Source organism: Pseudoxanthomonas fibrivorans, assembly GCF_041464125.1.
In the GTDB taxonomy this organism is placed as follows: Bacteria; Pseudomonadota; Gammaproteobacteria; order Xanthomonadales; family Xanthomonadaceae; genus Pseudoxanthomonas.
On the sequence record NZ_JBGNUG010000001.1, the window covers coordinates 671,093 to 727,477 of the forward strand.

The following is a 56,385-nucleotide window of genomic DNA, read 5'->3' on the forward strand; positions in this document are numbered from 1 at the left end:
GGCCGCCACCGCCACTTCCTGGGCCCGGGCACGCTCGGCCTCGGCTGCGACCTGGAGTTCGGCCTGGCGCGCGGCCTTCTGCTCGCGTTGCCGCAGGCGCTGGGCGGCGGCGGCCTGGCCGGTGTCGGCCGTGCCTGCGCCCAGGGACGGGCTTGCCGGTTCCGGCCTGGCCGGTGCCGGCGGAGGAGACGGGACGAACGCGCCGTCCGCCGCAGGATCGGCCGGCGCCGCGCCGTCCGATTCGGTCACCGGGGCCGATGCGGGGACGGGGGGTTCCCGCAGTTGCCAGGCCACGCCGATGGCCAGCGTGACCGACGCGGCGAGCCCGAGCGCCACGGGCAGTCCGCGCCGGACCCGCCGGCGGGCAGGCGTGGGCGCCCGCGCCACCGGGGGCGCGCGGCCGGCCTCGCGCGCGGCGGCCAGGATGCGTGCGTCGAGCGCGGCGGAGGGCTCGGCCGGAGACCCGCCCTCGAGCAGGCGGGCCAGCGCCCGTTCCTGCGGGTCCAGGGGTTCGTGCTGCGGCTTCATGGGTTCAGCCTCGCACGCAGCTTGTCCAGCGCATAGCGCAGGCGCGACTTGACCGTCTCGCGGCCAACCCCGGTGATGCGTCCGATCTCCTCCAGGCTCAGTTCCTGCTGCAGCCGCAGCAGCACCGCTTCGCGCTGCTCCTCGGGCAGTTCGTCCAGCGCCTGCTGCAGGCGCCCGCGGGCCTCGTCCGCGTCGGCCAGGCGCTCCGGATCGTCCGGGTCGGCCAGCGCGGCCGTGCGCAGGTCGGCGTCGACCGGCGCGGGCGGGCGATGGCGCTGGGCACGCCAGTGGTCGTTGAGCCGGTTGTGGGCGATCCGGTACAGCCAGGTGGAAAACGCCGCCTCGGGTTTCCAGCCGGCACGCGCGGCGATCACGCGCTGCCAGACGTCCTGGTACAGCTCCTCGGCCAGCGGCCGGTCGCGCAACTGGCCGAGGATGAAGCGGTACAGCGGGCCGCGGTGCCGGGCGTACAGGGCCTCGAACGCGGCCGCATCCCCGCCTGCCCAGGCGAGCATCAGTGCTTCATCGGTCGATCCGGCCACCGGCTGGTCCATGGCGACCAGACTACGGTACGGCGCCGATGGCGGAAAAGATCCGGCGGCGCGGCGGACGGCGAGCGGCAGGGTGCAGGCGAAGGTCATGCCGGTGGAAACGCGCGGCGGGCGGGGATGGGGTCCGGCCGCATAGGGACACGGTCGGCGTTATGCTGGCGGCAAGGGGACGTGGCCGGGGATACATGACGCCAGCAGGGACAGTGGAAAGCGCAGCGCCGCCAGCGGCGGCCGCCGCTCCGCGCACGCCGCTCGAACGCGCGGTGGCGGCCCTGCATGCGCTCCTGCCCGCCGGCGCGCAGCTGGCGGTGGGCTGGCGTGACACCCTCCTGGGCAGCCACTTCCTGATGGCACCGGCGATGCAGGCCGGTCCGGCGCGCCGGCTGGAGCTGGCGCTGGCGGAAGCCGGCTCGCTGACGTCCGGACCGGGGACGATCTCGCTGTCGTGGAGCGACGAGGAGGCCGCGCACCTGTCGGTGGTCGTGCAGCTGCAGGGGCCACTGGACGATGGCGCCCGCGAGCGCTGGGCCACGACCGCCCGCGCGCTGCTGGGCTCGGCGCTGGAGGCCGGCCGCGCCCAGGCGCGGATGGACAAGCTGGAGAAGTCACGGCGGCTGCAGCAGGCGCTGTACGAGATCGCCGAACTGGCCAGCGCGGAGGGCGAGACCGGCGAAATGCTGCACCGCCTGCACGCGATCATCGGGTCGCTGATGTACGCCCCGAACTGCTACATCGTCACCTACGACGACACGCGCAAGACGCTGCGGTTCATCTATTTCGCCGACGAGGCCGACTCCTACCAGCCCGATCCCGAGCAGGAGTGGACCGAGGAGGACATGCCCAACAGCCTGACCTTCGCGCTGCTGCGGCACGGGCGGGCGCTGCGCGGGCCCTCGACCCTGATCCGGCGCAAGCTGCAGGTGACCTACAGCGAGATCCAGGGCCCCGACAGCCAGGACTGGCTGGGCGTGCCGATGAAGCGTGGCGAGCGGGTCTGCGGCGCGATCGTGGTCCAGAGCTACGACCGCCCCGCCAGCTACACCGACGAGGACCGCGCGCTGCTGGGCTACGTGGCCCAGCACGTGCTCACTACCATCGACCGCCGCCAGGCGCAGGTCGAACTCGAGCGCCGGGTCCGCGAGCGCACCCTCGAGCTGCAGCACGCCAACCGCGAGCTGCAGGAGGAGGTGGTCGAGCGCCAGCGCGCCGAGCGCCTGCAGCATGCGCTGTTCCGCATCACCGAGATGGCGATGAGTTCCGAGTCGCTGGAGCAGTACTACGCCAAGGTGCACGCGGCGGTCGACGAGCTGATCTACGCGCGCAACTTCTACATCGCCCTGATCAGCGACGACCAGGATTCGATCGAGTTCGTGTACTCGGTGGACGAGAAGGGCGACCACCGGCCCGCGCGCCGGCTCAGCAACGGCCTGACCGAGTACGTGCTGCGCATCCGCGAGGCGGTGCTGGCCGACCGCGCCGACATCGACCGGCTGGCCGGGGCCGGCGAGATCCACGAGTTCGGCAACCAGGCCTACAGCTGGCTGGGCGTGCCGCTGCACCGCGACGGCGAGGTGGTCGGCGTGCTGGCGGTGCAGAGCTACACCCCTGACATCCGCTTCAGCACCGACGACCAGCGCCTGCTGACCTTCGTCGCCCACAACATCAGCAACGGCCTGGCCCGGCAGCGCTCGCAGGAGCGCCTGCGCGCGGCCCACGCCGAGCTCGAGCAGCGCGTGGTCGAACGCACCACCGAGCTGGAGCAGGCCAACGAGCAGCTGGTCGCCCAGATCGGCGAGCGCATGCGGGCCGAGGAGCGCCTGACCCACCAGGCGCTGCACGACGCGCTGACGGGCCTGCCCAACCGTGCCTACCTGCTCGACTGCATGGCCAGCGCGATCGAGCGCGCCCAGCTGGGCGACGGCATGCCGTTCGCGGTGCTGTTCCTGGACCTGGACCGGTTCAAGCTGGTCAACGACAGCATCGGCCACGCCGCCGGCGACGAGCTGCTCATGGAGGTGGCCAAGCGGATCGTCTCGGCGATGCGGGCCGAAGACGTGGTCGCGCGGCTGGGTGGCGACGAGTTCGCGATCCTGGTCAGCTGTCCCGACGGCGGCGACAGCGTGCGCGACCTGGCCCCGAGGCTGCTGGCGCTGATCGGCCGCCCGCTGTGGGTCGCCGGGCGCGAGCTGTTCCCGTCGGCGAGCATGGGCATCGCCCTGTGGAATCCGCGCTACAGCATCGGCGAGGAGCTGCTGCGCGACGCCGACGCCGCCATGTACCGGGCCAAGAACGAGGGCCGCGACCGCTACGCGATCTTCGACGAGGCCATGCGCGAGCAGGCCGTGCGCAGCCTGGATCTGGAGGCCGACCTGCGCCGGGCGATCATCAGCCGCGACTTCCTGCCGTACTACCAGCCCATCATCCGCCTGGAGGACGGCGAGGTGATCGGCCACGAGGCGCTGCTGCGCTGGCAGCACGAGCGCCGGGGCCTGCTGGCGCCGGCCGCGTTCATCGCCCTGGGCGAGGAGAGCGGACTGATCGAACAGGTCGACTGGCTGCTCTACGAGCAGGTCATCGGCGAACTGGCGCGCGGCGGCAGCGGCTACATCTCGGTGAACGTGTCGCCGCGCCACTTCCGCTCGCCCGACTTCGCCGACCGCCTGCTCGGCCTGCTCGAATCGGCCGACGCCGACCCGGCGCGGCTGCGGGTGGAGATCACCGAGGTCGCCCTGCTCGACGACGCCCCGCGTACCCTGCGGATCCTCAACACCCTGCGAGAGCACGGCGTGCTGGCGCAGCTGGACGACTTCGGCACCGGTTTCTCGGCGCTCTCCTACCTGCACCGCTTCCCGATTTCCGGGTTGAAGATCGACCGCAGCTTCGTCGCCGGCCTGAACGAAGAGGGCGGTCGCCAGGAAAGCCTGGCCCTGGTCCGCGCGATCATGGCCCTGGCCGGCACCCTGGGCATCGAGACGGTCGGGGAGGGCGTGGAAACCGAGGTCCAGCGCGACACCCTGCGCGAGCTCGGCTGCAGCTGCGGGCAGGGCTTCCTGCTCGGGCGCCCGGCGGCGCGGCGCGTCCTGGCCTGAGCCGGCGGGCCTGCGGTGCGCGGGCGGTTGGGGCGCCGTTGGCGCCGGCCGTCTAGAATGCGCCCATGCAGCACGATGCCGTCACCCGACCCACGCCCCCCGTTTCCGCCGGCCCCTGGCCGCGCCGTCCCACCCGCCAGGTCCTGATCGGCGGCGTCGCCGTCGGCGGTGGCGCGCCGGTGGTGGTCCAGTCGATGACCAACACCGACACCGCGGACGTGGCCGGCTCGGTCAGGCAGGTCGCCGAGCTCTGGCGCGCCGGCTCGGAGATGGTGCGGCTGACGGTGAACACGCCCGAGGCTGCGGCGGCGATCCCGCGGATCCGCGAGAAGCTGCTGATGATGGGCGTGGACGTGCCCCTGATCGGCGACTTCCACTACAACGGCCACCAGCTGCTGGCCGGCGAGCCGGCGTGTGCCGAGGCGCTGGCCAAGTACCGGATCAATCCCGGCAACGTCGGCTTCGGCAAGAAGAAGGACACCCAGTTCGCCTCGATCATCGAGAAGGCGATCGAATACGGCAAGCCGGTCCGGATCGGCGCCAACTGGGGTTCGCTGGACCAGGCGCTCGCCGCGCGCCTGATGGACGAGAACCACGGTCGCGCCGAGCCGTGGGATGCCGGCCGCGTGCTGCGCGAGGCGCTGATCCTGTCGGCGCTCGAATCCGCCGACCGCGCCGTGGAGCTGGGCCTGCCGGCCGACCGCATCGTGCTCAGCTGCAAGGTCAGCGGCGTGCAGGAGCTGATCGCGGTCTACCGCGACCTCGCCGCGCGCAGCGACTACGCCCTGCACCTGGGCCTGACCGAGGCCGGCATCGGCAGCAAGGGCATCGTCGCCTCGGCGGCGGCGCTGTCGGTGCTGCTGCAGGAAGGCATCGGCGACACCATCCGGATATCGCTCACGCCCGAGCCGGGCCAGTCGCGCACCGCCGAGGTGGTGGTCGCGCAGGAGCTGCTGCAGACCACCGGCCAGCGCGCCTTCACCCCGATGGTCACGGCGTGCCCGGGCTGCGGCCGCACCACCAGCACCTTCTTCCAGGAACTGGCCAAGACGGTCCAGGAGCACGTGCGGGCGAAGATGCCCGAGTGGCGCATCTCGCATCCCGGCGCGGAAAACCTGTCGCTGGCGGTGATGGGCTGCGTGGTCAACGGGCCGGGCGAGTCGCGCCACGCCGACATCGGCATCTCGCTGCCCGGCATCGGCGAGGCGCCGTCGGCGCCGGTGTTCGTGGACGGCGAGAAGAAGGTGACGCTGAAGGGCGAGAACATCGCCGCCGAGTTCGTGGCCCTGATCGACGACTACGTCGAACACCGCTATGCCCGGAAGGCAGGCTGACGCCCGCTCGCGGCTCGGCGCGCTGGCCGCGGTACTGCGCGGCAACCTCGGCCTGCTCGCGCTGGTCTTTGCCGGCGTGCTGCTGCCGCTGTGGCTGTTCGCCGAGCTGGCCGACGAGGTCCATGAGTTCGAGGACATGGTCTTCGACGACGCGTTGCTGCTGTGGCTGCAGGCGCGCGCGGGCCCGGGCCTGGACGCGTTCTTCGCATTCGTCAGCCGCATCGGCTACGCCTGGGGCGTGATCCCGGTCGACATCGCGCTGTGCGTGGCCTTGCTGCTGGCGCGGCGCTGGCGCGAGGCGGTGTTCGCGACCAGCGCGCTGGCGGGGTCGGCGCTGCTCAACCTCGGCACCAAGGCCTTCTTCCGCCGCGAGCGCCCGTCGCTGTGGGAGTCGATCGCGCCGGAGACCACCTTCAGCTTCCCCAGCGGCCACGCGATGGGGTCGATGACGCTGGCCGCGGTCGTCGTGCTGCTGGCCTGGCCCGGCCGCTGGCGCTGGCCGGTGCTGGTGGCGGCGCTGGCCTTCACCGGCCTGGTCGGGCTGTCGCGGCTCTACCTGGGCGTGCACTACCCCTCCGACGTGCTGGCCGGCTGGGCGGCGGGACTGGCCTGGACGGCCGGCGTCTACCTGGTGCTGTTCCGCCGCCGGCGCCCGTGGGCCGATGCGCCGCGGGGCGCCGCCGCGCGGCCCTGAGCCGCGCCCCGGGGCGGCGTTCAGCCGTCCCAGTCAACCGGCAGGGCGTCGATGTGCGCGACCAGCGCGGTGGCGATGCGCTCGTGGTCCGCGAGCGAAGGATGCGCATGGCAGCCGTCCATCCGCAGGCCGGTCATGGCCAGGTAGGTGGTGCGGGTTTCGCCGGCTGCGCGCAGGCGCGCGAGCACGTCCTCCACGCCGGCGCGGATCTCGCCGTCGAACAGGTCGGTGGACCAGAGCACGATGCGCGCGCGCGGGTGGCGCGCCCGCAGCGACTGCACGAAGGCGACGTATGTGCGCGCATAGTCCGCGCGGAGCGCGGCGCGGTCCGGCCAGGGTTCGCCCGGATGCAGCGGCGTGGAGAAATCGTTGGTGCCCAGCGCGACCACGATCACCCTGGGATCCCAGCCTTCGCCGGCATCCGGGGTCGCACGGTCGAACAGCAGGTAGGGATAGGCCTGCGGCAGGGTATCGGCGGCCATGCCGCCGTAGTTGCGCACGATGCCGCGGCCGGAGATCGCATTGACCCGGTAGCCGGCGCCGAAGTGGCGTGCCACCCGCGGGCCGTAGGCGAGGGTGGTGTCGGTGGTCGCCCAGACCTCGTCCTCGGTGCACTCGCGCCGCGGCGAGCGGTTGCCGTAGCCGACGGTATGCGAATCGCCGATGAACTCGATCGCCCGGGCGGGCGCGGCCACCGGGATCGCGCGGCTGTCCGGCGGCGCGAAGAAGCCGTCGAACCGGTTGGGCCCGGCCTGGCTTTCGGTGGCGACGTCGATGCGTACCCGGTGCGGCCCCGGGCCGAGCCCGGCGATGCGGTAGAAGCCCGTCGCCGGGCGGTCCAGGGTGGCGAGCGGTACGCCGTCGGCCTGCACGTGCAGGATCACCTTGCCCGGGCCGATGCCGAAATCGACCTGGTCGCCCTCGAACGCGGACTCGAAGTACACCCCTGGCCACTGGTAGGCCACCGTTCCGGTGGCGGCATCGATCGCGGCGCGGCCGCCGATCGAAAGCGGGGACGCCTGGGTTCCGGCGGGGGCGGCGCCGATCCGCTCGACGGTGGCGGCGCGGCCTGGCGCGGCGACCGCGGAGGCGGCCAGCAGGAGGAAGGCGGCAAGCCGTGGGCTCATGGCGATCCGCGGAGGGGAGGACGGCGCATCGTAGCCGCCGGCCGCGCGCCGTGCCCGGAAAAGACGAAGGCCCGGGAAAACCCGGGCCTTCGTGGAAAAGTGGTGGAGCCAGGGAGGATCGAACTCCCGACCTCGTCATTGCGAATGAGAAGGCATTAAGTAACTAGTGGATAAGAAGTGGCTAAAAATATGAGGAACTAGAACAAGGTCTCTGATCGCAACCCCGTTTTATGCCACAATTCTGCCACAACAGGCGAGTAGAGGTTTAAAAGGCGTGGCGACACTGCGAAAGCGCGGTCCGTACCAGTGGGAGGCACAAATCCGCCGTCGCGGCTGGCCGGCCCAAAGCAAGACCTTCGAGAGCAAGGCGGAGGCCGAGGCATGGGCACAAATGATCGAATCAGAAATGGCCCGTGGCGTCTGGCTCGACCGAAGCGAAGCAGAGAACACAACCCTGCGGGAACTGCTGGATCGTTACGAGAAGGAGATCTCGCCTCGCAAACGTAGCTATGAGCGAGAAGTGTCTTTCCTGAACACCTGGAGGCAGACCGAGCTTGCTGCACGCATGGTGTCTCGTATTCGTGGCTCCGACATAGCCGCGCTGCGTGACGATTGGTTGATGGAGTTGGCCCCAGCTTCAGTTTTACGCCGGCTCCAGGTTCTGAGTCATGTGTTCAATACGGCGCGGAAAGAGTGGGGGATGGAGAGCCTCGCGAATCCCGTGGAACTGATCACAAAGCCGACTCCAGATAATGAGCGCGAGCGACGTGTCAGCTTGTCTGAGATGGAAAGCATTATCGCGGCCACGGGCTCCCGGTTCCTGCCAGCAATGCTTCGTATCGCCGTGCAGAGTGCCGTGCGCCGAGGTGAACTGGTCGGGCTGTGTTGGGAGAACGTGCACCTTGATGGAGATGCACCTTACCTGCACTTGCCTATGACTAAGAATGGGGATTCACGCAATGTGCCTTTGCTTCCAGACGTTGTAAAAGCGATCAAATCTTGGCGCTCAGCAGTGGTCGAGGACCTGGAGGCACGTGCTGAGAATTCCGATCCACTGCGAGGACGCGTGTTTCCGATTCGGGCCGATGCGGTCACACGGGCTTTCGGTCGCGCACGCGATCGGGCACGGTCAAGCTACGAAGCCCAATGCAGGGAAGCTGGCGTGCCGGTGGATGCCAAGTTCTTACACAATTTGACCTTCCATGACTCCCGCCATGAGGCCACCACTCAGCTAGCCACGCTAGTAGACGGTACTGATCTGGCCAAGATCACCGGCCATAGAGACCCGCGCATGCTCATGCGCTATTACCACCCAACTCCCGAGGAGTTGTCTGCAAAGATCAGCCGTAGCCTGGCAAAACAGAAACGCGAGGCGCGGGCGCATGCGCGGGGCAAGGCCTTGCCCTGATAGCAGCCTGGCGTAGCCCAATAGCACCGATGCGGGTGGCAGAGGCATGGCCAGAGTTGACCGCCCAGACCGATCTGGCCAGGTCTGAAGGTTAACGCTGATGGTTCGGTGGCCGTGTCCCTTTCCGACCCAAAGCGGACATCCGCTCTGGCGTCGCGGCGTCGAACCTGGGTGTAGCCTTGTCTCTGCTATTCACTATTCTATTCGGACGACTACCAGTGCCAGCGCATGCCGATCTTGCCGTTCCAAGCGGTGTCGCGGCCGTCGGCGCTGAAGCTGTAGTCGATGTCCGCGTACAGGTAGCCGGTATCTGATACCTGTCGGGTGCCGCCCAGGCCGATCTCGTACCAGGTGCCGCCCAGGCTGGCCACGAAGGGCACCTCGCCGGAGGCAGTGGCGAATTCGGCGCGTGGTTTGCCCTTGAACTCATGCCAGATGTTGGCGCGCAACCAGGCATTGCTGGTGCGCAGCTGGTCTTCGTCGTTCTTGCGCACGCCGGTGCGGTCCAGCCGGGCGCCGATGCGCGCGACCAGCGAATCGGTATCGCTGAAGCGCACATCGCCCGCCGGGTCGTGCATGTCATCCAGTGACAGACGCTGGAAGATAACCTGCGCCTGCGGCTCAAGCCGCCAGCGTCTGTCTTCCGGATGCCAGGCCTCTTCGTCCTCGGCCACCACGAACGGATAGCCGCCCTCCAGCGACAGCGCCAGGCCGGTGCCGTCGGTGCTGACTTCCGGCAGCCGATAGGACGTGGAGCGCAGGCGATACCAGGTGTACTGGGCGACCGCGTCGAAATACGCGCCTTCTTCGCTGAAGCGGGTCCAGTAGCCGCCGATCGTGTGTGCTTCCAGGTGATCGGTGCCCGCGTCGAAGTCGGCGAGCGCAGGCAGGCGGTGGCGCACCTCGGCCTTGCCGCGTCCATAAGCCAGGTAGGCGCCAGCGTGGTCGCGGCTGTTGTCGTCTTCGTCGACAGCGCGATACAGGTCCAGGCCCACCTGCAAGGCGACGAAGCGGTAGTCGTAGCCGGGGCCGTCGCGCCCATAGATGCCTTGACTGCCGCCTTCGCGTTCGCCGTCATGCGCCAGCAGCCGCACCCACGCGCCGTTGAGGCCGGTGTCGTCGTCCGGTGGCAGGTCCGCGCGCTGCCGCAGCAGTTCCTCTTCACCGACACGCTCGTGCAACGTATCCACCAGCGCGCGGCCATACATCGCCGACATCGCCGGCAACGCGGTGATCAGCGACACCTCTTGTCGGTAGTGTGGCACCGGGGGAGGGCCCGGCGGTGGCGGCGGTGGTGGCGGCGGAGGAGGAGGAGGAGGAGGAGGTGGTGGTGGTGGCGGAGGTGGTGGTGGAGGTGGAGGTGGAGGTGGTGGCGGCGGCGGAGGAGGCGGCGGTGGTGGCGTCGGGCAGGGAGGCGACGGCGCACCGGCGACCGTGCAGTCCAGCGTCGAGCGCAGGAACCAGCTTTCCGGCGCACTGCCGTCGACGCTGGCGCGCCACAGCGTGTACTCGTAGGGCCCGGCGACAACGATGTTGCCCAACGCCAGCATGCCCGGCGTGGTGGTGGCGCCGTTGATCGCATCGACCACCAGGATGCCGTTGCCAGCGGTGACGTCGCCCGGTCCGCCGGCGTTGCGGACCACCAGTTGGCTGCTGCCGGTGCCGGTGCCGCCATCGATCACCAGGCGGTCGGAGGGTGACCCATCGCCGGCCAGGTAGGTGTTGATCGCCAGCGTTCCGTCGCCGTCGTAATCGCGGACGGTGAGGGTCTTGAACACGCCGCCCACCGGCGCGGCGAAGTCGATCAGGCTGGGATCGTTGAGCAGGCTGGTCAGGTTGGAGTCGCCGGTCATGAACCAGGTCGAATCCACCAGCACCAGGCGCGAGACGCTGCCCGGCGCCGTGAACGCCGCACCGGTGATCGTGCTGTCGGTGGCGACGATGTCGGCCGCACCGGGTGCGACCGGGATGGGCGCACCGGGCGGTAGTGCCGGCGGTGCGGTCGGCAGGTTGCCGTCGTCGTCGGGGAACTCGGCAGGCCCGCGGAGGGCCGGGCCCTCGGAAACCAGCACCGGGAAGTCGGCCAACGTGCCCACGCGCAGCCACTGGTCCGTCGATGTGACCGTGCTGCCGGTGAGCCCGATCCGGCCGTTGCCGGCGACGCCGATGGTGGGCCCGCTCGCGTTGGACAGCGTGCTGGCGGAAAAGTCAGCATCGGAAATGGCAGCAGGCACGCCGGCGACGAACAGCGCCATCGCATCGGCACCGGTCGGCGCCACTGTGGTCCCATTGCCGATCACATGGCCACCGATCAGGGACACCGCGCCATGCGCGGCCGCGCCGCTGGGCCGCAACTGCACCTGGTCCATGCGCACCGTGGTCGGGTTGTCGCGCGACAGCGCTGCGTGCGCGCCGGCACCGGTGGTGGTCACGGTCAGGTTGCTGGCGACCACCTGTGCCGAACCGCGTCCGCTGGGACTGGATCCGTAGTCGGCCAAGGTGGCACGCAGGCCGATCGCATCGTCGCCGCGCGTGGTGACCGGCGTGGCGGACAGGGTGATGCTGGCCAGTTCGCCGGCCAGGTCGTTGCGCGCCTGCGCCGAGGCGCCATGGGCCAGCGCACCGATGGTCTCCACGTTGCCGCGGTTGAACACCACCGTGGCGGGAAACTGCGCCCCGGCCTGTTCGACGATGGCAAGCACGCCGATCGCGCCGCGTCCTTCGGTCCTGACCACGACGTCGTTCGTGGTCGCCGATCCGCCATCGTCGGCCCACACGCCCATGGCCAGCGTGCCGAATGTGTGCGCCGTAGTGCCCTGCGCGTTGAGCACGCCGCCGGGATTGCGCGCGCCCAGAGCATGGGCGAAGGCACTCGCCCGGACCTGGTTGCCGTAGGTGGTGATCGAGCCGCCGGTGAGGGTGATGGTCGACGCCGCATCGGCAAGGACGCCCATCGCATTGTCGTTGCCGCGGGTGACGATGGTGAAGTTGCGCGCGTCGATGCTCGAGCTGCCTGCACTGATCGCCGCCGCGTCCACGCCGGCGGTGGTGATGGCCGTGCCGTCCAAGCTGATCGCCGAGCCACTCAGTGCACGCACGCCGTAGGACGTCGCGCTTTCGGTGGTGACCGAGCCGCGCTGCAGGCTGGCCTGCGTGCCCGCGCCTTCGGCCAGTAGCGCCGGCGCCCACGGACCGGTGGCAGTGGCGGGCGTCAGCAGCAGATCGGTGTCGACCAGCGAGACCACGGCGCCATCGCGCACCGACACGCCGATCGAGCGCGCGCCGCCGACGCTGATGTCGGTATCGCTGACTGACGCCGACGATCCCGCGCCTTCGACCAGCAGGCCCGGCGAATAGAGCGCCCCGATGGAGGTGATCGTGCTGCCGCCGCCGATGACGAAGCGCCCGCCGCCGCCGACGCGCACCACGGCCGCCGGGTAGGTCACGTTGCCCGGACCGGTATGCGAAAGCCGGCTGGCGCTTAACGAGACTGCGCCGCCGTTTTCGGCGCGCACCACGTTGGCCAGTGTGCCGGTGGTGCTGGCGTTGACATCCTGGCCGTTGATCTGGCTGCCGGCGCCGCGCGCCACGATCGCGTGGCTGCCGTCATTGGTTGCGGTGTTCTGCGCGCCACCGGTGGTGACCTGGGTGCCGGTCAGGGTCAGCAGGCCACCATCCAGGGCGAGCACGCCGAACGCACCGCGCGACAGGGTGTCAACGCTGCTGTTTAGCATCCGCACTTCGCTGCCGGACCCGACCGCTTGGACGCCGTAGTTGTTGGGCGCATTGCCGCCCCCGCGGACCTGCACCGTCGTCGTGTCCAAAGTGACGAGTGCGCCGCTTTCAGCGCTGACCCCGCGCAGGTTGGCCGGCGTGCTTGTTCCCCCCGGGGCCAGCAGCACCTGCGAACCGACCGATTCGATCAGGCTCCCGGCAGCGATCGCGCGCAAGCCGAACTGGCCGCTGGCATTGCCGGCCGTGGACGTGGTGCGCAACACGCTGTCGTGGAAATAGATGATCGCTCCTGTCTGCACCAGAAGGCCGACTGCATTGGCACCGTTCAAGTTCGCGGTGACGGCATCGGCATGCACGTTCGCGAGCGACGAAGCGGACACGCCTGTCCCATTGGCGGGCACGGTAACGATGGTGCCCGGCGGGATCGTGCACTCCGTGACCGCCACGACATAGGGAACGCTGCAATCTTGAGCTTGCGCCTGGAAGGCCAATCCCGTCGCGATGGACCACGAGAGAAGGTTGAGGCGGTTGAACGCGCTGCTGGCTAGGCCGGTCCCTGGACGCGCTTTCATTTTGGTTCCTTGGCAGGAAATCCTGTTCAGAGACCGCGGGATCACCCCGCTTCGCAGCGGGAATCTCACGGATTCGTTTGCATGACCCAATCTGCCAGTCCACTTGCACTTGACGTCGTTATCACTGAGTGAAGGCAGCGTATTCACAAAACAATCGTCTTGGCGGTCGGCGCAGCCTGTGCTCATGGCACGTCGCCGCGCCGAGAGGTAGGGCAAAGAGGAGTACGCTAGCCATTAAGCATGCTCGATCCTTGGGTCAGGCGATCATCGTAGCTGGCCGACAGCTACCGTGCGCTGAGGGGTCGCTTGAGATCTAAAAGGGACTTCGCTTTTTCGCTTTTTCCAAGGCTGGCCGGAAGCTGTTTGTCACTCAATCCGTTGGGCTCGACCGCTCTACCTTCTCAACACTTGTTCCCGTGTCCATCTTTCTTCTGTCAGGCCGGTAAGAGCGGTAAAGTCCGCTCGTGGCGCATGCTTTTGACCTGCAGGCACGCCGCACGATGGAGGCCGGTATCACTCACCGCGCGGTGGAGTTCATCAAGCGCAACGCCAGTAGGACCCGACTAGCGAGCCATTAACGTGACACGTCTCGACGCCGAAGCGTGGCGGACGGAAGCTCTCCAAACAATTGCTGATAGTCGCGTGAAAAACGACCCCACTCCCAGATTCCAAACCGTGCCGCGATATCACTGACTCGTATCGATCCTGGCTCAGCCAAACGCAATGCACCACGAGCGGCATTCAGCGTGTAGGCACGGACAAAGTGCCGGGGGCTGATACCCATCTGTTCCCGAAAGACATAGTTCAAGGTTCGCACAGGAACACCTAGCGTGCCCGCCAAGTCTTCAACGTGGATTCTTGCACCAGAATGAGCCTCCAAAATATCGCAGGCACGACCGATGATCTCTACTCGTGATCGGCGTGGCCGGCCGTTTGCTTGGCCGTATTCCATGTCGATCTCATGCCCCATGACGATCCGTTGGGCGACATCAGTCAACCTCTGCGCAGCTTCCTTCCGGCCGACCGGATTATCCTCGAAGGCGCCCGACCTGGCTGCTATAGACACGCGGCTAAGTACGTTCTTCAGCGCTGAATAGTCTCGCGCTGGCACGTCAAAGACGCGACACGCATGTGGGGAGCTTCTTGCGTGTATGCCACCCAAGCGCAGTCGCGAAGCAGGGATGAACACCGACATCCACGATACGACGTCGAGCGAGGTTGATTGGATCGCGGCTCCGCCCGGCGCAACCATGACGCTGTACGGACCGAAAGGTGTGCCGTTACCGCAGACCTTGCCGACCCCATCGAAGCAGATCATGAGCGCAAACCCATCTGCGGCGATTGATCCTTCGAACAGACAAGGTCCACCGTCGCGCGCCATCCGGACAGTGAGTCCGTCCACTTCGGTCGAAAACATCCCCCACGAGGCGCGGCCCCTTCTCAAAGGGAGCATCCTCAGGTCGGCGTGCCCAAGCGCCGCCGCGTACTGCTCAAAGGACTCGAAGTCCTGCATGTTGGCTCCGGGAGGGGGGCTTTTTGCCGATTCTGCATAGTAAGCATGATCGGCAGATCTCAGGCTCTGCGAGGATACGCAGCACGATCCGGTCACGACAGCGGATTGGCGGAATTTCACAGGTCCTTAACTACGAGAGGGCGCGCAATTGGGCTTCGTAAAGCGATCGTTGCTGTGCCGGATGCACGCCTGCCGGCGCCTCCATGTCTGGCATCAGGAGTCTCAAGGAAGCTAGCCACCCTCAGCTCACTGAGGGGCCTCACCGCCAACCATCAAGGATTCCAGACGTGAACTTTGCCCGCCTTTCTTGTCTTGCGGTAATGGCTGTTGCCTCGGCCGCCTGTAATCGCGCGGCCCCTAACGCCACTCCGGTTGCGGCAACGCCCCGAGTCGCTGAGTCCGCCAACGCGACCGCCGTCTCCTACACCGGTCAGGACGTCAGCGACGCCTGGATCTACCTGCTCGGTCGCCTGCTGGTCCTGCGCCAGCAGAAGGCGGACCTGGCGGAAGGGTTCAAGTGGAATCAGATCGTCCACCGCAAGCCGGGCGAGGTGGACTGGCCGAATCCCAATCTGGACGTGGCCTATTCCGAGGCATGGGTAGCGGTGGACGAGGACAGCTGCACGATCGTGACCGTGCCGGAAATCAAGGAGCGCTACTACACGGCGCAGTTCCTCAACGGCTGGGGCGAGACTGTAGCCAACATCAACGAGCGCACTCAGGCGCAGCGTCCTGCGGGCGATTTCGCTCTGTGCCTGGAGGGCGCGACGCTAACGTTGCCTGCCAACACCACGCGCATCGATGTGCCGGTGAAATACATGCGCATGCTCGCGCGCGTCGAGCTGGGCGACGCCTGGGGCCAGGCCATTGCCCTGCAGCACAAGTTCTCGTTGCGGGCTACGGGGTCGGTCGAGCCCCCCGTCCTTCCGGATATCCCGGCCTTCGACCAGCAGCACCTTCCGGGCGTGGAAGCGTTTGAGAATGCCGCAGCGGTCCTCGACAGCGAGCAGGACATCAACCCGGGCATGGAGGCGATCGCGGCCAAGGTGCGCGCGATCGCTGCCAGGACAAATGACCCGGCCGAGCGTGCCCGCGTGGACAAGGTAGTACGCGAGATGGCGCAGGTCGACCTGGCCAAGGCATCGCCCACCATCGGCCACGGCACGGTCAGGAACCACTGGGTACGCCCGGCGGTGGCCGGGGTCTACGGCAACGACTGGCTGGGCCGCACCCTGATTAACCTCGGCGGGATCTGGGCCAATCGGCTGGACGAGGTCGTCTACTACAAGGGCAGCCTGGATGGCGACGGCGTGCAGCTCAATGGCGACCATACCTACACGCTCACATTCCCCAAGGACGACCTGCCGCCGAAGTATGCGGATTACTTTTGGTCGGTCATAGCGGTGGATCCGGTCTTCTCCCGGGTCCTGCCCAATCCGGAGAATCGCTTCCTGCTCAACCGCGAGTCGGGTCTGAAGTACAGCACCGATGGTTCTTTGACCCTTTATTTCGGTCCCGAGAAGCCAGCCGACGCACCCGACTCGAACTGGCTGCCAACGCCCAAGGGCCAGGACTACCGTCTCACGTTCCGGTTTTACGGGCCCAAGGGCGGCGTCGCCGATGGCAGCTACTACCCGCCTCCGCTGGTGAAGCGGTCATGAGCTGCGGGAGGTTAGCCATCGCCTGCGCGCTGGCGGTCGCCCTTTCGTCATGCGCTGGCGATGCCACGCGTCCGCCTCCCCCTGCAAGCGCCGCCAAGGTTCCCGAACTGAAGCCGGGTATTCCCGCCGGCTACCTGGGACGTTCGCTTCCCGACAGCCTGGCCCTGGTGTCGCCGCCCCCGGCCGAAGGATCGGCCGGTTTCGCGCAGGATCAGGCGGTCCACACGGCCGCCCAGGCCTTGCGCAGTGGGCCACGCGGCACGCTGGCCACCAGCGACGCTGACCTGCGGTTCCCGCATGCCGCGCGGACCTTCGAATGCGCGCTGGGCAAGTCGATCACGCCGCAAGCCACGCCGCGCCTGTACCTATTGCTGCAGCGCTCGATGGTCGATGCCGGCATGGCGACCTACAACGCGAAGAATCATTACAACCGGCAACGGCCCTTCGTCCACTTCAGCGAGACCACTTGCACGCCCGACGAGGAAGCCGCGCTGCGCAAGGACGGCTCCTATCCTTCCGGGCACACAGCGATCGGCTGGGCCTGGGCGCTGATCCTGGTGCAGGTCGCCCCAGAGCGTGCAGATGCGCTGCTGGCGCGGGGTCGTTCGTTCGGCGAGAGCCGCCTGGTATGCAACGCGCATTGGCAGAGTGATGTGCTAGCGGGGCGGATGGTGGCGTCGGCGGCGGTGGCGCGCCTGAATGCCGACGATACTTTCCTGGCGGATGTCGACGTCGTGCGGCAGGAACTGCAGCAAGCTGCCCCAGCCGACGCGGCGCGATGCGCTACCGAGGCCGATCAAATGGCTGCTATTCCCGGCACCTTCTGATCGGGCGCCATCCAGTAGAACAACAAGGAAGTTGCCCAGCGACACCGCTGCGAACCCATCGGAGCCTCGTTTTGGCAGCTGTCGTCTCGCTATCGCAACGCTGCCGCCTCTGTAACCAAGTCATAAGGAGCATGTCGTGCGCTCGATAAATGTCGCTTTGGTCGCGCTGGTGGTGATTTGCGCGTCGCTCGCCGGTTGCCAGCGTACCGAGCCCTCGCAGCAAGCTGCCGACCTGCCCGCCAAGTCCAAGCCTGCCGCAGCGGCTTCGTCGGCGCAGGTGCCAGCACCGAAGTCCGCTGCCGACATCGCCGGCACGCCGCCCGGAACCATCATGCCGCCCGGCTACCTGGAAGCGGCGGGCCGGATGGTTTACGTATGGGGGTGGCCGCTGGTCAACCACTACAACCGTTCGCAGGCGATGGCCGGTGTCCCCGAACCCGGGCGCAACGGCGGGGTCTTGCCCGTGGCCCCGCCGGGCTCCATCAGCATGCTCACCGACTACATTCAGGCCGATCAGAAGTTCGTGACTTGCCCGAATCAGGACACGGTCTACGGCGCAGGCTACCAGCACCTCGACACGCAGCCGGTCGTCATCCAGGTGCCGGATTTCGGTGACCGCTTTTTTGTGTATCAGATGGCGGACGCACGAACTGAGTCATTCTGCTCGATCGGGCAACAGTACGGGACCGAGGCCGGCTTCTACCTGCTGGTTGGACCCAATTGGAAGGGCGATGTGCCCGACGGCATCAATGCCGTATGCCGAGCCTCGACCGACTTGGTCGCGGTGCTGCCGCGCATTTTCATGGACGACACCCCCGCGGATCGCGAGGCGGTTCGCCCCTTGGTAAACCAGGTCGTGCTCTACCCGCTCGACCAGTTCGACGGGACGATGAAGATCAAGGAGTGGGCCAAGACACCGGAGTTCCCGGCACCGAATACTGAGGGACAGGGCGAGATGAAGTTCGTCCTGCCCGAGAAGTTCTTTGATGAGCTCCCGACCATTCTGAACGGCGTTCCGCCGCTGCCAGGGGAAGAGGCAATCTATTCAACCGCCCAATCACTGCTTGATGCGGCGGCGAAGGACCCGAAGATCAAAGAACAGCTCGTTCGCGTTGCCGTGGCCACAGAGCAGGAGGTGATCGCACCGCTGTTTGAATTCCGGAACAATGGACGGCCTGTCGGAAATGGCTGGACCTCGCCTCCCAATGGCGCACGATGGGGCTTCGATTACCTCTCTCGTACTGCATCGGCAAAGTCAAACATCTACGACAACGCCCCCAATGAAACGCGCTACCTCTACACCGACGTGGACTCGGGCGGAACACGCTTGAATGGTGCTGGCGGCCGCGCTTACACCGTGACGTTCCCGAAGGGCCAGACCCCGCCAGTGAAAGGTTTCTGGTCATTGACGCTTTACAACAAGCATCATCTCTTCGAGCCCAACAAGCTGAATCGATTCGGCGTTGGCACCAAAAATAAGGACCTAAAGCTCGGCGATGATGGCTCTTTGACGCTGTACGTCCAGCATGCCTCTCCCGGTCCCGACAAAGAAAGCAACTGGTTGCCGGCACCATCAGATGAGTTCTCGCTGTACATTCGCGCGTATTGGCCAGACGCCGCCATTACTGAAGGCAGCTGGACTCCGCCGTCGGTGACCAGAACCCTATGAATCGAATACATGCGATGTCCGCTTTTGGCCGTTAGCGGACGTTTACTATTATGCACAGCCGACCTCGGAAAACCGCGAACACATTTATCGCACGGCCAGGCTCAGCACCACCCGTCGGCATGCGGGGGAACTGGTCAGGAGGGGCGCGCTTGAGACTCAGATCTAGTCTTTCGACGCTCTTCGCCATAACCAAATCCACGATAGACTCCGTCGCTGTCGTAGTCTGCGACAGTCCGAGTCAGAAAATAGTTGTAGGCTTCAATTGGAGGCATCTTCGGGTAGTGGGCGATTCGAAGCTCAATCTCTTTGATCATGGCCGCTTCGACCTTCGCGACATGCCCGAGGAGATGTGCGAACGCGCCACCAACTTCGTCGAGAGTTACCTTTAGCGCATCTCGAGACTGCTGTGGATCGAAGTCCCTCAGCCGTTGGGCGTTAGAGTGCGCGGCTTCCAAGTTGCGGCGCTTGTTGGCCAGAATAAGGTGATCTAGGGCGCAATCATCGATCTCTTGGCATAGAAAGAAGTGGTGGGCAAGCGAGCCAAGGAGCGAAAAGCTATGTCTGGGTAGATTTGCCTGTCGGCAGGGACGGCAGTCTTGGGCGAGTAGCTGACCCATCGCTTCGTTTCGATATAGCTTTGGAGGCACGCCGGTGCAGTGAAGCATCTGCTTGATCGCGGCTTCGGAGAATCGGGCTGTGTAAAGCACGAGCTCACATTCGAGTCGGATCCGTCGCACCTCAGCTTCGGTGGGGCTGATATCACTCTTTGATTCGATGAATCGGACTGCGTCTTCGATAACTGTTGCGATTGATGCCGTGAGCGTAGTCAGGCTTTCCGAATAGGGATTGCGCTGACTGTCCAGCCCCGGCGCTAGGTGGGTACCGGACTGCCAAACAAAGCTCGTCTCTCGTTTGAGCCACGCGTACATGTCCGTAGCGAAAGGAGCAATATTTGGGGCAATTGGATTGCCGTCGTGGCCCCAAACAGCAGCGCCGTCGCTGTACGCCCAAAGCTGGTGGCTAGCCTCGTGGGCGGAATGATGCGGGGAGTTCATAGTTGCGTCTCACGCGGTTAGCTAGGCGCTTGGACAATGCCGCCGCCCCTCGAGCGGGAATAGACCCTTTCATCGATACGTTTGGTCGAACGCCCGCTTGTGGCCGGAAGCGGACATTGGGCAGGTGATTAGGAGCTGATATCGGTATTATGGCCCACCCGGTTGACTGACCAAGGGGCGATCCCTTACTTCCGCTGGGTGCTTCGACCGCCCGGTTCAAGAATTACACCAATTGGTACCTCGCAGCCCTATGTGCGGTGGGGTTCCTGTCCTCCTGGCGGGGCGGCATCTTCAGCGGCAGCTGACGGCCAGCCGGGGCGCACCGCCACCCTGAAGGAAGTAGGAGAAATCCTACATAGCGTCGGGAAGTAGCCTGACTGCGCTCGCGGCCCTCCTGGCGCATTGTCTCCTTGCCCCGGCAGAACGGCTTGCACCTCCCGCAACGGAACCGCTCTGCAACGGACAAGGTCGCCGGCACGGATGCCGGGCCGGGGACCTTCACTTGAGGAAGCATTCGTATGGACGCGAGCACCCTCCAACTGGTGGCCTCCCACGGCGGCTGGCGCCTGATCGACAACGGCGAACCGACGTTCTGGTTCCTTGAGCGCGACCAGGCCGTGCACCACGCCTCGCTGATCGCAGACGCGCGCGCCCACCTGCGTGACATCCCCACGCGGATCGAAGCCACCAACGATTCCGGCAAGTTCGAACTCGTCGCCTCCTTCCCCTAACTACAGCGACGAGATGCCGAAGGCCGGGCCTCGCCCGGCCTTTCTTCTGCCCCTCGTGAAACCCTGCCGCCAATCACAGCCTGTGCGACGGCCGGGCGTAGGATGCCGGCCATGCTCCCTGACGGCTTCTATTGGGCACCGCGTTGCCATTTGTCCAAGGTTGATGACGGCCTGTTCCTGGACAGGGAGCCGGTGGCCTTCCTGATCGACAAGGTGGACGGCCGCTCGTGGTTTGCGAGTCTGGATGTGCACCGGGGCATGGACTACCCCCTGAGGATCCGACACTGCACCAGCTTCGAAGCCGGCCGTCGGGGTTGCGCGCTGTGGGCGGCCCGCCACGAAGAGCGGCTGCGCCGGGAGGTCGCAGCCAAGATCGCGGCCAGGCCAAGCAACCGATGGGCCGCCAGCAGCACACGCGCTTTCACGGGGGCCCGCGTCGACTAGCCGGGCGGGGAGACGGTCCGAACGTGAACGGGAGGCTCCCCGAGCAGCTGGACCTCAATGGAGGCGGAGACCTCCCGAATTTCGGCGTGTGTCTCGGCCACCATCTGCGCGGTGGCGACCGCCTCGTCGTAGTCGGAGAACCAGAACAGGGGGTCGTCCCCTTGGAAGATGCGCCAGCCTTTCGTGCACTCGCGCAGAGACAGGACGATCGGATCCATGGTCGTCTCTCGTGCGGATAGGGCCCCTGTGGTGCCAGCAGCCCCGCTTCCTTGCGGGGCACGATGCGGGTGCGCTACCTGAGCCTCTGGCCGGTGCCGCTCGTTGCTGGTGAGCTCACTATGCGTGCGCAATAAGTCCACCGCCCTAGGGGATAGCCTCGGCGTCGTGTAGGAAAACTCCGAATCTGCTGTCAGGGTCCATGCGCTGACTCCGCACGACGGCCGGCTCTATCTCTATGACCCTGCGCGTCGAGCGAGCGTTCCTGGCCGACTGCCGCCAGTCAGGATGGCACCGGCGTGGATGACCCCGCGCCGGTGGTGGTCAGTTCTGCTGCGGAACCTGGTCAAAGGACGTGGCCGAGATGGTCAGTTCCCTGACCTCATGCACGAAGTCAGCGAGACCTTTGCGGCGACCGAAAAGGTCGGGTACAGGTTGACCTTGATCGGTCGGGATCTGAGGCGCTGTTGTTGCTCCTGAAGGAGCCAAGACCGGGTGTGACCTTTGCGGCGGCCGCCAAGGTCGGGCACGGGGCTGGCCGCGATCGGTGGGGTTCGGCGGCGCGGTTGTTGCTCCTGAAGGAGCCAAAGACCGGGTGTGACCTTCGCGGCGGCCGCAAAGGTCGGGCGCGGGGCTGGCCTCGATCGGTCGGGATCTGAGGCGCTGTTGTTGCTCCTGAAGGAGCCAAGACCGGGTGTGACCTTTGCGGCGGCCGCAAAGGTCGGGCACGGGGCTGGCCTCGATCGGTCGGGATCTGAGGCGCTGTTGTTGCTCCTGAAGGAGCCAAAGACCGGGTGTGACCTTTGCGGCGGCCGCAAAGGTCGGGCGCGGGGCTGGCCTCGATCGGTCGGGATCTGAGGCGCTGTTGTTGCTCCTGAAGGAGCCAAGACCGGGTGTGACCTTTGCGGCGGCCGCAAAGGTCGGGCACGGGGCTGGCCTCGATCGGTCGGGATCTGAGGCGCTGTTGTTGCTCCTGAAGGAGCCAAAGACCGGGTGTGACCTTTGCGGCGGCCGCAAAGGTCGGGCGCGGGGCTGGCCTCGATCGGTCGGGATCTGAGGCGCTGTTGTTGCTCCTGAAGGAGCCAAGACCGGGTGTGACCTTTGCGGCGGCCGCAAAGGTCGGGCACGGGGCTGGCCTCGATCGGTGGGGTTCCGAGGCACCGTTGTCGCTCCTCAAGGAGCCAAAACCGCGGGTGACCCTTGCGGCGGCCGCAAAGGTCTGGATGCATGCCTGGCTTTTGATCGCTCATTCCGGAGGGCCGCGCGGGTGCCTGGGGATCCGAGGTTACCTTGGACCCTTGCGGCACCCGCAAACGGTCAGTGGCTCAACCCTCGCCCTCGACCTGTTCGGGCTGCTCGAAGACTGCCGCCAGTCGCTCGATGAGGCCTGTATCGCCTTGCAAGGTTGCGATGAAGTTCCGGACGAACTTCTCGTGCCGTTCGTCTGCCGCAGCCGCCGACGCCTTGACTACATCACGCGGCAAAGGCGGCGTGTGTAGCAGGTACAGCCTGACGAAGCTGTCGAGCATCGCTATGGCCATCTGCGTGTCATTTCGCGCTAGGCGACTGTCTCGGCCAGCGCGATTGAGCGTGGCGACGAGGCGAGCTTCCAGCTGATCCAGCTTCTCGGTCCGAGCCTCTTCATCTAGCCACGCTCGAATTGCTTCGCGAATAGCCGCGGAGACGGTGAGCCCTCTTTCAGTGGCCTTTGCCTCCAGCTGCGCATCGAGCTTTTCTGGAAGGCGAATAGGTCTTTGCTTGGACATAGGATGGGATGCAAATGGGATACGGAAGTGGGATTAGTGGGATGCGATAAAAAAGTAAGTATATCAATAATTAAAGTGCGAAAAATAGGACAAGTGCATCCCACCCTTTATGTTCCACTAAATCAACTGAGCCGTATGAGTCTCAGGTGGTCAGCCGGCTTCCCTGCTAGGAAGCCGCCACCATTTGCGGCCGCCGCAAATGGTGGCCTTGCTTGGGCCGTGGTCGGCGATTGCCTATGCGCTCAGGCAAGCGGCGAAGCGGAAGCGAACCTTTCGGCAGCCGCAAGTCATGAGCTATTAGGCGCCCGATGAAGGGGCGCATTTGCGGCCGCCGCAAATGGTTTCGGCGTCGTTGGCCTGGAACTTGACCGCTGACCTTTGCGGCGGCCGCAAAGGTCAGCGGTGCTAAGGCGCCTTCCCGGCGTCTGTTTCGGCGTCGTCGCCCTGGTCGGACACGGCCGCCAACTCTTTCAGCAAGCCGGCATCGCTCTGCGGGATGGCAATGAAATTGCGGACTAACTTGGCCGCGTGCTCGTCCGTCGAGGCAGCCGCGGAAGCGACTGGTGAGCCGTACGAGTCTCGGGTGGTCAGCCGGCTTCCCTACTAGGAAGCCGCCACCATTTGCGGCCGCCGCAAATGGTGGCCGTGCCTGGGCCGCGGTCGGCGGTTACCGATGCGCTCGGGCACGCGGCGAAGCGGAAGCGAACCTTTCTGCCGCGGCAAGTCATGAGAGCTGTTAGGCCCCCGATGAAGGGGCGCATTTGCGGCCGCCGCAAATGGTTTCGGCGTCGTTGGCCTGGAACTTGACCGCTGACCTTTGCGGCGGCCGCAAAGGTCAGCGCGGCTGCTAGGCCCTGGCTTGTCGGTTGAACACCTGCGAGGGCGACCGTTTCAGGCGGAAGGCCCAGGCTTCCATTTGCGGCGGCCGCAAATGGAATCAATCGTCGATGTTCCTTGAGGAGCATTGGCGCCGACGGCAAGGGACAAACAGGCGGGGTATCGCGAGCGCGCGCAATGCTCCTTGAGGATCATTACCGTGTCGCTCGCAGATGGAGTGTCCCTTTGCCGCAGCAAAGGACTGACGCAAGCTGAAATCACTTCTCGGCTGGGCGACCTGCGAGTGCATCTCGGGACTCCGATCGAGCTGCCCGCCGTGCTTAACCAGATCGGCCAGCCTGGGGCTCGGCCGGCAGACTCATGCATCAACCATTCGAAGTCGGGCTTACCCTGCTGGTGACCAGCGCCAAAGTACTGCTACACGAGACCATCGCGGGAAGGTGACTTTGTACGCTGTGGTACTGCGGGCCAAGGATGCCAGTCGGGCGAGCGTGGCGCACCCGGACGCTGCCGCCTGACAATCGACAGGTTGCACCAACCTGCACAACACGTGGGCGACTCATGAGCTGACGACGTATGCCGCTATCATCGGTTGGGAGAGCGTATCGATGGCGTCAAGTTAAGAAGAATCCGTTGAAAGGAATAAAGATGAGGCTACGAGATGTTGATCGATTGGACTCCAAGACGCCAAAGCAGGATGAGGGCGCTAGGCTGTACGCAGACGAGATTCCAGAAGCTCATCAAGATGCGTTCTGGACTTTCACCGGGCCGCAGGGGGTGACCGTGAGGGATGGCCGCTGGCTAATTCCGGTGACGGCGTGGCTGGAGTATCTGGATTGGCTGCGCGGGCCGGGCAACAGCCCTCGAACAGTCACAGAAGACAGCAAGTACGATTGGCGCCGCCGACGCCGGTTGCCACTGTAGAGAGAAATGGATGCCGGCAAGAAACATCCGCCGGGCGTCGCCCGAGAAACAAGTTCGAAGTTCATAGCAGGGGAACTCGTCATCGATGACGAGCCTCCTTGCGTCTCAAAATGTGCGACCACCTCGCAGTAGATTCTCGGAGATCGCCCGATAATGTGAGGTGCGTCTTAAGAGGTGTTGTTTCTATACTATGGGAATGCGAAAGTCCCGAGAGAGCTGTAAATCCTGAGTGAGGGTCTTCACCCATATCGCTCGGTCTCGATAAAAAGTCGCTGTAGTGAGTCATGTAGAAGGCTAATGGGCTAGATGCCCTGATCGTCTCGCTCAATGGTGCAGGGCTGCACCAACCGAGTTTTCTGTGAGCAAACCCAGGAAGGGTGCGCTCTCGGGTTTCAAGAGAGGTACTGTCGGCGCGTCGAGGGCGTCGTACTCACACAGCAGCCCGGAATCCCCGTCGCATCGTGCGACGTGCTCACCCTTCCGGAGAACTTCATGCGTAACATCGAAACAAATGTCATAGACGCGGAATTCCGTGTCATTTCCCGATCGCTTTGGGCTGGCTGGATGGCCCAGTTGCCTCACAAGAACGATCGCATTGCTTTCATCCTGTGCCTCGCGGCGCCGTTGACGGTCATAGGCGCAGTGCTGACGGGATTCCCATATCTCGCTTTCCTGTTCTCATCCTTACTGGTCACTGCGGCCGCGCTGGTTAGTACCGAGTACAAGCGTTTCAGCATTCTGGGTGGGGCGGTTGTGGCACTTCTGGTCACGAGCGGCTGCAGCAAGGAACTGGCGGCGCACGCTCCCGAGCGAGCTGTGCTGGCCAGCGAAGAAGCGGAGATGCCTGCAGAAGCGCAGGCGAACATCCGGGCAGCGACCAAGTACCGCGATCCGCGGGAAGGCTACACGCCCAAAGGCATCGACATTCAGGGCGGCCAGGTGAAGCTGCAGGACGACCGCGAGGTCGATCATGATGGTCATTGACTCTGTAGGCCATGAGCGACTTTGGCGCTCGCGCTGGATCATGGCGATGTCCGGTGGTGGCTTGACGATCGCTATCTTGCTGTTTTCGGCTGCAGCTGCGGCGCAGGAAGTGCAGCCAGGAATGGGGATGTTCGATGACATTGCCGCGTTCTACATGCAGCAAGCCAAGGCGATGCAGGCGATTCTGGAGCCTTATGCGATACGGCTCTTTGGGCTGCTTTCGGTCATTAGCATCGCCTTGTTCTGGATCAAGCAGATTTCTAACGGCGACGGGAATGTTACAGCCCTGGTGACGCGCTTCGGCTTGGAGATTATCAAGCTCGGCGTGTTCCTCTTCATCGTCACCCACGGGCCGCAGCTTCTCCTGCAGCTGATCGGATACTTCATCCAGGGTGGAGCGACCGTGACCGGGCAGGGGGAATTGTCCCCTTCCGCCATCGTAGTGCTTGGGTTTGATGCTTGCTTCCGAACTTTTGATGCGATCGGTGCGATGGGGTGGGCGGATACAGCCGCCTTCGGCTTGCCCCTCGCGTTGGCGGGTATGGGCATTCTTGCGTGCTTCGCGTTGGTCGGGATCCTCTACCTGGTTCGCGTGATCGAGCTGTACTTGGTCATGTATGGCGGCGTCCTGCTGTTGGGCTTTGGCGGGGTCTCCTTCACACGTGACATTCCCAAAAACTATCTGAGCTACATGCTTAGTGCTGGCGCGCAACTTTTCATGCTCAATGTAGTGATCGGGTTCGGACTGCAGCTGGTGTCTAGCTGGCCTGCCTCTCTTACATTGGACACGACTCCGGATGCTGTCCTTCGCCAGGTTTTGCAGTTGTTCGTCGGTTCTGCCGTCTTTGCGGCTCTCGCGTGGTCGATCCCGAAGGTGGCTGCCAGCCTAGTCAACGGCGCGGTTTCGCTGGGTGCGACTGACGCCATTGCTCCAGCGGCCGCGGCCGGCGGGGCGGCTGCGATAGGCGCGGCCGCAGCAACGGGAGGGGCGTCGACCTTGGCGGCAGCTACGCAGGGAGCGATGCAGGCCACGACCAGCGGTGTGGCGCTGGCCAAGGAACGCGGCTCTTCTGGCGTTGGTGCCGCTCTGAAAGGGCTAGGCCATGCCGCTAGCGCAACGGCGTCAGAAGCGAGCAGGGCAGCGCAGGCCTCAATGGGTCTTAAGCCTCCGTCTATCCACGCCACCGATAGTCGAGGACGGGGCGTGGAGAACTTGGGCACTCGCGCGGCTAACAACCTTCAAGAACAGGTGCAAAAAACGAGGGAGTTGAGGGCGAGCGTGCCCATCGGCGGCGGCACAGCTGCGCAGAAGGGGGATGGAACGCCGGTTCCCAATATGGCTCCGGTCGCCGCCATGGCCTCGGGTAAGGCCACGTCACAGAGTGCTGGCCGCGTTCGCGGCTCCGAAGGAGGCGTTGCGGACACCAGGCCCACGCAGGGGACGGAGTATGCGCCGGAAAGACAATTGGCACCACGATCGCAGCTAAGGCCGCCGCAGTTGCCGCCTGACACGCATCCCCCTAGCGCCGTTTCCATCCGTTTCGATGCCGACGATTAGCACAAGGATCCAAAACGAATGAACAAGAGTATCGCCCTAGCCATCGCAGTTGCCCTTACGGGAATCCTGATCACCAGCACTGGGCCGACCTATGCAATTACTGTGTTCGATCCCGTGAACTACGTGCAGAACCTGGAAACGAAGCTGCGCTCAGTACAGAGCAACGTCAATGAGGTCAGGCAGATTCAGGCTCAGCTGCAGCAGTACGAGAACATGCTCCGCAACACCAAGAGTCTCGATGTGCGCAATTTGGAGACCACCATTGACGCCCTGAGTCGACTGGATCGGGTGATTGGGGAGGGTAGGGCACTGGCGGTTACAGCGAGCGACTATGAAAAGGTGTTCAAGGCACGCTTCCCCGGCTACCAGGCTACGAAGAACTACAGCGACAGCTACCGGGAGTGGAGCGACACGTCGCGCGATTCGGTGATGGGCGCTATGCGTGTAGCCAATATGCAGGTCCGAGGTGCTATGACTGAGGAGCAAGCTTTGGCATCGCTCCGTTCTGCAGTGGCGACGGCCGATGGGCAGAAGGCCGCGGTTGATGCTGGAAATCAGATCGCCTTGGTGCAGATTGCCCAGCTGCAGCAGCTTCGGGAACTGATGGTGGCGCAGATGCAGGCCGCCGGAACCTACATGGCAGCGCAACAGCAGGCCGAGGCATCGAAAGAGGCCTCGATCCGCGAGGCAACCAGGTATCACGATCCGCGGGAAGGCTGGAAGCCGAAACCAATCAGGATTGGTCCGTGATGCCTTTCCTGCCGGTCATGACCACCATCAACTACCAGAAGACTTTGAAGTTCGAGATCGCGCGGGAGCTGATCAATGGCCGAATTGCAGAACTGTCAGAGCTGATCGGCATTGAGGAGAAGAAGCCCTTGCCGAATATGACCCTAATCGGGCAACTGGAAGACCAAATGCTGTTGATCGCCGAAGAGAGGGGTGAACTCGACGTGACAAATGAGGCTGCCTTGGATGCTTCTATCGCGAAGAACGGTCGGCCACCACCATAGCTAATGGCTGGAGATCTGTTGTAGGAAAGGCGCCCGTTCGGCGCCTTTCTTTTTGGGTATTCGGCGCCCTCAAGACCGCCGCGACTGGCAATCGTGCTTAGTGCGAATTTTCGCCCGCAGGGCGCCGCGGATGTGCCTGCAATGACCTGTCTAACGTCAGCCTGGGCCTTAAGGATTTGCGCAAATATACCTATAGGGTCGCCAGCGGCGGCGCATGTTTGCGGTTGGCACTACTTACAGTGCTTTTAGCCAAAGGCTGACTGAAAGGGTGGCCAATTAAGCAGGACAAATAACGCAACTTCTGCACAGCCTTGCCCACTGATCCGATAGCAAGGTGACGGGAGGATTGCGCCGGCAGTTCGGCTTGTCCGCGATGGCGGCATTAGGGCCGGCCTGAGCCCGCCGGTGAATCGGCAGAGCCGTGATGAGTGCGGGTTGGAATGGGCTGTGCGGACACAGCGGCACAGGGCTGGCCCTGCTGCTTTTAGCCCTTGCCGAGTAGATCGAGGATGTTGGCGATCGCCTGTGGGCCGCCGGGGACGCTAGGCGGGTCGCCTGTGGCTGCAGGCCGCCGGCGCTTGTCCTCGGCCCAGCCTAGGCCATGGGCGGCCTGCTGGCGCTCCTGGCGCCGTTGGCGGCTTCCCTCGATCGATGCAGTGCCAGGGCCTCGGATGCGGTCTGCGTGCTGGCGATCGCGGCTCAGGAGCCAGCTGGTGCCGGTCATCTGGCACAACCGAGCCAGATTCAGCCGGCGAACGGCCGGCTCACTTCGGAATGACCCGTCTTCCTGGTGCCTGCGGACCTGCTTCGTCGGGAAGATCCAGCCGAGGCTGACGAGCATGTCGAGGGACCGACGGGCACGCCGTAACTCTGCCTCGCCCTGGGCGCCGTAGGCCAGCTGGGCGAGGTCGGGCAGGGCGTAGCGCTGCCACGGCCCGCGCTCGGGGCGGGGCTTGCCGATGAAGCCGGTCCGCACGTCGGCCAGGTACAGCAGGGCGACGGTCATGGCCAGCAGGGATTCGGCGCCGTCGGCGCGCAGCGCCCGGACGCGGTTCAAGGCGCGCTCGATCGGGTAGCCGGCGACGATCACCGCCCGGCTAATCCGATGCCAGACGGAGCCCTGGCGCTGTTCCAGCCCGCGGACCAGCTCGGCGCGGGTGGCGTCCAGGACGCCCGGGCGGCGCTTTCCGCCGGACGGCAGGCGCCAGCGGACGCACTTGCGGTCACGCGCTGCGACGACGGAAGCTTGCGCCGACACGCGAGGCAATGAAGTGTCCATCCCGCTGACCTCAAGCGGGACTGGAGTGGGCGAATGAAGCCACGACTAGCGGCGGCCGTTCATTCGCCTCAATTGCTCTGCTTTCGTTGGTCGTCCCCTGCGGCTCTTAGTGGCGGGGATAGGTTTTTCGTCCGAAACGTCGTTCGAAGAAACCACATGCGCGGCGAGCCAGCGACTGACGTCCTCTTCGCGCCAGAGCAGTCGCTTGGTTCCGGGTAGCCTGCACAGCGGGGGAAGGGCATGTGGGTTGCGGCTCACATCGCTGCGGATGCTTGCGACGGATTTATGAATCCGCTCAGCGAGGTCTTCAACTCGGAGGAGAGAAACAGGAGAACTGGAGTGCATAGGCGAACTCATCCAAACACCGCCTGAGCGGTAGGGATGATGAGTCCGCGACAGCCTTCACCTAACCCATAGATAGGGGAGCTGCCTATCAGGGTATTACGCATCAAACGAAGTGATGCGGACTCAGGCGGGGTTGTGCCCCAAGTTTGGCTGCTCTCCCCCTGGAGTTCGCACCACCGACCTCATCGTGATCGGGTGCTAGCCTTCGGTTCCATTGTCGAACCTAGTGGGGCGATTGCCGCCGAAGCGGCATCCTTTCTTACCCGCGGGTTCCGTCGCTTATCCCCCGCGAGCTGCTGGACTAGATCAACTTGATCAGAAGCTGCCGGTGTCGCTCTACATCGGTAGCCCACAACGAACAAGCTGCAACCTTTACCAGTCGCATTGCGTGGAAGGGTGCTGAATTGATTGCGCGGAGTCAAGCATGCTCTGGCATGAACTGCGCGTTTCGTTGCATTTCGAGGTGTTTCCGTCAACTCGTGTCAAATTCTGTCAATGCATGTCAAACATCAAGGTGGCCTACAGGGACGGATGTTCGGCTTTAGTGTCTATTCGGTGGCTTCCATGAGTGCAGCGTGATGGAGCGGATCTTTACTCGCCAAGGCTGACATCACGCGCTCCACCATTTTCCGGGACATGGCGGGGAAGTCGGAGACCTCGAGCAACCGAAGCGTTGACTGGCTGTGCGATCCCTCATCTACATATCTGGCAACCGCCCCACGCACCGCGTCGTCATCGAACAACACGTCCAGCTTGGACTGATACCCGGCTGCTGCCGGCTTGCGAAACCCCAAATACATCTCAAGGAAGCGCCTCAACAGGTTCGGGCAGTGTAGGTATGCCTCGATATCCTGGCTTCCATTGGCTTGGATCTGGCGCAGGCAATAGAAGACGTGGTGGTAGTCGGAACGGAACTTAGTCAGGTGCTTTGGCAGAGGAACCAACTGGCTCGAGCCGTCGTTTCCCCGTTGAACCAGAAAGCCAGCATGACCACTTCTGAAGCTCCCACGGTCAGTCCATTCCTGCTTGATCGTATTGAAGAACTCTGAGTTATGGGTCGATATAAAGACTTGCCGGCATGCCTTCAGCGTTGTGATAAGCAAAGAGGCGACATCGTATATGTGGTTGGCGTCGAGACTGCAAATGGGGTCATCTACGAAGACGACGATGTCCTCGAGCCGCTGGCCATTCTGGCTCAAACTCACGAGGAAATAGGCCAGCGATATGGCCGTTCTCTCGCCATCGCTCATATTCGTTGCAGGCTCGCCCTCCCGCATGAATTGTAATCGCCCATCTTCTGCCTGCTCTACAGACAGACGAGATCCCAGAAGGCGTTGCAGATGCCCGTTGACCTGGCTGGCTGCTACGGAGCTGCGCTGTAGCTCCATATTCGCTGTCGCCATTTGTGCCTTGATCTTGTGGCCGACCCGGTCAACGCGATCTAGCGCGGCTCCAGCCTTGCCTAGTGTCTCGGTTGTCTCGACAGCATCTGGATCAAGGGAATATCGCGCTGAGAAATGTTCCTTCACTGCGTTCGATGCAGCCTGACGCCTGGCAGAAAGCTCCTCGCAAGTACGGTTATGCTCATCCTTGGCCCGGCTAAGATCAGCAACGATAGCGGTCAACGTGGAAAGTCGATCTTCAACTTCATCCACGGTCATGACCGTTTCCATGTTTTCGAGCTTCTGCCGGAGCTGGCCCAGCCATACCGCACGAATTTCACTCTCTCGCTGCTCCCAAGCCAGATACTGTCGTTGGGCCTCAAGCGCCTTCTCCCGAACGTCAGGAGTCCACTCCAGCTCATGCGGGAATGTCGGTAGTGTTCTGGCTTGCTCAAGGCTCCCGATCGCCGACGTGATCGCAGCGTGTTGCCGCCTGTATTCGTCCGAGAAGTGCTTTGCGTAATCTTCCAATGCTAGCGTTGCATCCCCGCCACAGAAAGCGCAGGCCGTGCTGTGCTCATGGAATCTCAGGCCCGATCTCACCCAATCGCTCAGTGCAGGGTGATCAGTCAGCCGCTTGAGCGCATTCTGTTTTGGCGTGTCCTTCAGCAATGACGCAATGTCTTCAACACCCAGCAATCGAGGCGGCAGCAGCACTAGTGGGGTACGAATTTGAGCAAACACGCTCTGATCTCGTGCCTGAGCTACAGCCGCCTGGAGCGCGGTCTCGTCAAGCAAGTGCTTCGCAGGGTTGTCCAGCCGCTGAGCCAAGGCCTTGAGGTCAGGAGCTCTGAACGTGCGGATGCCCAAGATGTTCCCGCAATCTCGGGCCAAATCGGTCGCCGCCTTTTCCCTGGAAGCGTTCGCTTGGGCTTGCACCCGCTGGACCGATCGATACATCGCAGCCACCCGCTCCCGGCGTCTTGTCAGCACGGCAATGCGGTTGCTTAACCTGATGTTGTCCTCACCAACGATGAAGAGTGCCGGGGCCTGGGTGTAGTCCTCCCGCAGGAGGTTCGCGTCGATGAAGTCCCGATTGAAGATGCACACGGGGAACCGGGCCCGGTCTTGCTCTCGCAGGGTGTCCAGCACTTCCTGCCCCACGCTGAAACGTGCTCGGGCGCCGTCGGGAAGTCGGCCCACTCCAAGACCATTGAATAGTCCGAAGACCCGGGAAAGCGTCGTCTTACCCGAAGCGTTCCAGCCGTAGATCAAGTTGTAGCGAACGAAGTCCGGCGCCGGGCTCGTGCGCCCGTCGTAGCCGTCCCACACGGCAGCCCGCGAAACTGACTCAATCCGCCGGAACATGTCCGCCCCCCTCAGGCCGTACCTAGCCTTCCCCTCCCGGAGTTTTGCACGCCCCCGGATCTCGGCCAACTCACGATTTCGAGGCGTTTCCGAGCCTGTCGTGGGATGTAAACGACTTATCTCTAAGCCGCGGCTGGCAACCGAGAGGGACAGGCTGGCTGAGGGTGCAGCAGTCAAAGCCACCCTGCCACGCCCCGTAGTAGGTACCAGCCGGGGGGGGGGAGGGACGCCACAAATCTGCCACACTCGATGTGGCAAATCTTGCTCAACAAAGAAAAACAGCGCATTACACTGCAAGGCGTAATGCGCTGATTCTATTGGAAAAAGTGGTGGAGCCAGGGAGGATCGAACTCCCGACCTCGTCATTGCGAACGACGCGCTCTCCCAGCTGAGCTATGGCCCCACAGTGCGACAGGTCACCTGTGCGAGGCGGGGATTCTAGCCTGCCGCGGCCGCGGGTGCCAACAGGGGCCCGAGCACCGGTTCGAGTTCGCGTCGGCGCCAGCCCTGCAACGCCGGCGGCCACTGGCCGCTTTCGAGCAGCGCTTCCAGGTGCCGGCGCGATGCCAGCACGCCGTCGGGCAACGCGAGCTCGGCGCTGCGGCGGGCGACCGCGTCCTGCAGCCGCTTGAGCGCGCCGCGGTCGGGGTCGGCCGGCGGTGCGGGCATCTGTGCTTCGTCGGGCAGCGGCGTGGCCAGGGCCTGCCAGATCGCCGCGCCGAGGCGGCGGGGCGACTTCGGGGTGGCATCGAGGCGTCGCTGCAGCGCGTCCGCATCGGCCGGCGGGTCGCGCGCGAGGGCGACGGCCAGTTCGTTGTCCAGGACCCAGCTGCGCGGATGGTCCTGCTCGCGGGCGTAGCGGTCGCGCCAGCGCAGCAGGCGCAGCAGGCGGCGCTGCCCCGCCACGTCGAGGAACTGCGCCGAGCGCATCGACAGGTGCGGCCAGGCCTCGCCCTCGTCGCGCGCGGCATTGGCGAGCGTGCGGGCGGCGTCCTCCAGCAGCCAGTCCTCGCGGCCGCAGTCCCGCAACCGGGCGGCGGTGGCGTCGTGGAGCGCGGCGAGGTGGCGCACGTCGTCGGCGGCGTAGTCCAGCTGCGCCGGGCTCAGCGGGCGGCGCAGCCAGTCCGACCGGGTCTCGCCCTTGGGAAGGGCCACGCCGGTGACCTGTTCGACCAGTTTCTGGTACCCCAGCCCCGCGCCGATGCCGGCCAGTCCGGCCGCGACCTGGGTGTCGTACATCGGCGCCGGCAGGGTGCCACAGGCGCACTTGAAGGCCACCAGGTCCTCGCTGGCACTGTGCATGACCTTGAGCACGCCGGGCGCGTCCAGCCACGCGGCGATCGCCGCCGGCATGCCGGGAACCAGTGGATCCACCAGCAGGACCTCGTCGCCGACCGCCATCTGCACCAGCGCCAGCCGCGGCCAGTAGGTGCGTTCGCGGATGAATTCGGTGTCCAGCCCGATCCGGGGCGGGGCGTGCTCCAGGCGGCGCAGGAGGTCGGAGGGCTGCTCGATCCAGAGGGGTTCTGACACGTCGGTTCCGGTGCTGTTCTCGGTTGCCCGTGCGGGCTGCGATAGCCTAACGTCAAACCGCCGGGGGCGGATGGATACCGAGGAGCGGTCTTGCGCGCGAGCGGCCAGGCATTGCTGTGGATCGCGGTCCTGCTGGCAGGTGGCTGCGGTCGCGCGCCCGACGCCGGAGCCCCGGCCCGGGCGCCGGACCCCGCCGACCCGGCGACGGCCGATCCGGCGCAACCGAGCGTGACCGTCAGCGGCGACGAGCGCCACGCCGTCTTCGGGGTGTGGGCGCCCCCGCGGGTGGACGTGAGCGAGCCTGGCGGGCGTGCGGCGTGGCGCGCGCGCGCGGACGAAGCGCTCGAGGCCGGGCACCTCTACGAGGACGCGGAGGCCGCGGTGCCGATCTACCTGGCGCTGCGGGATGCCGATCCCGGCGACCGCGCGGTACAGCGTGGCCTGCAGCGGGCCCTGGCGCGGGTGATGGCCGGCGCGCGCAGCGCGCTGGCGGCGCGCGGAGTCGACGATGCGGCCATGCAGCGTGCGGAGCGGCTGGCCGCGGTGGCGCGCACGCTCGCGCCGGACGATCCGCAGGTGCAGGGTCTCCAGCGCGAAGTCGAAGCGGCGCGCCGCCTGTGGTCGTTGAACCGCGCCGGCGAAGCCGACCTGCGTGCCGGCCGCCTGGGCGAACAGGGCAATGGCGCGCTCGGCTACTTCCGGGACGCGTTGCTGCTGCAGCCGGACGACCCGCGCGCGCTGCAGGGGCGGGCGGCGGTGGAAAGCGCGGCGATCGGCCGCGCCGAGCGCGCCGCCCGCGCGGTGGACTTCGCCTCGGCGGAGAAATGGCTGGGCCATGCCCAGGCGGTGCGCGAGGACGAGGCGGGGGCGGTGCGCGATGCCCGCGAGCGGGTGGACGCGGCGCGGAACGCGCGCATCGTGGCCCTGCGCGACGCGGCGCTGCGCGACCTCGCCCGCGGCGACGGCCTGCGCGATGCGCGGACGCGCCTGGCCGACATCCTGCAGATCGCGCCGCCGGGCGATCCGGTCGCCGCGCAGCTGCGCCAGCGCATCGACCTGGCCACCCACTACGGCGCCTTCCGGCCCGGGCAGGTGTTCACCGACCCGCTCGACGACGGCAGCCGCGGCCCGCAGATGGTGGTGGTGCCGCATGGCGCCTTCCGGATGGGGGCGCTGGACAACGAACCCGGCGCCGCGGATGCCGAGAAGCCCGCCCACTACGTCCGTTTCGACCGCGGCTTCGCGATGTCGCTGACCGAGGTGACGGTCGCGGAATTCGGGCGCTTCGTCGCCCAGGCCGGCGCCCGGCCGCGCGCGACCCGGCGCGGCAACTCGATCGTCTACGACGAGCGCAGCGGCAACTTCGCCCGCCGCAGCGGCGCCGACTGGCGCTCCGGCTATGACGGCCGCCCGGCGGCGCAGGGCGACCCGGTGCTGCACGTCAGCGTGCGCGACGCCGAGGCGTATGCCGCCTGGCTGTCGGCGCAGACCGGGCGCCACTACCGGCTGCCCAGCGAGGCCGAATTCGAGTACGCCCTGCGCGCCGGCAATGCCGGCCGCTTCCCGTGGGGCGACGATGCGATCCCGCCCGGGCGCGCGGGCAACTTCGCTGGCGGCAACGACGTGTCGCCGGGCGGCCGGACCTGGAACAACGCCTTCGTCGGTTTCGGCGACGGTTACTGGGGACCGGCACCGACCGGCCGTTTCGAGCCCAATGCATGGGGCCTTCACGACCTGGCCGGCAATGTCAGCGAGTGGGTCGCCGACTGCTGGCACGCCAGCTACCGGCGCGCGCCGGCCGACGGGGCGGCATGGTTCAATCCGGGATGCCGGTCGCGGGTGGTGCGCGGCGGCGTCTGGTCGGGTTCGCCGGCGCAGACCCGTTCGGCATGGCGTTCGCCGATGGATTCGGACATGACCAGCGCGCGCATCGGCTTCCGCCTGGTGCGCGGCATCTGACGGCAGGGAGAGAAGCACGATGCGACAGGATCCGTTTGGCCGTTCCGGGGGCCAGGGCGAGGGGTACGGGCAGGCGCCGCGCCGCCGCGGCTTCGGCCTCGGCAACCTGCGCTGGCTGATCCTCCTGGGGTTCGTCGCCTATGGCGGCTGCTACTACTTCTCCAACCGCACGGAGGATCCCTACACCGGGGAGACGGTGCTGATCGACGGGTCGATCGGTCCGGAGGAGGAGCGTGCGATGGGCCTGCAGGCCTACCAGGAGATCCTGGCCCAGGAGCGGCCTCTGGACCCCGCGGACCCGAGCTCGCAGCAGGTCCGCGCCATCGCCCAGCGCCTGATCGACAAGGTGCCCGAGGTGACCGCCGAACTGGCCGCCGAGCATGGCATGCAGGCGCCCGAGCACTGGCGCCAGTTCGAGTGGGACGTCAACGTGATCCCGTCGGAGCAGGCCAACGCGTTCTGCCTGCCGGGCGGCAAGATGGCCGTCTATACCGGCCTGATGCCGGTGGCGCAGACCCAGGATGCGCTGGCGGTGGTGATGGGCCACGAGATCGCCCACGCACTGCTGCGCCATGGCGCCCAGCGCATGAGCCAGCAGAAGCTGGCGCAGATCGGGCAGATGGCCGGCGCGGCCAGCGGCATGGATCCGCAGCAGCAGCAGATGGTCATGGCGGCGATGGGCTACGGCTACCTGCTGCCGTACGCGCGCACCCACGAGACCCAGGCCGACGAGGTCGGGCTGATGCTGGCGGCGGCGGCGTGCTACGACCCCAACGAGGCGATCGGGCTGTGGGAGCGGATGGGCGCGTCGTCGGGCGGCGAGGCGCCGCCGGAGTTCGCCTCGACCCATCCCAATCCGGGCACGCGCATCCAGACCCTGCAGGCGCTCATGCCCAAGGCGCTGGAATACCGCCAGAAGTTCTGCCGGCAATAGCCGGGTCGGGAAGCACGCAGGCCGGCGACCGCCGGCCTTGCGCGGTCAACGGCGGGTCTTGCCGCCGGTGCCGGTGCCACGCTCGGGTTCGCGCGGACCGGGGCTACGGCCCAGGCTGCCGGCCAGGCCGCGCTGGAATTCCTGCCACATTTCCAGGTTGCGCTCGGTCAGCTGGTTCATCGCCGTCCACGGCGTCTGCCCGAGCAGGTTGCCCATCTGCTGGCGGAAGGTCTGCTGCTGCTCGAGGAACAGGGTCATGCTGCGCTCGAGGTAGTTGCCCATGAAGCCCTGCAGCGAATCGCCGTAGAAACGGATGATCTGGCTCAGCAGCTGGGTCGACAGCATCGGCTCGCCGTCCTGTTCCTGCTCGGCGATGATCTGCAGCAGCACCGAGCGGGTCAGGTCCTCGCCGCTCTTGGCGTCGCGCACCTCGAACGATTCGCCGTCCAGGATCAGCTGGCGCACGTCCTCGATGGTGATGTAGCTGGAAATCTCGGTGTCGTACAGCCGGCGGTTCGGGTACTTCTTGATGATGCGGGTGGCAGCCATCGGGCGCTCGCGGGCGGACTTCATGTGCCGCCGAGCATGGCGCACCGCAGCAGCGCATGCAACTGCCGTCAGGCCGGTTGACCGCTACCAGCCCATGTGGTGGCCACCGTTGATGTCCAGGTTCGAACCGGTGATCCAGGCCGCCTCGTCGGCCACCAGGAAACCGACCGCGTAGGCGATCTCCTCCGGCTTGCCCAGGCGCCCGGTGGGGATGTCGGCGGCGATCTTGGCGCGCACGTCCTCCGGCACCGCCATCACCATGTCGGTGGCGACGTAGCCGGGCGAGACGGTGTTCACGGTGATGCCCAGCTTTGCGTTCTCGCGCGCCAGGGAGATCGTGAAGCCATGCATGCCGGCCTTGGCAGCCGCGTAGTTGGCCTGGCCGTACTGGCCCTTGAGGCCGTTGATCGAACTGATCTGGATGATCCGGCCCCACTTGCGCTCGCGCATGCCTTCGATCACGGGTCGGGTGACGTTGAACACCGAGTTGAGGTTGGTGTTGATCACCTCGTTCCACTGCAGCGCCGACATCTTGTGGAAGGTGCCGTCGCGGGTGATGCCGGCGTTGTTGACCAGCACCTCCACCGGGCCGAGCGTCTCCTCGACTTCCTTCACCATGGCGGCCGCCTCGTCCGGCGAGGTGACGTCGCCCTTGACCAGCGCGATGTCGTATCCGTCGGCCTTCATCTGCGCCTGCCAGGCCTTGGCCTTCGCTTCGTTGCGGTAGTTGGTGGCGACCTTGTGGCCCATGTCGGCCAGCTTCCTGCAGATGGCGGTGCCGATACCGCCCGTACCGCCGGTGACGAGTGCGACGCGAGTGTTCATGGGAGCGGCCCCTCCCGTGGGGCTGGCTATTCAGGAAGCGGACGCCCCAGTTGTAGTGGCAGCCTGATGAAAGTGCAAGCGCGCCGGAAGGCGTGTTTCATCGAAGTGCGAAACCGCGCACCGGAGCAGTGCGTCCACGCTGTTTTCGCCCCGCAACGGTGCCGGATCCTGGCCGAGCATCACCCAGCACCGGCGCAGCGCGGGCAGCGGATCGGCCGCGTCCACCGGCATCGCCGCGCTCGACTTGGACAGCTTCTGCCCGTCGCCGCCCGTGACCAGCGGCAGGTGGAGGTAGCGGGGGACCGGCAGTCCAAGGTTGCGCTGCAGCAGGATCTGGCGCGGCGTCGATTCGAGCAGGTCGGCGCCGCGGACGACGTCGGTGATGCCCTGTTCGGCATCGTCGACCACGACCGCGAGCTGGTAGGCCCAGTGGCCGTCGGCACGCCGCAGCACGACGTCGCCGACCTCGGCCGCCACGTCCTGGCGGACAGCGCCTTGCAGTCCGTCGTCGAAGGCGACGACGGTGCCCTCGGGGACGCGCAGCCGGTAGGCGGGATGGGCCCGCGCCGACGTCGCCACGCAGCGGCGGTGGACGCCGTGCTGCGACGCCAGGTCGCTGCGGCTGCACGCGCACGCGAACGCCATCCCGGTGGCGAGCAGGCGGTCGAGCGCGGCGCGGTACAGGTCGTGGCGCCCGCTCTGGCGGACGACGGCGCGATCCGGGTGCAGCCCGAAGCCGGCCAGCGTCGCCAGCTGGTCCTCGGCGGCCCCGGCGACCTCGCGCGGCGGATCGAGGTCCTCGATCCGCACCAGCCACTCGCCGCCGGCCCGGCGCGCGAGCAGCCAGCTGCCGAAGGCGGCCAGCAGCGAACCGAAATGCAGCGGGCCGGTGGGAGACGGGGCGAACCGGCCGCGGTAGGCGCCGGGGCCCGGGACGCCGGGCGGCAGGGACGACGGTGGCGGAAGCGCGGTGACCATTCAGGCCATGGTCGTGGTGCGCATGGCTTGATTTCAAGCCATCGCGTTCCCATAACCACCAGCGACAAGCCAATCCCCCGGAGACTTGCCCGTGTTCAGCCGCATCGCCCTGTTCCTCGCCACCAACCTCGCCGTGCTGGTCCTGGCGGGCATCATCATGTCCTTCCTCGGGGTGAATCCGAACCAGATGGGCGGCCTGCTGGTGATGGCGGCACTGTTCGGCTTCGGCGGTTCCTTCATCTCGCTGCTGATGTCCAAGTGGATGGCCAAGCGCGCCACCGGCGCCCAGGTGATCACCGAACCGCGCAACGAGACCGAGCGCTGGCTGCTGGCCACGGTCCGGCGCCAGGCGCAGGCGGCCGGCATCGGCATGCCCGAGGTGGCGGTCTACGACGCGCCGGAGATCAACGCCTTCGCCACCGGCGCCAACCGCAACAACGCGCTGGTGGCGGTGTCCACCGGCCTGCTGCGGCAGATGCAGGCCGACGAGGCGGAGGCCGTGCTCGGCCACGAGGTGGCGCACGTCGCCAATGGCGACATGGTCACCATGGCGCTGCTGCAGGGCGTGCTCAACACCTTCGTGATCGTGCTCGCGCGCGTGGTCGGCGGGATCGTCGACAACTTCCTGTCGGGCAACCGCGAGGGTGAAGGCCGCGGCCTGGGCTACTTCGCCATCGTGCTGGTGCTGGAGATGGTGTTCGGCCTGTTCGCGACCATGATCGCGATGTGGTTCTCGCGCCGGCGCGAGTTCCGGGCCGATGCGGGCGGCGCCCACCTCGCCGGCCGGCAGAAGATGATCGCCGCGCTGGAGCGGCTGTCGCAGAACCATGGCCAGAGCACGCTGCCGGCGCAGGTCGAGGCGTTCGGCATCGCCGGCGGCATGGGCCAGGGCCTGCGCAAGCTGTTCCTGAGCCATCCGCCGCTGGCCGAGCGCATCGCCGCGCTGCGCGCGGCCTCCACGGTCGCCTAGGCCCTGCGGAAGGAGGGGGCTTCGCTCCCTCCCGATCCCCGGAACGCCCGCCGGAAAGCGGGCGCGCTGGATGGCCGCCAGACCCGGACGGGATTCAGCCGCCGCCGGCGACCTTGCCGCACTCGCGCGCCGGCGTTCCTGACAGGGTGAGCATGGCGGTATCCGCCTTGTCCCAGAACTCGTTGCCATTGGCGTCCGCGTAACGCGCGCCCGATGCCGATTCGACGGCCGGCAGCGCCAGTTGGCCGCGCTCGTGGATCAGCGTGAGGCTGCGCGACGCCGGATCGAAGCGGGCGGCCACGCGCTGGTCGCCGCATTGCCAGTGGCTGTCCGTGGTGCTGGTGGCGGCAGCTGCAGCGGCGGTCGGTGCGGAGGTGGCCGGCGACGCGGCTGCCGTTCCCGCGGCTGCCGGCATTGCCGGAGCCGGCCCCGCTGCCACGGCAGGTGCATCGGGCTCGCCCTGGCGGCAGGCGCCGAGGGCCAGCACCAGCGCGAGCGCGCCGGCGCCGGCCAGGAATCGACGGGGATGCATGGCATCCCGCCTCATGCGGACGCCGCCTGGCCGGCGTGCTGGCCCTCGCCGATCTCCTCGACCAGCTTGGCGCAGAAGGCTGGCAGGTCCTTGGGCGTGCGGCTGGTGACCAGCCCCTGGTCGACCACGACCTCGCGGTCGACCCAGCGCGCCCCGGCGTTTTCCAGGTCCCGGTGGATGTTCGGAACCGAGGTCAGCTCGCGCGAATCGACCACCCCGGCATCCACCAGCACCCATGGCCCGTGGCAGATCGCGCCGACCGGCTTGCCGGCCTCGAAGAAGCCGCGGGTGAAGCGGATCGCGTTGTCGTCGTGGCGCAGCGCGTCGGGATTGAACAGCCCCCCCGGAATGACCAGCGCGTCGTAATCGGCGGCCCGGGCTGCCGCCACGTCGCGGTCCACCGGCACCGACTGGCCCTTTTCGAAGTGGCGCATGCCCTGGATGGTGCCGCTCTCCGGCGATACCACCTCGACCTCGGCACCGTGGTCGCGCAGCGCGCGCATGGGTTCGAGCAGTTCGGATTCCTCGAAGCCGTTGCTGGCGAGGATGGCGACGCGCTTGCCGGTCAGGTGGCTCATGTTCGTTCGATTCCAGTGCGGGGGGAACGTCGAGCGTGTCCGACCAGGCCGATGTCCGGCGCGAAAGCGATGTATGCGAATCATTAAAGCGTGCGCAGGCGCACGGGACCCGGCGCGGGTGTCGCCGGTGCCTCCTCCACGCTGAAGCGCACCAGCAGGCCGCGATGGTCCGACGCCCACACGCCGTCGGCATCGGGCGCGGTGAACAGGAGTTCGGCCGACAGCGGCTGCAGGCGCCCGCGCTCCAGGAACACGTGGTCGATGCGTGCGGGCACGGTGAAATAGGCCGGATTGAGCGTGCTCGCCGCGTCCGCCGGTGTGTCCGGGTGCAGGGCCGCCCAGGCATCCCGCCACCCGGGTAGCAGCGCGGCGAGCTCCGGGGCACCGGCGTCGGCGTTGAAGTCGCCCACGATCACCGACGGCGCGCCGTCCGCCGTGGCCTCGACGTAGGCCAGCAGGTCCGCCAGCTGCTGCGCGCGCGTGGCCGCGCCGTCCGGCGCCCAGTACAGGTGGGTGAAGTAGAGGTTGAGCGGCTGCTCCCCGGCCATCACCCGCACGAAGCCGGCGGTGCGGTGGTCCTCCAGCGGATGCAGCAGCGTCTCCCCCTCTTCCAGCGGCGATCCACGGGTCAGCACGGCATTGCCGTAGCGGCGCTTGTGGCTGGGCGGGTCGGTGGTGACGAAATGCGAGGCATAGCCCAGCTCGCGCGCGAGCCAGGCGGCCTGGTTGGGAAGGCCTTCGTGCTGCAGCACTTCCTGCAGCGCGATGGCGTCCGGTTGCAGGCGGCGCAGCGTCTCGACGATCTGCACCCGCCGCCGGGGCCAGTCGTCGCGGTCGTGGTAGAGGTTGAGCGTGACCAGGGTGAACGTGGTGCGGGCAGGTTCGGCCGGGCCCCCGTCCGCCGCGTCGCCCGCCGACGCGATCGCCGGCAGCAGGCCGCCAAGCAGCAGCAGGCGGGCGAGGAGGCGGGGCAGGGTGGCCATGGCGATGCAGGCGCTCAGGTGCCCGGCGGCGGCTGGTCCAGGCGCAGGACGGGATACAGCCCGTAGCGCTCGTCCCAGGCCGGATGCCGGCGGTAGAAGAAGTCCAGCCGCGCGGCGGGGTCCGCGGCGAAAGCCGGGTCGGCCGCGACGCGCCGCTGGAACTCGTCGCGCAGCGCAGGGTCGGCGGCGAGCATCTGCCGCGCGACGTCCTCGGCGACGTAGTCCTCCATGTATTCCTTGCGCTCGAAGGCGATGTTGAGTCCGCCCCACGCCGCCACCGAATCGGGCGCCCGGGGCTCGAGCAAGGCCAGCACCAGTCGCGCGAGCGGCTGGGCGACGGGCACGTACAGCGCGCCGGCACCCACGTCGCGCGGTTCGCGCTTCCATTCGCCTTCCACCGCCAGCCGCTGGCGGCCTTCGGTGGAGACGGCGTCGGTCTTCGCTTCCGTGGCACGGAACGCCTGCGCCGGCGCCTGCGGCCAGGCATCGTCGAGCCGTCGGAACAGGATGCCGTGGGCTTCGAGCGCGGGCTGCACCAGCGGCGCCCAGGCCGGCGGCACCAGGTAACCGGCCTGCGGCGCGGTGGCGGTGAGTGCCGGCACGACCTGGTCGCGCAGCGGCAGGCGCCAGACCTGCGGGCTCGTCTCGTCGTAACGGGTCATCAACGCGCCGGACACGTCCGACGGCGTGCGGGTGTAGGCGTAACCGCGGAAGTCGATCGTGCGCACGTGGTCGCCGGCCTTCCAGGCCAGCGGTTCCTGCGCGCCGGCCAGTCGGGTGGCGCGCGCGTCGGCCTCGTCGGCCGCGCGCCGCCATGCCGTGCCGTGCCGCGCCATCTGCTCGAGGACGGAGACGATCGCGTTGCGGGTGATGCGGACGCGTTCCGGATACGGCTTCCACGAGTGGGTCTCGACCAGCATGCCCAGCCGGTTGCGCAGCAGGAAATAGCCGTGCGAGAAGCGCGGCGGCGCCACCCCGTCCTCGAAGCCGGAAGCCGGGTCGTCCTCGACTACGAAGGACGGATAGAACCCCAGCGGCGACGAACCCTGCCGCGCCGCATCGGCGATCACCGCGTCGCGCCACTGGCGGCCGACCTTGCGCAGCGCGGCATCGCCGGCGTGCAACGGCTCGACCTGGAAGGAGATGTCGTGCTCGAACTGGGCGCCATCGGTGGCGTGCAGGTCGACCATCGCCAGCGGATCCCACTGCTGGACCAGGCGCAGCATCGCCTTCATCTCGGCCGAATCGGCCTTGACGTAGTCGCGGTTGAGGTTGAAGTTCTGCGCGGTGGTGCGCCAGCCCATCTCCACCGGCCCGCGCTGGTTCGGGCGGTTCCAGGCGCCGAAGCGCTCGTGCCCGTCGACGTTGAACACGGGCACGAACAGCCAGACCACCTTGTCCAGCGCGCCCGGTGCCGCGGTGCCTTCCAGCACCTCGCGCAGGGCGAGGAAACCGGCGTCCTTGCCGTCGATCTCGCCGGCGTGGATGCCACCCTGGATCAGCACGACCGGGATCCCGCGCTGCCGGGCTTCGGCCGGGTCGAAGGCGCCGGTACCGGTGACCACGAGCAGCTGCATCGGACGCCCTTCGGGCGTGGTGCCGAAACTGCGGGCGGACACGCGGCCGGGATAGCGCGCCTGGAAGGCGGCGGCCAGCGCGGTGACCTCGTCGTAGCGGCCGGTCCGCTCGAAGCCGGAACGCTCGGCCACGGTGGAAATCGCATTGACGCCGGTGGCCGATGCAACGGCCGGTGCAGGCAGTGACGCCGCCGCGGCGACGGCCAGCAGGCCGGCGGGAAACAGGCGGGCGGAAAGGCGGGCGGGGCGCGGCATCGGCGGGTCCGGTGGGGAATGCGCACATGATGCCAGCGCCGGCGCGGCCCGGCAGCCCGCCCGCAACCGGGCGGTTCCGGTGCCGGTGGCTCTTCGGGTACCCTCGGCTTCTTTTGCGGCAAGACCCGGATGAGCACGACCACCGCGGCAGGCGGGCGCATGCCCCGCCAGATCTCCTACATCATCGGCAACGAAGCCTGCGAGCGCTTCAGCTTCTACGGGATGCGCAACATCCTGGTGCCGTTCCTGATCAGCTCGATCCTGCTGGCCTACCTGCCCGAAGGCGCGGAGCGGGACACGGCGGCGAAGGACATCTTCCACACCTTCGTCATCGGCGTGTACTTCTTCCCGCTGCTGGGCGGCTGGCTGTCGGACCGCTACTTCGGCAAGTACAACACCATCCTCTGGTTCTCGCTCATCTACTGCGCCGGCCACGCCTGCCTGGCGCTGTTCGAGAACCACGCCACCGGCTTCTACACCGGCCTGTTCCTGATCGCGCTGGGGTCGGGCGGGATCAAGCCGCTGGTGGTGTCGTTCTGCGGCGACCAGTTCGACCAGAGCAACAAGGACAAGGCCAAGCTCGTCTTCGACGCCTTCTACTGGATCATCAACTTCGGCTCGTTCTTCGCCTCGCTGCTGGCGCCGCTGTTCCTGCGCCACTGGGGCCCGGCGGTGGCCTTCGGCATCCCCGGCGTGCTGATGTTCATCGCGACCTTCGTGTTCTGGCTGGGTCGCCGCCACTACGTCAACGTGCCGCCGTCGGGCAACGACCCGCACGCGTTCTTCGAAGTGGTCAAGACCGCCCTGCGCACCCGACGCCCGGGCGAGGCGCGGCCGGGCTACCTGGTGGCGATGGCCGGGGTGGTCCTGGCGGGCCTGCTGCTGGCCTTGTGGGCGCTGTCGCTGCTGGGCGCCGGGCCGGCATGGTGGCCGGACTTCGGCTTCGTCATTTCGGCGTGCCTGGCGCTGGGCGTGGTCATCGCCTTCGGCGGCTGGGGCGCCTCCCTGCAGCTGGACCGGGCCCGCGGCGCGCATCCCGACGCCGCGGTGGACGGCGTGCGGGCGGTGCTGCGGATCCTGATCGTGTTCGCGCTGGTGACGCCGTTCTGGTCGCTGTTCGACCAGAAGGCCTCGACCTGGATCATCCAGGGCCGCGAGATGGTGATCCCGCACGCCGAGGCCTGGTGGCCGAGCTGGCTGATCAAGGACGCCGCGCAGATGCAGGCGCTCAACCCGCTGCTGGTGATGCTGCTGATCCCGTTCAACAACCTCGTGCTGTACCCGCTGCTGCGCCGGCTCGGCTGGGAGCCGACCGCGCTGCGCCGGATGGGCTGGGGCATCGCCATCTCGGGGCTGTCCTGGATCGTCGCCGGCGCCCTGCAGCTGTGGCTGGACGGCGGCCAGCAGGTGTCGCTGACCTGGCAGGCGCTGCCGTACCTGCTGCTGACCTTCGGCGAGGTGCTGGTCTCGGCCACCGCGCTGGAATTCGCCTACAGCCAGGCGCCGCACGCGATGAAGGGCGTGATCATGGCGTTCTGGTACCTGACCAGCACCTTCGGCAGCCTGTGGGTGCTGCTGACCAACTTCGGCATCCGCAACGAACTCGTGCTCGGGCGCATCGCCCAGACCGGGCTCAGCGAGAACGCCTTCCTGATGTTCTTCTTCGCCGGCTTCGCGTTCGTGGCCGCGCTGGCGTTCGCCGCCTACGCGCGCTACTACCCGATGCAGGACAACTACCGCGCCGCCTGAGGACCGCGATGCAGTCTCCCGTCACCCTCATCCTGATCGCCGTCACCGCGCTGGTGTCCTGGCTGGCATTCAAGGACCGGCGCGTGGTCGACCGGCTGATCCTGTGGCCGCCGGCGATCGCCCGGCGCCGCGAGTACTGGCGCCTGGTCAGCTACGGCTTCCTGCATGCCGACTTCCCGCACCTGCTGTTCAACATGGTCACGCTGTTCTTCTTCGGGCGGCTGATCGAACAGGTGATGCAGCAGATCACCGGCAGCGCGCTGACCTATCCGCTGTTCTACCTGGCGGCGCTGGTCGTCTCGATCCTGCCGAGCTACCTGAAGCACCACGCCGATCCCAGGTACTTCAGCCTGGGCGCGTCGGGCGCGGTGTCGGCGGTGCTGTTCGCCTTCATCCTGATCTCGCCCTGGTCGCTGATCTTCGTGTTCTTCATCCCGGCCCCGGCGATCCTGTACGCCGTGTTCTACGTCGGCTACAGCATCTGGATGGACCGCAAGGGCGGGGACAGCATCAATCACAGCGCGCACCTGGCCGGCGCCGCGTTCGGGATCATGTTCATGCTGGCGATGGAGCCTCGCCTGCTGCAGGTGTTCCTGCAGCAGCTGATGAACCCGAGCTTCGGCTGACGGCATGCTCACCCGGCATGAATGCCGGGACTGGCACGGTATCCGCATCCACGATCCAGGAGGCGGCAATGGCGACCCGAACGCTTACTTCCCGCAAGCCGGCCACGGCGCGCAGTGCCACGGCTTCGTCGAAGGGACGCGCCCCCGCGCGCAAAGCCCCGTCAGGCGGTTCCGCGGCGAAGAAGTCGGCCGGAGCGGGCTCCACTGCAGCGAAGAAGAAGGGAGTCGCGACGACATCCCCGGCCCGGAAGGTCGCGAAACCGGCGGCGGCGCGGGCGGCCTCAGCCGGCGCCACCGGGCGGAAGGCCGTCGCGAAAAAGGCCGCGCCGCGCCGTGGCGTCGCGGCGGCGTCCAAGGCGACGAAGGCGGGCGCGAAGGGCGTGAGCCGCCAGGTGCCGGCCAAGCAGGCGGCTTCGAGGAAACCCACAGCGAAGCGCGCCGTCGCCAAGAAGGCCATCGCAAAGCAGGCCGGTGCCGGGAGGACCGTCGTCGCGAAGGCCGGTGCCAACAAGGCCGCTGCCAAAAAGGTCGTCGCGAAGAAGACTGTCGCGAAGAAGGCCTCAGCGAAGAAGACCCTGGCGAAGAAGACCGTCGCAAAGAAGACCGTAGCGGGGAAAGCGGCCCCGCAGTCGATGGCGGCGCCGGCCGCAACGTCGCGCACCCGGACGGCCGTCTCCGAGAAGATGCCGTCGGGTGCCGGGCGCGGCAGGGATCGCACCGGAGTTTCCGCGCCCACGGGAGCCGTGGAGCAGGGCGGCAGGAAGGCTCCAGGTGGTCGCGGACGCCGCCGGGCGACGCTGACACCCGAGGACGCGATGGCCCGGACCCGTGAGTTGCTGGAAGCCCACCAGGAGCAGGCGCGGCAGACACCCGCCTGGCGCCTGCTGGAGGACGCGCGCGGGGAGCACCCGGCGGCCGAGGGTCACGGCCAGGCGGACCAGGCCAAGTTGCAGGAGCTGCATGCCGGCGAAAGTCGCCTGCGCGCGATCCAGGGCAGCAGCAGCACGCACGACCGCCGCAACCAGCGCAAGCGCGACCACCGCTGAAATAAAAAAGGCAGCCCCGCCGCCGACGGGACTGCCCCGGACGGATCGCGCGTCATCGCGCTCCGTCCTCCCCCTTGCAGCCGTCAGAGCGTGACCGCGTAGGTGTGCTTGAGACGCTCGTAGACCACGGTGTCGAGCTGCTCGAACTCCCAGCCGTCGGTGTGGCCGTTGACGACGAGCTGGTACAGGCCCTCCAGCAGCGAAGCGTCGCTGGGGCAATCGGTGGAGCGGGTGGGTTCGAAGGCGTTCATTGCGGTGGCTCCAAGAACGGTAGGTCGAGTCCGGTTACCTGTCGTCACGCAGGACCCGTGCCAACCCGGGCGCCCCTTTTTTTACCGGTTCAGCAATGTCGTCACTCCGTCTTGGCGGGCGAACCGGCCAGAATGTGACGCAGAGCGTCGCCTTCTGCCCGTCCTGCCGCCGGAGACCCCCATGTCCCAACCGCCCGCCATCCACCACGACCTGCATGCGCGCCGTTTCACCCTGGAGGTGGACGGCCTGGAAGCCGAGCTGGTTTACCGGCTGCTGGAGGGGGCAGGGCACGCCGGTCCCGTCATGGTGATCGACCACACGGGCGTCCCGGAGGCGATCGGGGGACGCGGGCTGGCCGGGCAGCTGGTGCAGGCGGCCTTCGAGCACGCCCGGGCCGCCGGCTGGACGGTGGTGCCGGCATGTTCGTATGCGCGTGCCTGGGTGGAGCGCCATCCGGACTACGCCGACCTCGTCGCGCATTGACCCGTCACCCGAAGCCCCGTCCCGCCCAGTCCGGACTACAAGGAGCCCTGCGCATGGAAGTTTCCGCCCTCGCGATCCGCCTGTTCGCCGTCGCCCTGCTGGCGTCCGGCCTGGCCGCGTGCCGCCCCTCGGAGCCCGGCACCCCGGCTGCCGCCCCGCCGCCGGCCGCGGCCGAGGCGACCGCCCCCGCCGCTCCGGCCGCCGAGGCGCCCGTGGTACTGGAGGACGTGATCGAGACCGACCCCCGCTACGTGGTGGGGATCAGCTATCCGCCGGGCGCATCGGCCGACCCGGGTCTGGCGAGGGCGCTGCACGGCTACGCCGAAGCCGCCCGCGGCGAGCTGCTGCAGGCCGTGGCGGGCCTCCCCGGGCCCCCGACCGCCCCGTACGAACTGTCGCTGGGGTTCCGCGAACTGATGCGCACGCCGGAGGTGGTGGCGGTGGCGGCCGACGGCAGCCTGTACACCGGCGGCGCGCACGGCCAGCCGCTGGTCGCGCGCTTCGTCTGGCTGCCCGGCCAGCAGCGCATGCTGACGGCGCAGACCCTGCTCGCCTCGCCGGACGGGTGGGGGCCGGTCGCCGACTTCGTCGGCGAGCAGCTCGGGACGGCCGCCCACACGCGCGCCGCCGACGAGTCGCTGGAGCCGGCCGACCGCGAGCGCCTGCTCGCCGCCGCCTTGAAGATGATCGACGAAGGCACCCGGCCGGAGCCAGCCAACTTCGCCCAGTTCGAGCCGGTCGCCGGCAGCGATGGACGCATCGCCGCACTCCGCTTCGTGTTTCCGCCTTACCAGGTCGGACCCTACGCCGACGGCGTCCAGGCGGTGACCGTGCCGGCCGCCGTGCTGCGGCCGCACCTCGCGCCCGACATCGCCGGCCTGTTCGGCGACTAGGTGCCCCCATGCCCGCGACCGCCCGCTCCCGCCGCAGGATCGAGGCGCTGCTGCGGGATGCGGGCGTCCAGGTGGGGGGCGGCCGCGACTGGGACCTGCAGGTCCACGACCCGAGGCTGTATCCGCGCCTGCTGGCGCAGGGCGCGCTCGGCCTGGGCGAGTCCTACATGGATGGCTGGTGGGATGCCCGTTCCCTGGACGGCTTCCTGCTCAGGCTGATGCAGGCACGGCTGGATCGCCGGGTGCGCGGCCTGGCCGAAGCAGGTGATGCGCTGCTGGCCTGGTTGTCCAACCGGCAAAGCCGCCGCCGCAGCGGCGAGGTGGGGCGCCGCCACTACGACCTCGGCAACGACCTCTACGCGGCCATGCTCGGGCGCCGCCTGGTCTACAGCTGCGGTTACTGGCGCCAGGCGACCGACCTCGACGCGGCGCAGGAAGCCAAGCTGGACCTGGTCTGCCGCAAGCTCGGCCTGCGGCCGGGGATGCGCGTGCTGGACGTCGGTTGCGGCTGGGGCGAGGCCCTGAAGTACGCGGCCGAACGCTACGGGGTGGCCGGGGTGGGGGTGACGATCTCCCGGGAGCAGGCCGACTATGCGCGACGCCTGTGCTCGGGACTGCCGGTGGAGGTGCGGCTGCAGGACTACCGCGACCTGGACGAGCCGTTCGACGCGGCCTTCTCGATCGGAATGTTCGAACACGTGGGCCTGCGCAACTACCGCACCTATTTCGACGTGGTGCGGCGGTGCCTGCCCGGGCACGGCCTGTTCCTGCTTCACACGATCGGCTCGAACGTGTCGACCAACCATACCGACCCGTGGATCGCGCGCTACATCTTCCCCAACTCGATGCTGCCCTCGGCCGCGCAGGTCGCCGCCGCCAGCGAAGGTAGGTTCGTGATCGAGGACTGGCACAACTTCGGCGCCGACTACGACCGAACGCTGCAGGCGTGGCGCGCGAACGTCGAGGCGGCCTGGGGCCGGCTGGACGCGCGCTACGACGAGCGCTTCCGCCGGATGTGGCGGTACTACCTGTCGGCGTCGATGGCGGCGTTCCGCTGCCGGCGCATCCAGTTGTGGCAACTGGTGATGTCGCCCGGCGGGCTGCCCGGCGGCTACGTCGCCCCGCGGTAGCCGCGGGGCTGGACAAAAAACCGCCAGTCATCTTGACAGGCCCGCCGCGCCTGGCGCCCCGGCGCTTATCCACAGCTTCGTGCAGCGATCATCCACACCGGCTGTGGAAAAGAACGGGAGGTCGCGGCGCAGACAACCCCGGAAACGACTGCGCCACCCGGAGGTGGCGCAGTGCGGTACTGCCTGGTGCGTGGATCAGCGCGGCGGCGCGGCGTCCAGTCCGCGCTTGGCCAGCAGCGGCTCGATCTTCGGATCGTGCCCGGCGAAGTCGCGGAACAGCTGCAGCGCGTCCTTGCTGCCGCCGCGCGAGAGCAGGGTCGCGCGGAAACGGTCGCCGTTCTCGCGCTTCAGCCCGCCGTTGTTGCGGATCCATTCCTGGGTGTTGGCGTCCAGCACCTCGGACCAGATGTAGGCGTAATAGCCGGCCGCGTAGCCGCCCATGATGTGGCTGAAGTACGGCGTGCGGTAGCGCGGCGGCACCGGGGTGAAATAGATGCCGTCGGCGACCAGCGCGTCGTGCTCGAACTGCATCACGCCGGCGGCCGCCGGGACCTTGTCGGCGCCGATCTGGTGCCAGCGCTGGTCGAGCATGGCCGCGCCCAGGTACTCGGTGGTGGCGAAGCCCTGGTTGAACTTGCTCGCGGCCAGGACCTTGTCCAGCAGCGCCTGCGGCATCGGTTCGCCGCTCTGGTAGTGCTTGGCGTAGTTGGCCAGGATCGACGGCCAGTCGGCCCACATCTCGTTGACCTGCGAGGGGAACTCGACGAAGTCGCGCGGCACCGCGGTGCCGCTGAAGTACGGGTAGTTCACGTCCGAGAACATGCCGTGCAGCGCATGGCCGAACTCGTGGAACATGGTCGTCACCTCGTCCCAGGTCAGCAGGGTCGGCTGGCCGTCGGCGGGCTTGGTGATGTTCTGGTGGTTGGCCACCACCGGCTGGGTGCCGCGCAGCTTGGACTGCGAGACGTAGGAGTTCATCCAGGCGCCGCCGCGCTTGGACTCGCGCGCGTACGGGTCGAAGATGAAGATCGCCAGCGGCTTGCCGTCGGCGTCGAACACGTCGTAGGTCCAGGTGTCGGGCCGGTACTTCGGCAGGTCGGTCCGCTCCTTGAAGGTGATCCCGTACAGCTGGGTGGCGGCGAAGAACACGCCGTTCTCCAGCACGTTCTTCATCTCGAAGAACGGCTTGAGCTGGTTCTCGTCGAAGTCGTAGCGCGCCTGGCGCACCTTCTCCGCGTAGTAGGCCCAGTCCCAGGGCTCCAGCTGGAAGGTGGGCTCGCCCTTGGCGGCCTGTTCCTGGTCGATCATCTTCTGCAGGTCGGCGGCCTCGCGCCTGGCGTTGGCCACCGCGGCCGGCGCCAGCTTGCCGAGCATGTCGTTGACCGCTTCGGGGGTCTTGGCGGTGGCGTCGGCCAGCGAGTAGGCGGCGTGGTTCGGGAAGCCCAGCAGGCTGGCGCGTTCGGCCCGCAGCTTGATCACCTGCGAGACCACGCCGGTGTTGTCGAACTCGTTGCCGCGGCTGCCGCGGGCCACCGATGCCTCGAAGATCCTGCGGCGCGCGTCGCGGTTGCTGAGGTAGGTGAGCGGCGGCTGGCCGGTGGTGTTGAGCAGGGTGACGACGTACTTGCCGTCCTGGCCGCGCTTCTTGCCTTCCTCGGCGGCCGCGGCGACCTGCGCCTCGCTGGAACCGGCCAGCGCGTCGGCGCTGTCGAACGTCACCGCCGAGGCGTTGACCTCGTTGAGCACGTTCTGCTCGAACTGGGTGCCGAGCGTGGCCAGCTGCGCGTTCATGTCCTTGAGCTTGGCCTTGTCGGCGTCGGACAGCTTGGCGCCGGCGCGGACGAAATCGGTGTAGTAGCGCTCGACCAGGCGCACGCCCTCGGCGTCTAGGCCCAGGCTCTCGCGCTTGTCATACAGCGCCTGCACCCGGGCGAACAGCTTGCCGTCCAGGTAGATCGCGTCCTGGTGGGCGGCGAACTTCGGCGAGTAGTCGGCGTCGAGCTTCTTGCGCGCGTCGTTGGTGTCGGTGCTGTTGAGGTTGAAGAACACCGAGGCCGCGCGGTTGAGGACTTGGCCGCTGTTCTCCATCGCGATGATGGTGTTCTCGAAGGTCGGCTCCTCGGCGCTGTTGGCGATCGCCGCGACTTCCTTGAGCTGCTCGGCCATGCCCGCGTCGAACGCCGGGGCGAAGTGCTCGTCCTTGATCCGGTCGAAATGCGGGTACTGGAGCGGCAGGTCGCTCTGGACGAAGAACGGGTTGTCCTGGGCCGACGGCGCCGGCTGCTCGGTGGAGGCGCCCGTGGCGGGCGCGTCGGTGCGGTTGCAGGCGGTCATGCCAAGTCCAAGGGCGGCGGCGAGCGCCAGGTAGAGGCCGGTCTTCTTCATACAGCGGATCCTGCGGGAAAGATTCCGCTGAATCTAACCCGGCCGAAGGCAGCCGTGCCCGTGACGAAAGGCAGGGTCAGGGCGGGCAGGCGCTACAGGGTCTCAAACTGGCGTGCGATCCAGGCGATCTGGTAGGCCAGCCCGGCGCAGAGGAACAGCGCGTGGTAGGTCGGGTTGCGCGTGGCCGCAGCCACCAGGCACAGCACGATGTAGGCCACGTTGCGCACGACGAACTCCGGGCCGAAGCTGTGGAAGTACGCCGGCCCCTTGATCCAGGTGTCGAGCAGGTCCACCGCGTAGACCGCCGCCAGCAGGCCGAAGAACCAGCGCCGCCGCGCGTAGTAGTACTCGCGGTAGTCGGCGTATTCGCTGGCGCTGTCGGAGAACACCAGCGCGCAGAGCAGGTAGAGCAGCAGCGCGTACAGGGTCACGAACAGGTACAGGTTGAAGGTCCAGTGCGCGAGGTGGGACAGGCGGAACTGCCACCACCACCAGTGCATGAGGAACAGCAGCATCGACAGCGCCCAGCCCAGGTGTACCCAGTACAGGCGGTCCCGGCGCGGCTTCTCGATCAGGTTGGCGAAATTGCGCAACAGGTGGGTCAGGCCCAGGCCGACCACCATGCCGAGCAGGATGCGCACGTGCACGTAGAGGGCCGCGGTGGCGGCGGGATCCTGCGGCGCCTGCATCGTTCGGGCTCCCGGTGGGGCTGCGGCGAGGGTAGTGCATCCGGGCCTGGATGGCGCGCCGGGGTATGCTGGGGCGGGAACCCAACGGAACGGCCATGACCCGCATCGGCGACTTCACCGCCACCGACATCGACGGGCACGAGCGCCCGCTGTCCGATTTCGCCGGCCAGGTGCTGCTGGTGGTCAACGTCGCCTCCCGCTGCGGCTTCACCCCGCAGTACGCCGGGCTCGAGCAGGTCTGGCGCCAGCGCAGCGACCGCGGCTTCGCGGTGCTGGGCTTCCCCTGCGACCAGTTCGGCCAGCAGGAGCCCGGCGACGAGGCCGCCATCCGCGACTTCTGCGCCCTCAACTACGGCGTGACCTTCCCGATGTTCGCCAAGGTCGAGGTCAACGGGCCCGGCGCCCATCCGCTGTGGGCGTGGCTGCAGCGGGAGAAACGCGGGCTGTTCGGGACGGGCGCGATCAAGTGGAACTTCACCAAGTTTCTGGTCGGGCACGACGGGCGCGCGCTGGCCCGGTACGCCCCCCGGCAGCGGCCCGAATCGCTGCTCGGGGCGATCGACCGCGCGCTCGGCCGCGCCGGCCGGTGACGGCTACTTCTCGACGAAGGCGCGCTCGAACACGTACTGGCCGGCCGTGCCGATCCGGGGCGAGGCGGTGAAGCCGCGGCCGTCGAGCAGGGCCCTGAAATCGGCCAGCATCTGCGGGCTGCCGCAGATCATCGCCCGGTCGTGTTCGGCCTCGAGCGGGTCCAGGCCCAGCGTGCGCATCATCTCGCCGCTGGCCATCAGCTCGGTCAGGCGGCCGCGGTTGGGGAATTCCTCGCGGGTGACGGCCGGGTAGTAGAGCAGCTTCTCGCGGAGAACCTCGCCGAGCAGCTCGTGGTTCGGCAGTTCCTTCTCGAAGTAGTCGCGGTAGGCCAGGTCGCCGGCGCTGCGCACGCCGTGGCACACGACCACGCGCTCGAAGCGCTCGTAGGTCTCCGGGGCCTTGACCACCGACAGCCACGGCGCCAGGCCGGTGCCGGTGCCCAGCAGGTACAGGTTGCGACCCGGGTGCAGGTCGCTGATCAGCAGCGTACCGGTCGGCTTGCGCCCGACCAGCACGGTGTCGCCGGGCCTGATGTGCTGCAGGCGCGAGGTCAGCGGGCCGTTGGGCACCTTGATGCTGAAGAACTCGAGCTGCTCTTCCCAGTTGGCGCTGGCGATCGAATAGGCGCGCAGCAGCGGCTTGCCGCCTTCGGTGGCCAGTCCGATCATCACGAACTGGCCGTTCTCGAAGCGGAAACCGTCGTCGCGGGTGGTGGTGAAGCTGAAGTAGTCGTCGGTCCAGTGACGGACGTCGAGCACCGTTTCGGTGCCGTAGGCGGAAGACATCGGGTCGTGGGGCGTGGGGATGTTCGCCGCACATTGTAGCCGACCGGCCCGGGCCGGCCTTGAGCAGGATCAGGGCCGGGGCGGATGCCGCCCCGGCCCCGCGGCTCAACCTTGGGGCGGCTCGAGCTTCAGCAGCTTGCCATCGTCCTCGTCGGTGACCAGGTACAGGGTGCCGTCGGCCGCCGCCCGCACGTCGCGGATGCGCTCGCCGAGGTCCTGCAGCAGGCGCTCCTCGCCGACCACGCGCTCGCCGTCCAGCTGCAGCCGGATCAGGTTGCGCTGGGCCATCGAACCGAGGAACAGGCTGTCGTTCCATGGCTTGCCGGGATGGCCGGTGTAGAAGGCCATGCCGGACAGGGCGGGCGACACCTCGAACACGAAGTGGGCCGGCTCCATGCCTTCCTTCTCCTTGCCCACCGCTTCGGGAATGGGCTGGCCAGAATAGTTGATGCCGTGGGTGACGACCGGCCAGCCATAGTTCTTGCCGGGCTGGGGCAGGTTGATCTCGTCGCCGCCGCGCGGGCCGTGCTCGACCTCCCACAGCTTGCCGGTGCGCGGGTCGAAGGCCAGGCCTTGCGAGTTGCGGTGGCCGTAGCTCCAGATCTCCGGGCGCGCGCCGGCCTGGCCGACGAACGGGTTGTCCTCCGGCACGCTGCCGTCCAGGTTCAGCCGCACCAGCTTGCCCTGCAGCTTGTCCAGCTCCTGCGACATCATCCGCATGGTGCGCTCGCCCTGGCTGATGAAGACGTGGCCCTGCCCGTCGAAGGCGAAGCGCGAGCCGTAGTGGTTCTCGGCGTTGACCTTGGGCTCCTGCCGGTAGAACACGGTCACGTCCTCCAGCCCGGCCTCGCCCAGCGTCGCGTAGGCGGCGCTGGTGCCGGCCAGTCCGTCCGCGCCCGGCTCGGCGTAGCTGAGGTAGATGCGCCGGCTCTGCGCGAAGTCGGGCGCGAGTGCGACGTCGAGCAGGCCCCCCTGGCCGCGCGCCGACACCTCCGGCACGCCGGCGAGCGGTTCGGACACGCGGCCGTCGGCACCGACCCGGCGCAGGGTGCCGACGCGCTCGGTGACCAGGAAGCCGCCATCGGGCAGCAGCGCCACGGCCCAGGGATGCGAGAGGCCGCGTGCGATCACGCTGAGCCGGGCTTCGCCCTTCTCGGTGGCTACCGCGCGCGCGGGCTCGTTGACGGCCGCCGGCGCGGAGGCGGGAGCGGCATCCTGGGCGGGCTTGCAGGCGGAAAGGGCCACCGCGAGGGCGAGGGCGGCGTAGGCGTGCGGTGACGGGCGCATGCGTCGGGGTCCGTGGGCGGCGAAAGGGCCGTCAACGATAGCCGGCGGCCTGCAGCTCGAACAACTCCGCGTACCGGCCGCCCTGCGCCATGAGCTCGGCGTGGGTACCGCTGGCCTCGACCCGTCCGCCGGCCAGCACCAGGATCCGGTCGGCCATGCGCACGCTGGAGAAGCGGTGCGAGATCA

47 protein-coding genes and 1 tRNA gene (2 of these 48 only partly in view) are annotated in these 56,385 nt (G+C 67.2%); 23 read left to right on the forward strand and 25 right to left on the reverse strand.

Features of this window, described 5'->3' with window-relative positions; translation table 11 throughout:
* A protein-coding gene (locus tag ACA089_RS03220; RefSeq protein ID WP_372013309.1) for a hypothetical protein crosses the window boundary here: on the reverse strand, positions 1–528 show its 5' portion. 417 nt of this gene lie to the left of the window's left edge; only the first 528 of its 945 coding nucleotides appear in the window; the start codon lies at positions 526–528; its stop codon lies beyond the left edge, outside the window.
* On the reverse strand, positions 525–1,043 hold the full coding sequence (locus ACA089_RS03225) for an RNA polymerase sigma factor (RefSeq protein WP_372013311.1): 519 nt from the start codon (positions 1,041–1,043) through the stop codon (positions 525–527). Before ACA089_RS03225 ends, ACA089_RS03220 begins: the two co-directional genes overlap by 4 nt.
* A 221-nt stretch (positions 1,044–1,264) precedes the next feature.
* Here ACA089_RS03225 and ACA089_RS03230 point away from each other — a divergent pair, with 221 nt between their 5' ends.
* The 3 genes from ACA089_RS03230 to ACA089_RS03240 all read left to right on the forward strand — a co-directional run bounded on the left by ACA089_RS03230 (position 1,265) and on the right by ACA089_RS03240 (position 6,196).
* The gene (locus ACA089_RS03230) at positions 1,265–4,168 is read left to right on the forward strand and encodes a putative bifunctional diguanylate cyclase/phosphodiesterase (protein ID WP_372013313.1); all 2,904 of its coding nucleotides are present in this window, start codon (positions 1,265–1,267) and stop codon (positions 4,166–4,168) included.
* Between the two features lie 65 nt (positions 4,169–4,233).
* On the forward strand, positions 4,234–5,502 hold the full coding sequence (ispG, locus tag ACA089_RS03235; RefSeq protein WP_372013315.1) for a flavodoxin-dependent (E)-4-hydroxy-3-methylbut-2-enyl-diphosphate synthase: 1,269 nt from the start codon (positions 4,234–4,236) through the stop codon (positions 5,500–5,502).
* The gene (locus tag ACA089_RS03240; RefSeq protein WP_372013317.1) at positions 5,483–6,196 is read left to right on the forward strand and encodes a phosphatase PAP2 family protein; all 714 of its coding nucleotides are present in this window, start codon (positions 5,483–5,485) and stop codon (positions 6,194–6,196) included. Before ispG ends, ACA089_RS03240 begins: the two co-directional genes overlap by 20 nt.
* Positions 6,197–6,216: 20 nt before the next feature.
* Here ACA089_RS03240 and ACA089_RS03245 read toward each other — a convergent pair whose 3' ends face one another.
* Entirely contained in the window at positions 6,217–7,323 is a 1,107-nt protein-coding gene (locus ACA089_RS03245) for an SGNH/GDSL hydrolase family protein (RefSeq protein ID WP_372013319.1), read from the reverse strand.
* A 274-nt stretch (positions 7,324–7,597) separates the two neighbouring features.
* Between ACA089_RS03245 and ACA089_RS03250 the strand changes: the two genes are divergently transcribed.
* A complete protein-coding gene (locus ACA089_RS03250) occupies positions 7,598–8,731 on the forward strand; it encodes a tyrosine-type recombinase/integrase (protein WP_372013320.1) in 1,134 nt (377 codons plus the stop codon).
* A 212-nt stretch (positions 8,732–8,943) separates the two neighbouring features.
* Here the strand turns inward: ACA089_RS03250 and ACA089_RS03255 are convergent, their stop codons facing one another.
* Both ACA089_RS03255 and ACA089_RS03260 read right to left on the reverse strand, forming a co-directional pair.
* The gene (locus ACA089_RS03255) at positions 8,944–13,224 is read right to left on the reverse strand and encodes an autotransporter outer membrane beta-barrel domain-containing protein (protein WP_372013321.1); all 4,281 of its coding nucleotides are present in this window, start codon (positions 13,222–13,224) and stop codon (positions 8,944–8,946) included.
* 388 nt (positions 13,225–13,612) lie between these two features.
* Entirely contained in the window at positions 13,613–14,551 is a 939-nt protein-coding gene (locus tag ACA089_RS03260) for a helix-turn-helix domain-containing protein (RefSeq protein ID WP_372013322.1), read from the reverse strand.
* Positions 14,552–14,838: 287 nt separating this feature from the next.
* On the opposite strand from ACA089_RS03260, the gene ACA089_RS03265 reads away from it, so the two are divergent.
* The 3 genes from ACA089_RS03265 (at position 14,839) to ACA089_RS03275 (ending at position 18,708) form a co-directional block, all read left to right on the forward strand.
* Positions 14,839–16,212, forward strand: a complete 1,374-nt coding sequence (locus ACA089_RS03265; RefSeq protein ID WP_372013323.1) for a DUF1214 domain-containing protein — start codon at positions 14,839–14,841, stop codon at positions 16,210–16,212.
* Positions 16,209–17,039 carry an acid phosphatase gene (locus ACA089_RS03270; protein ID WP_372013324.1) on the forward strand — a complete coding sequence of 277 codons (831 nt, stop codon included), beginning with the start codon at positions 16,209–16,211 and terminating at the stop codon, positions 17,037–17,039. The genes ACA089_RS03265 and ACA089_RS03270 overlap by 4 nt, the downstream gene beginning before the upstream one ends.
* A gap of 136 nt (positions 17,040–17,175) precedes the next feature.
* Positions 17,176–18,708, forward strand: coding sequence for a DUF1254 domain-containing protein (locus tag ACA089_RS03275; RefSeq protein ID WP_372013325.1), 1,533 nt, complete (start codon positions 17,176–17,178; stop codon positions 18,706–18,708).
* A gap of 134 nt (positions 18,709–18,842) precedes the next feature.
* Here ACA089_RS03275 and ACA089_RS03280 read toward each other — a convergent pair whose 3' ends face one another.
* Positions 18,843–19,763: a hypothetical protein gene (locus ACA089_RS03280; protein WP_372013326.1), complete on the reverse strand. Its 921-nt coding sequence runs from the start codon at positions 19,761–19,763 to the stop codon at positions 18,843–18,845.
* 518 nt (positions 19,764–20,281) lie between these two features.
* Here ACA089_RS03280 and ACA089_RS03285 point away from each other — a divergent pair.
* Both ACA089_RS03285 and ACA089_RS03290 read left to right on the forward strand, forming a co-directional pair.
* The gene (locus ACA089_RS03285; protein WP_372013327.1) at positions 20,282–20,494 is read left to right on the forward strand and encodes a hypothetical protein; all 213 of its coding nucleotides are present in this window, start codon (positions 20,282–20,284) and stop codon (positions 20,492–20,494) included.
* Between the two features lie 111 nt (positions 20,495–20,605).
* Positions 20,606–20,938, forward strand: a complete 333-nt coding sequence (locus ACA089_RS03290) for a hypothetical protein (protein ID WP_372013328.1) — start codon at positions 20,606–20,608, stop codon at positions 20,936–20,938.
* On the opposite strand, the gene ACA089_RS03295 is transcribed toward ACA089_RS03290, so the two are convergent.
* On the reverse strand, positions 20,935–21,156 hold the full coding sequence (locus ACA089_RS03295; protein WP_372013330.1) for a hypothetical protein: 222 nt from the start codon (positions 21,154–21,156) through the stop codon (positions 20,935–20,937). The two genes, ACA089_RS03290 and ACA089_RS03295, sit on opposite strands and share 4 nt — an antisense overlap.
* Before the next feature lie 1,323 nt (positions 21,157–22,479).
* Complete coding sequence (locus ACA089_RS03300) at positions 22,480–22,920, reverse strand: ribbon-helix-helix domain-containing protein (protein ID WP_372013331.1); 441 nt, start codon at positions 22,918–22,920, stop codon at positions 22,480–22,482.
* A 2,253-nt stretch (positions 22,921–25,173) separates the two neighbouring features.
* Between ACA089_RS03300 and ACA089_RS03305 the strand changes: the two genes are divergently transcribed.
* The 4 genes from ACA089_RS03305 to ACA089_RS03320 are packed head-to-tail and all read left to right on the forward strand — an operon-like array spanning position 25,174 to position 28,236.
* Positions 25,174–25,665: a hypothetical protein gene (locus ACA089_RS03305; RefSeq protein WP_372013333.1), complete on the forward strand. Its 492-nt coding sequence runs from the start codon at positions 25,174–25,176 to the stop codon at positions 25,663–25,665.
* Positions 25,652–27,223, forward strand: a complete 1,572-nt coding sequence (gene trbL, locus ACA089_RS03310) for a P-type conjugative transfer protein TrbL (protein WP_372013335.1) — start codon at positions 25,652–25,654, stop codon at positions 27,221–27,223. The genes ACA089_RS03305 and trbL overlap by 14 nt, the downstream gene beginning before the upstream one ends.
* Before the next feature lie 18 nt (positions 27,224–27,241).
* Positions 27,242–27,973, forward strand: a complete 732-nt coding sequence (gene trbJ / locus ACA089_RS03315; protein ID WP_372013337.1) for a P-type conjugative transfer protein TrbJ — start codon at positions 27,242–27,244, stop codon at positions 27,971–27,973.
* Positions 27,973–28,236, forward strand: a complete 264-nt coding sequence (locus tag ACA089_RS03320) for a hypothetical protein (RefSeq protein WP_372013339.1) — start codon at positions 27,973–27,975, stop codon at positions 28,234–28,236. Before trbJ ends, ACA089_RS03320 begins: the two co-directional genes overlap by 1 nt.
* A gap of 484 nt (positions 28,237–28,720) precedes the next feature.
* On the opposite strand, the gene ACA089_RS03325 is transcribed toward ACA089_RS03320, so the two are convergent.
* From ACA089_RS03325 to rnd, 4 genes are all read right to left on the reverse strand, one after another.
* Positions 28,721–29,515 (reverse strand): hypothetical protein, encoded by a 795-nt coding sequence (locus ACA089_RS03325; protein WP_372013341.1) that lies wholly within the window; start codon positions 29,513–29,515, stop codon positions 28,721–28,723.
* Positions 29,516–30,408: 893 nt separating this feature from the next.
* On the reverse strand, positions 30,409–32,610 hold the full coding sequence (locus ACA089_RS03330; RefSeq protein WP_372013343.1) for an AAA family ATPase: 2,202 nt from the start codon (positions 32,608–32,610) through the stop codon (positions 30,409–30,411).
* A 327-nt stretch (positions 32,611–32,937) separates the two neighbouring features.
* Positions 32,938–33,013, reverse strand: a tRNA-Ala gene (locus ACA089_RS03335).
* A 35-nt stretch (positions 33,014–33,048) separates the two neighbouring features.
* Positions 33,049–34,143: a ribonuclease D gene (rnd, locus tag ACA089_RS03340; RefSeq protein ID WP_372013345.1), complete on the reverse strand. Its 1,095-nt coding sequence runs from the start codon at positions 34,141–34,143 to the stop codon at positions 33,049–33,051.
* Between the two features lie 90 nt (positions 34,144–34,233).
* Between rnd and ACA089_RS03345 the strand changes: the two genes are divergently transcribed.
* Together ACA089_RS03345 and ACA089_RS03350 are read left to right on the forward strand one after the other, a co-directional pair.
* The gene (locus ACA089_RS03345; protein WP_372013347.1) at positions 34,234–36,102 is read left to right on the forward strand and encodes a formylglycine-generating enzyme family protein; all 1,869 of its coding nucleotides are present in this window, start codon (positions 34,234–34,236) and stop codon (positions 36,100–36,102) included.
* Positions 36,103–36,121: 19 nt separating this feature from the next.
* The gene (locus tag ACA089_RS03350; protein ID WP_372013349.1) at positions 36,122–37,036 is read left to right on the forward strand and encodes a M48 family metallopeptidase; all 915 of its coding nucleotides are present in this window, start codon (positions 36,122–36,124) and stop codon (positions 37,034–37,036) included.
* A gap of 45 nt (positions 37,037–37,081) precedes the next feature.
* On the opposite strand, the gene phaR is transcribed toward ACA089_RS03350, so the two are convergent.
* The 3 genes from phaR to gluQRS all read right to left on the reverse strand — a co-directional run bounded on the left by phaR (position 37,082) and on the right by gluQRS (position 39,388).
* Positions 37,082–37,585, reverse strand: coding sequence for a polyhydroxyalkanoate synthesis repressor PhaR (gene phaR / locus ACA089_RS03355; RefSeq protein ID WP_372013351.1), 504 nt, complete (start codon positions 37,583–37,585; stop codon positions 37,082–37,084).
* Positions 37,586–37,669: 84 nt separating this feature from the next.
* Positions 37,670–38,410 (reverse strand): beta-ketoacyl-ACP reductase, encoded by a 741-nt coding sequence (phbB, locus tag ACA089_RS03360; RefSeq protein ID WP_372013353.1) that lies wholly within the window; start codon positions 38,408–38,410, stop codon positions 37,670–37,672.
* Positions 38,411–38,440: 30 nt separating this feature from the next.
* Positions 38,441–39,388, reverse strand: coding sequence for a tRNA glutamyl-Q(34) synthetase GluQRS (gene gluQRS, locus ACA089_RS03365; RefSeq protein ID WP_372013355.1), 948 nt, complete (start codon positions 39,386–39,388; stop codon positions 38,441–38,443).
* Between the two features lie 91 nt (positions 39,389–39,479).
* Between gluQRS and htpX the strand changes: the two genes are divergently transcribed.
* Positions 39,480–40,358 carry a protease HtpX gene (htpX, locus tag ACA089_RS03370; RefSeq protein WP_372013357.1) on the forward strand — a complete coding sequence of 293 codons (879 nt, stop codon included), beginning with the start codon at positions 39,480–39,482 and terminating at the stop codon, positions 40,356–40,358.
* A 94-nt stretch (positions 40,359–40,452) separates the two neighbouring features.
* Here htpX and ACA089_RS03375 read toward each other — a convergent pair whose 3' ends face one another.
* The 4 genes from ACA089_RS03375 to ACA089_RS03390 all read right to left on the reverse strand — a co-directional run bounded on the left by ACA089_RS03375 (position 40,453) and on the right by ACA089_RS03390 (position 44,283).
* Positions 40,453–40,890, reverse strand: a complete 438-nt coding sequence (locus ACA089_RS03375; protein ID WP_372013359.1) for an MliC family protein — start codon at positions 40,888–40,890, stop codon at positions 40,453–40,455.
* 11 nt (positions 40,891–40,901) lie between these two features.
* Positions 40,902–41,468: a type 1 glutamine amidotransferase domain-containing protein gene (locus ACA089_RS03380; RefSeq protein WP_372013361.1), complete on the reverse strand. Its 567-nt coding sequence runs from the start codon at positions 41,466–41,468 to the stop codon at positions 40,902–40,904.
* Positions 41,469–41,551: 83 nt separating this feature from the next.
* Positions 41,552–42,451 (reverse strand): endonuclease/exonuclease/phosphatase family protein, encoded by a 900-nt coding sequence (locus ACA089_RS03385; protein ID WP_372013363.1) that lies wholly within the window; start codon positions 42,449–42,451, stop codon positions 41,552–41,554.
* Positions 42,452–42,465: 14 nt separating this feature from the next.
* On the reverse strand, positions 42,466–44,283 hold the full coding sequence (locus ACA089_RS03390) for a M14 family metallopeptidase (protein ID WP_372013365.1): 1,818 nt from the start codon (positions 44,281–44,283) through the stop codon (positions 42,466–42,468).
* A gap of 129 nt (positions 44,284–44,412) precedes the next feature.
* On the opposite strand from ACA089_RS03390, the gene ACA089_RS03395 reads away from it, so the two are divergent.
* The 3 genes from ACA089_RS03395 to ACA089_RS03405 all read left to right on the forward strand — a co-directional run bounded on the left by ACA089_RS03395 (position 44,413) and on the right by ACA089_RS03405 (position 47,704).
* Positions 44,413–46,032: a POT-type proton-dependent oligopeptide transporter gene (locus ACA089_RS03395; protein WP_372013367.1), complete on the forward strand. Its 1,620-nt coding sequence runs from the start codon at positions 44,413–44,415 to the stop codon at positions 46,030–46,032.
* 8 nt (positions 46,033–46,040) lie between these two features.
* Positions 46,041–46,658, forward strand: a complete 618-nt coding sequence (locus ACA089_RS03400; RefSeq protein WP_372013369.1) for a rhomboid family intramembrane serine protease — start codon at positions 46,041–46,043, stop codon at positions 46,656–46,658.
* Between the two features lie 68 nt (positions 46,659–46,726).
* A complete protein-coding gene (locus ACA089_RS03405) occupies positions 46,727–47,704 on the forward strand; it encodes a hypothetical protein (RefSeq protein WP_372013371.1) in 978 nt (325 codons plus the stop codon).
* 83 nt (positions 47,705–47,787) lie between these two features.
* Here ACA089_RS03405 and ACA089_RS03410 read toward each other — a convergent pair whose 3' ends face one another.
* Positions 47,788–47,955 carry a hypothetical protein gene (locus tag ACA089_RS03410; protein WP_372013373.1) on the reverse strand — a complete coding sequence of 56 codons (168 nt, stop codon included), beginning with the start codon at positions 47,953–47,955 and terminating at the stop codon, positions 47,788–47,790.
* Between the two features lie 181 nt (positions 47,956–48,136).
* Here ACA089_RS03410 and ACA089_RS03415 point away from each other — a divergent pair, with 181 nt between their 5' ends.
* From ACA089_RS03415 to cfa, 3 genes are read left to right on the forward strand one after another with little or no spacing between them, the layout of a single operon-like run.
* Positions 48,137–48,439, forward strand: a complete 303-nt coding sequence (locus tag ACA089_RS03415; RefSeq protein WP_372013375.1) for a GNAT family N-acetyltransferase — start codon at positions 48,137–48,139, stop codon at positions 48,437–48,439.
* Positions 48,440–48,492: 53 nt separating this feature from the next.
* The gene (locus tag ACA089_RS03420; RefSeq protein WP_372013377.1) at positions 48,493–49,332 is read left to right on the forward strand and encodes a DUF3298 and DUF4163 domain-containing protein; all 840 of its coding nucleotides are present in this window, start codon (positions 48,493–48,495) and stop codon (positions 49,330–49,332) included.
* Between the two features lie 8 nt (positions 49,333–49,340).
* On the forward strand, positions 49,341–50,462 hold the full coding sequence (gene cfa / locus ACA089_RS03425) for a cyclopropane fatty acyl phospholipid synthase (RefSeq protein WP_372013379.1): 1,122 nt from the start codon (positions 49,341–49,343) through the stop codon (positions 50,460–50,462).
* A 195-nt stretch (positions 50,463–50,657) separates the two neighbouring features.
* Here the strand turns inward: cfa and ACA089_RS03430 are convergent, their stop codons facing one another.
* The gene (locus ACA089_RS03430) at positions 50,658–52,847 is read right to left on the reverse strand and encodes a M3 family metallopeptidase (protein WP_372013381.1); all 2,190 of its coding nucleotides are present in this window, start codon (positions 52,845–52,847) and stop codon (positions 50,658–50,660) included.
* Between the two features lie 92 nt (positions 52,848–52,939).
* On the reverse strand, positions 52,940–53,536 hold the full coding sequence (locus ACA089_RS03435) for a hypothetical protein (protein WP_372013383.1): 597 nt from the start codon (positions 53,534–53,536) through the stop codon (positions 52,940–52,942).
* Between the two features lie 95 nt (positions 53,537–53,631).
* Between ACA089_RS03435 and ACA089_RS03440 the strand changes: the two genes are divergently transcribed.
* Positions 53,632–54,126, forward strand: a complete 495-nt coding sequence (locus ACA089_RS03440) for a glutathione peroxidase (RefSeq protein WP_372013385.1) — start codon at positions 53,632–53,634, stop codon at positions 54,124–54,126.
* Between the two features lie 3 nt (positions 54,127–54,129).
* Here ACA089_RS03440 and ACA089_RS03445 read toward each other — a convergent pair whose 3' ends face one another.
* The 3 genes from ACA089_RS03445 to ACA089_RS03455 form a co-directional block, all read right to left on the reverse strand.
* Entirely contained in the window at positions 54,130–54,912 is a 783-nt protein-coding gene (locus ACA089_RS03445) for a ferredoxin--NADP reductase (protein ID WP_372013387.1), read from the reverse strand.
* 105 nt (positions 54,913–55,017) lie between these two features.
* Positions 55,018–56,199: a PQQ-dependent sugar dehydrogenase gene (locus tag ACA089_RS03450; RefSeq protein WP_372013389.1), complete on the reverse strand. Its 1,182-nt coding sequence runs from the start codon at positions 56,197–56,199 to the stop codon at positions 55,018–55,020.
* A gap of 31 nt (positions 56,200–56,230) precedes the next feature.
* Positions 56,231–56,385: the 3' end of an ABC transporter ATP-binding protein gene (locus ACA089_RS03455; RefSeq protein WP_372013391.1), read on the reverse strand. 1,729 nt of this gene lie beyond the right edge of the window; 155 of the gene's 1,884 nt are visible here — the last part of the coding sequence; its start codon lies beyond the right edge, outside the window; the stop codon is at positions 56,231–56,233.

What these genes read in the sequence shown, in the direction of transcription:
- ACA089_RS03270 (WP_372013324.1), top strand. Translation starts at nt 16,209, where the DNA reads ATGAGCTGCGGGAGGTTAGCCATCGCCTGCGCGCTGGCGGTCGCCCTT.
- ACA089_RS03240 (WP_372013317.1), top strand. Translation starts at nt 5,483, where the DNA reads ATGCCCGGAAGGCAGGCTGACGCCCGCTCGCGGCTCGGCGCGCTGGCC.
- ACA089_RS03410 (WP_372013373.1), bottom strand. Translation starts at nt 47,955, where the DNA reads ATGAACGCCTTCGAACCCACCCGCTCCACCGATTGCCCCAGCGACGCT.
- ACA089_RS03435 (WP_372013383.1), bottom strand. Translation starts at nt 53,536, where the DNA reads ATGCAGGCGCCGCAGGATCCCGCCGCCACCGCGGCCCTCTACGTGCAC.
- ACA089_RS03380 (WP_372013361.1), bottom strand. Translation starts at nt 41,468, where the DNA reads ATGAGCCACCTGACCGGCAAGCGCGTCGCCATCCTCGCCAGCAACGGC.
- gluQRS (WP_372013355.1), bottom strand. Translation starts at nt 39,388, where the DNA reads ATGGTCACCGCGCTTCCGCCACCGTCGTCCCTGCCGCCCGGCGTCCCG.
- ACA089_RS03400 (WP_372013369.1), top strand. Translation starts at nt 46,041, where the DNA reads ATGCAGTCTCCCGTCACCCTCATCCTGATCGCCGTCACCGCGCTGGTG.
- trbL (WP_372013335.1), top strand. Translation starts at nt 25,652, where the DNA reads ATGATGGTCATTGACTCTGTAGGCCATGAGCGACTTTGGCGCTCGCGC.
- ACA089_RS03305 (WP_372013333.1), top strand. Translation starts at nt 25,174, where the DNA reads ATGCGTAACATCGAAACAAATGTCATAGACGCGGAATTCCGTGTCATT.
- ACA089_RS03375 (WP_372013359.1), bottom strand. Translation starts at nt 40,890, where the DNA reads ATGCATCCCCGTCGATTCCTGGCCGGCGCCGGCGCGCTCGCGCTGGTG.
- ACA089_RS03405 (WP_372013371.1), top strand. Translation starts at nt 46,727, where the DNA reads ATGGCGACCCGAACGCTTACTTCCCGCAAGCCGGCCACGGCGCGCAGT.
- ACA089_RS03225 (WP_372013311.1), bottom strand. Translation starts at nt 1,043, where the DNA reads ATGCTCGCCTGGGCAGGCGGGGATGCGGCCGCGTTCGAGGCCCTGTAC.
- ACA089_RS03245 (WP_372013319.1), bottom strand. Translation starts at nt 7,323, where the DNA reads ATGAGCCCACGGCTTGCCGCCTTCCTCCTGCTGGCCGCCTCCGCGGTC.
- cfa (WP_372013379.1), top strand. Translation starts at nt 49,341, where the DNA reads ATGCCCGCGACCGCCCGCTCCCGCCGCAGGATCGAGGCGCTGCTGCGG.
- ACA089_RS03280 (WP_372013326.1), bottom strand. Translation starts at nt 19,763, where the DNA reads ATGAACTCCCCGCATCATTCCGCCCACGAGGCTAGCCACCAGCTTTGG.
- ispG (WP_372013315.1), top strand. Translation starts at nt 4,234, where the DNA reads ATGCAGCACGATGCCGTCACCCGACCCACGCCCCCCGTTTCCGCCGGC.
- phaR (WP_372013351.1), bottom strand. Translation starts at nt 37,585, where the DNA reads ATGGCTGCCACCCGCATCATCAAGAAGTACCCGAACCGCCGGCTGTAC.
- ACA089_RS03445 (WP_372013387.1), bottom strand. Translation starts at nt 54,912, where the DNA reads ATGTCTTCCGCCTACGGCACCGAAACGGTGCTCGACGTCCGTCACTGG.
- ACA089_RS03260 (WP_372013322.1), bottom strand. Translation starts at nt 14,551, where the DNA reads ATGCAGGACTTCGAGTCCTTTGAGCAGTACGCGGCGGCGCTTGGGCAC.
- ACA089_RS03330 (WP_372013343.1), bottom strand. Translation starts at nt 32,610, where the DNA reads ATGTTCCGGCGGATTGAGTCAGTTTCGCGGGCTGCCGTGTGGGACGGC.
- ACA089_RS03450 (WP_372013389.1), bottom strand. Translation starts at nt 56,199, where the DNA reads ATGCGCCCGTCACCGCACGCCTACGCCGCCCTCGCCCTCGCGGTGGCC.
- phbB (WP_372013353.1), bottom strand. Translation starts at nt 38,410, where the DNA reads ATGAACACTCGCGTCGCACTCGTCACCGGCGGTACGGGCGGTATCGGC.
- ACA089_RS03385 (WP_372013363.1), bottom strand. Translation starts at nt 42,451, where the DNA reads ATGGCCACCCTGCCCCGCCTCCTCGCCCGCCTGCTGCTGCTTGGCGGC.
- ACA089_RS03390 (WP_372013365.1), bottom strand. Translation starts at nt 44,283, where the DNA reads ATGCCGCGCCCCGCCCGCCTTTCCGCCCGCCTGTTTCCCGCCGGCCTG.
- trbJ (WP_372013337.1), top strand. Translation starts at nt 27,242, where the DNA reads ATGAACAAGAGTATCGCCCTAGCCATCGCAGTTGCCCTTACGGGAATC.
- ACA089_RS03395 (WP_372013367.1), top strand. Translation starts at nt 44,413, where the DNA reads ATGAGCACGACCACCGCGGCAGGCGGGCGCATGCCCCGCCAGATCTCC.
- ACA089_RS03230 (WP_372013313.1), top strand. Translation starts at nt 1,265, where the DNA reads ATGACGCCAGCAGGGACAGTGGAAAGCGCAGCGCCGCCAGCGGCGGCC.
- ACA089_RS03295 (WP_372013330.1), bottom strand. Translation starts at nt 21,156, where the DNA reads ATGGATCCGATCGTCCTGTCTCTGCGCGAGTGCACGAAAGGCTGGCGC.
- ACA089_RS03415 (WP_372013375.1), top strand. Translation starts at nt 48,137, where the DNA reads ATGTCCCAACCGCCCGCCATCCACCACGACCTGCATGCGCGCCGTTTC.
- ACA089_RS03300 (WP_372013331.1), bottom strand. Translation starts at nt 22,920, where the DNA reads ATGTCCAAGCAAAGACCTATTCGCCTTCCAGAAAAGCTCGATGCGCAG.
- ACA089_RS03255 (WP_372013321.1), bottom strand. Translation starts at nt 13,224, where the DNA reads ATGAGCACAGGCTGCGCCGACCGCCAAGACGATTGTTTTGTGAATACG.
- ACA089_RS03325 (WP_372013341.1), bottom strand. Translation starts at nt 29,515, where the DNA reads ATGGACACTTCATTGCCTCGCGTGTCGGCGCAAGCTTCCGTCGTCGCA.
- ACA089_RS03350 (WP_372013349.1), top strand. Translation starts at nt 36,122, where the DNA reads ATGCGACAGGATCCGTTTGGCCGTTCCGGGGGCCAGGGCGAGGGGTAC.
- ACA089_RS03430 (WP_372013381.1), bottom strand. Translation starts at nt 52,847, where the DNA reads ATGAAGAAGACCGGCCTCTACCTGGCGCTCGCCGCCGCCCTTGGACTT.
- ACA089_RS03420 (WP_372013377.1), top strand. Translation starts at nt 48,493, where the DNA reads ATGGAAGTTTCCGCCCTCGCGATCCGCCTGTTCGCCGTCGCCCTGCTG.
- ACA089_RS03285 (WP_372013327.1), top strand. Translation starts at nt 20,282, where the DNA reads ATGGACGCGAGCACCCTCCAACTGGTGGCCTCCCACGGCGGCTGGCGC.
- ACA089_RS03320 (WP_372013339.1), top strand. Translation starts at nt 27,973, where the DNA reads ATGCCTTTCCTGCCGGTCATGACCACCATCAACTACCAGAAGACTTTG.
- ACA089_RS03440 (WP_372013385.1), top strand. Translation starts at nt 53,632, where the DNA reads ATGACCCGCATCGGCGACTTCACCGCCACCGACATCGACGGGCACGAG.
- ACA089_RS03290 (WP_372013328.1), top strand. Translation starts at nt 20,606, where the DNA reads ATGCTCCCTGACGGCTTCTATTGGGCACCGCGTTGCCATTTGTCCAAG.